The organism is Agrobacterium sp. LAD9, assembly GCF_003031125.1.
Lineage (GTDB): Bacteria > Pseudomonadota > Alphaproteobacteria > Rhizobiales > Rhizobiaceae > Agrobacterium > Agrobacterium radiobacter.
Map to the genome: position 1 here is coordinate 57,672 of NZ_PHGS01000028.1, position 45,377 is coordinate 103,048.

Annotated in this window: 39 protein-coding genes; 16 read left to right on the plus strand and 23 right to left on the minus strand. The window is 59.4% G+C overall.

Features of this window, described 5'->3' with window-relative positions; genetic code table 11:
* Positions 1–82: 82 nt before the first annotated feature.
* The 8 genes from DA915_RS25605 to DA915_RS25640 all read left to right on the plus strand — a co-directional run bounded on the left by DA915_RS25605 (position 83) and on the right by DA915_RS25640 (position 8,339).
* Positions 83–925, plus strand: a complete 843-nt coding sequence (locus DA915_RS25605; RefSeq protein ID WP_107677699.1) for a fumarylacetoacetate hydrolase family protein — start codon at positions 83–85, stop codon at positions 923–925.
* A 124-nt stretch (positions 926–1,049) separates the two neighbouring features.
* Complete coding sequence (locus DA915_RS25610; protein ID WP_233282912.1) at positions 1,050–2,282, plus strand: polyhydroxyalkanoate depolymerase; 1,233 nt, start codon at positions 1,050–1,052, stop codon at positions 2,280–2,282.
* 68 nt (positions 2,283–2,350) lie between these two features.
* The gene (locus DA915_RS25615) at positions 2,351–3,118 is read left to right on the plus strand and encodes a M48 family metallopeptidase (protein WP_003505351.1); all 768 of its coding nucleotides are present in this window, start codon (positions 2,351–2,353) and stop codon (positions 3,116–3,118) included.
* A gap of 102 nt (positions 3,119–3,220) precedes the next feature.
* Positions 3,221–3,883: a phosphoribosylanthranilate isomerase gene (locus DA915_RS25620; protein ID WP_003505352.1), complete on the plus strand. Its 663-nt coding sequence runs from the start codon at positions 3,221–3,223 to the stop codon at positions 3,881–3,883.
* A 1-nt stretch (position 3,884) separates the two neighbouring features.
* Entirely contained in the window at positions 3,885–5,105 is a 1,221-nt protein-coding gene (gene trpB, locus DA915_RS25625) for a tryptophan synthase subunit beta (RefSeq protein ID WP_003505353.1), read from the plus strand.
* A gap of 3 nt (positions 5,106–5,108) precedes the next feature.
* The gene (gene trpA, locus DA915_RS25630; protein ID WP_003505355.1) at positions 5,109–5,948 is read left to right on the plus strand and encodes a tryptophan synthase subunit alpha; all 840 of its coding nucleotides are present in this window, start codon (positions 5,109–5,111) and stop codon (positions 5,946–5,948) included.
* Positions 5,949–5,975: 27 nt separating this feature from the next.
* The gene (gene accD, locus DA915_RS25635; RefSeq protein ID WP_107677700.1) at positions 5,976–6,872 is read left to right on the plus strand and encodes an acetyl-CoA carboxylase, carboxyltransferase subunit beta; all 897 of its coding nucleotides are present in this window, start codon (positions 5,976–5,978) and stop codon (positions 6,870–6,872) included.
* A gap of 87 nt (positions 6,873–6,959) precedes the next feature.
* Entirely contained in the window at positions 6,960–8,339 is a 1,380-nt protein-coding gene (locus DA915_RS25640; protein ID WP_371412725.1) for a folylpolyglutamate synthase/dihydrofolate synthase family protein, read from the plus strand.
* Positions 8,340–8,386: 47 nt separating this feature from the next.
* Here DA915_RS25640 and trxA read toward each other — a convergent pair whose 3' ends face one another.
* The 12 genes from trxA to chvI all read right to left on the minus strand — a co-directional run bounded on the left by trxA (position 8,387) and on the right by chvI (position 25,931).
* The gene (trxA, locus tag DA915_RS25645) at positions 8,387–8,707 is read right to left on the minus strand and encodes a thioredoxin (protein WP_003505361.1); all 321 of its coding nucleotides are present in this window, start codon (positions 8,705–8,707) and stop codon (positions 8,387–8,389) included.
* Positions 8,708–8,784: 77 nt separating this feature from the next.
* Positions 8,785–12,342, minus strand: a complete 3,558-nt coding sequence (gene addA, locus DA915_RS25650) for a double-strand break repair helicase AddA (protein ID WP_107677701.1) — start codon at positions 12,340–12,342, stop codon at positions 8,785–8,787.
* Positions 12,332–15,517 (minus strand): double-strand break repair protein AddB, encoded by a 3,186-nt coding sequence (gene addB, locus DA915_RS25655; protein WP_107677702.1) that lies wholly within the window; start codon positions 15,515–15,517, stop codon positions 12,332–12,334. Before addB ends, addA begins: the two co-directional genes overlap by 11 nt.
* Positions 15,514–16,251: a nucleotidyltransferase family protein gene (locus DA915_RS25660; protein WP_107677703.1), complete on the minus strand. Its 738-nt coding sequence runs from the start codon at positions 16,249–16,251 to the stop codon at positions 15,514–15,516. Before DA915_RS25660 ends, addB begins: the two co-directional genes overlap by 4 nt.
* Positions 16,252–16,267: 16 nt before the next feature.
* Positions 16,268–17,776 (minus strand): tRNA (adenosine(37)-N6)-threonylcarbamoyltransferase complex ATPase subunit type 1 TsaE, encoded by a 1,509-nt coding sequence (gene tsaE, locus DA915_RS25665; RefSeq protein WP_107677704.1) that lies wholly within the window; start codon positions 17,774–17,776, stop codon positions 16,268–16,270.
* Positions 17,773–20,352 (minus strand): PAS domain-containing sensor histidine kinase, encoded by a 2,580-nt coding sequence (locus DA915_RS25670; RefSeq protein WP_107677705.1) that lies wholly within the window; start codon positions 20,350–20,352, stop codon positions 17,773–17,775. The genes tsaE and DA915_RS25670 overlap by 4 nt, the downstream gene beginning before the upstream one ends.
* Positions 20,353–20,560: 208 nt before the next feature.
* Positions 20,561–21,961: an adenosylhomocysteinase gene (ahcY, locus tag DA915_RS25680; RefSeq protein WP_087745253.1), complete on the minus strand. Its 1,401-nt coding sequence runs from the start codon at positions 21,959–21,961 to the stop codon at positions 20,561–20,563.
* Between the two features lie 128 nt (positions 21,962–22,089).
* On the minus strand, positions 22,090–22,365 hold the full coding sequence (locus DA915_RS25685; protein ID WP_107677706.1) for an HPr family phosphocarrier protein: 276 nt from the start codon (positions 22,363–22,365) through the stop codon (positions 22,090–22,092).
* Between the two features lie 11 nt (positions 22,366–22,376).
* On the minus strand, positions 22,377–22,778 hold the full coding sequence (locus DA915_RS25690) for a PTS sugar transporter subunit IIA (RefSeq protein ID WP_003505374.1): 402 nt from the start codon (positions 22,776–22,778) through the stop codon (positions 22,377–22,379).
* Positions 22,779–22,903: 125 nt separating this feature from the next.
* Positions 22,904–23,368: an HPr kinase/phosphorylase gene (locus DA915_RS25695; RefSeq protein ID WP_003505375.1), complete on the minus strand. Its 465-nt coding sequence runs from the start codon at positions 23,366–23,368 to the stop codon at positions 22,904–22,906.
* A complete protein-coding gene (chvG, locus tag DA915_RS25700; protein ID WP_035212848.1) occupies positions 23,358–25,148 on the minus strand; it encodes a two-component system sensor histidine kinase ChvG in 1,791 nt (596 codons plus the stop codon). The genes DA915_RS25695 and chvG overlap by 11 nt, the downstream gene beginning before the upstream one ends.
* Positions 25,149–25,205: 57 nt before the next feature.
* Complete coding sequence (gene chvI / locus DA915_RS25705) at positions 25,206–25,931, minus strand: two-component system response regulator ChvI (protein ID WP_003505377.1); 726 nt, start codon at positions 25,929–25,931, stop codon at positions 25,206–25,208.
* A gap of 339 nt (positions 25,932–26,270) precedes the next feature.
* On the opposite strand from chvI, the gene DA915_RS25710 reads away from it, so the two are divergent.
* The 3 genes from DA915_RS25710 (at position 26,271) to lysM (ending at position 28,953) form a co-directional block, all read left to right on the plus strand.
* Complete coding sequence (locus tag DA915_RS25710; protein ID WP_107677715.1) at positions 26,271–27,881, plus strand: phosphoenolpyruvate carboxykinase; 1,611 nt, start codon at positions 26,271–26,273, stop codon at positions 27,879–27,881.
* A gap of 112 nt (positions 27,882–27,993) precedes the next feature.
* Complete coding sequence (gene arfB, locus DA915_RS25715; RefSeq protein ID WP_020808742.1) at positions 27,994–28,428, plus strand: alternative ribosome rescue aminoacyl-tRNA hydrolase ArfB; 435 nt, start codon at positions 27,994–27,996, stop codon at positions 28,426–28,428.
* 75 nt (positions 28,429–28,503) lie between these two features.
* Positions 28,504–28,953 (plus strand): peptidoglycan-binding protein LysM, encoded by a 450-nt coding sequence (gene lysM, locus DA915_RS25720; protein WP_020808743.1) that lies wholly within the window; start codon positions 28,504–28,506, stop codon positions 28,951–28,953.
* A gap of 49 nt (positions 28,954–29,002) precedes the next feature.
* On the opposite strand, the gene coaA is transcribed toward lysM, so the two are convergent.
* The 7 genes from coaA to hisB are packed head-to-tail and all read right to left on the minus strand — an operon-like array spanning position 29,003 to position 33,623.
* Positions 29,003–30,004 (minus strand): type I pantothenate kinase, encoded by a 1,002-nt coding sequence (gene coaA / locus DA915_RS25725; protein ID WP_020010676.1) that lies wholly within the window; start codon positions 30,002–30,004, stop codon positions 29,003–29,005.
* A complete protein-coding gene (locus DA915_RS25730) occupies positions 30,001–30,324 on the minus strand; it encodes a phosphoribosyl-ATP diphosphatase (RefSeq protein WP_003505383.1) in 324 nt (107 codons plus the stop codon). Before DA915_RS25730 ends, coaA begins: the two co-directional genes overlap by 4 nt.
* 15 nt (positions 30,325–30,339) lie before the next feature.
* Complete coding sequence (hisF, locus tag DA915_RS25735) at positions 30,340–31,116, minus strand: imidazole glycerol phosphate synthase subunit HisF (RefSeq protein WP_003505384.1); 777 nt, start codon at positions 31,114–31,116, stop codon at positions 30,340–30,342.
* Positions 31,113–31,856, minus strand: coding sequence for a 1-(5-phosphoribosyl)-5-[(5-phosphoribosylamino)methylideneamino]imidazole-4-carboxamide isomerase (gene hisA / locus DA915_RS25740; protein ID WP_003505385.1), 744 nt, complete (start codon positions 31,854–31,856; stop codon positions 31,113–31,115). The genes hisF and hisA overlap by 4 nt, the downstream gene beginning before the upstream one ends.
* Position 31,857: 1 nt before the next feature.
* Positions 31,858–32,508, minus strand: coding sequence for an imidazole glycerol phosphate synthase subunit HisH (hisH, locus tag DA915_RS25745; RefSeq protein WP_003505386.1), 651 nt, complete (start codon positions 32,506–32,508; stop codon positions 31,858–31,860).
* 1 nt (position 32,509) lies between these two features.
* Positions 32,510–33,004 carry a DUF2628 domain-containing protein gene (locus DA915_RS25750; RefSeq protein WP_107677707.1) on the minus strand — a complete coding sequence of 165 codons (495 nt, stop codon included), beginning with the start codon at positions 33,002–33,004 and terminating at the stop codon, positions 32,510–32,512.
* A 22-nt stretch (positions 33,005–33,026) separates the two neighbouring features.
* The gene (gene hisB / locus DA915_RS25755) at positions 33,027–33,623 is read right to left on the minus strand and encodes an imidazoleglycerol-phosphate dehydratase HisB (protein WP_003505388.1); all 597 of its coding nucleotides are present in this window, start codon (positions 33,621–33,623) and stop codon (positions 33,027–33,029) included.
* A gap of 201 nt (positions 33,624–33,824) precedes the next feature.
* Between hisB and hslV the strand changes: the two genes are divergently transcribed.
* The 4 genes from hslV to DA915_RS25775 all read left to right on the plus strand — a co-directional run bounded on the left by hslV (position 33,825) and on the right by DA915_RS25775 (position 39,185).
* Positions 33,825–34,349 carry an ATP-dependent protease subunit HslV gene (hslV, locus tag DA915_RS25760; protein ID WP_003505389.1) on the plus strand — a complete coding sequence of 175 codons (525 nt, stop codon included), beginning with the start codon at positions 33,825–33,827 and terminating at the stop codon, positions 34,347–34,349.
* Between the two features lie 75 nt (positions 34,350–34,424).
* Entirely contained in the window at positions 34,425–35,732 is a 1,308-nt protein-coding gene (gene hslU, locus DA915_RS25765) for an ATP-dependent protease ATPase subunit HslU (protein ID WP_003505390.1), read from the plus strand.
* Positions 35,733–35,931: 199 nt separating this feature from the next.
* Entirely contained in the window at positions 35,932–36,897 is a 966-nt protein-coding gene (locus tag DA915_RS25770) for a DUF1402 family protein (protein ID WP_107677708.1), read from the plus strand.
* A gap of 119 nt (positions 36,898–37,016) precedes the next feature.
* Positions 37,017–39,185 (plus strand): malate synthase G, encoded by a 2,169-nt coding sequence (locus DA915_RS25775; protein WP_192886664.1) that lies wholly within the window; start codon positions 37,017–37,019, stop codon positions 39,183–39,185.
* Between the two features lie 78 nt (positions 39,186–39,263).
* Here the strand turns inward: DA915_RS25775 and DA915_RS25780 are convergent, their stop codons facing one another.
* On the minus strand, positions 39,264–39,977 hold the full coding sequence (locus DA915_RS25780; RefSeq protein ID WP_003505393.1) for a L,D-transpeptidase: 714 nt from the start codon (positions 39,975–39,977) through the stop codon (positions 39,264–39,266).
* A gap of 183 nt (positions 39,978–40,160) precedes the next feature.
* On the opposite strand from DA915_RS25780, the gene DA915_RS25785 reads away from it, so the two are divergent.
* Positions 40,161–40,646, plus strand: coding sequence for an MmcB family DNA repair protein (locus DA915_RS25785; protein ID WP_107677716.1), 486 nt, complete (start codon positions 40,161–40,163; stop codon positions 40,644–40,646).
* 6 nt (positions 40,647–40,652) lie between these two features.
* Here the strand turns inward: DA915_RS25785 and DA915_RS25790 are convergent, their stop codons facing one another.
* The 3 genes from DA915_RS25790 to hrpB form a co-directional block, all read right to left on the minus strand.
* Positions 40,653–41,240: an ActR/PrrA/RegA family redox response regulator transcription factor gene (locus DA915_RS25790; RefSeq protein WP_003505397.1), complete on the minus strand. Its 588-nt coding sequence runs from the start codon at positions 41,238–41,240 to the stop codon at positions 40,653–40,655.
* A gap of 73 nt (positions 41,241–41,313) precedes the next feature.
* Positions 41,314–42,621, minus strand: a complete 1,308-nt coding sequence (gene actS, locus DA915_RS25795) for a two-component system sensor histidine kinase ActS (RefSeq protein ID WP_077998710.1) — start codon at positions 42,619–42,621, stop codon at positions 41,314–41,316.
* A gap of 29 nt (positions 42,622–42,650) precedes the next feature.
* On the minus strand, positions 42,651–45,137 hold the full coding sequence (gene hrpB, locus DA915_RS25800) for an ATP-dependent helicase HrpB (RefSeq protein ID WP_107677710.1): 2,487 nt from the start codon (positions 45,135–45,137) through the stop codon (positions 42,651–42,653).
* Positions 45,138–45,377 lie beyond the last annotated feature (240 nt).

The following is a 45,377-nucleotide window of genomic DNA, read 5'->3' on the forward strand; positions in this document are numbered from 1 at the left end:
ACTTGGCGCAGTCAAGGGGTGACAAGTATGAATGCATCGTTCATATATGCATCACCTTGTCTGACAACCGGGAGAGAGTTCCATGAAATTGATGCGTGTTGGCCAGCCCGGCCAGGAAAAACCTGCAATCCTCGACGCGGAAGGAAAAATCCGCGATCTGTCCGCCCATGTGAAAGATATCGGCGGCGACGCCATTTCTCCCGAGGGCCTCAAAAAGATCGCCGCGATCGATCTGAGCACGCTTCCAGTCCTGAACGAAGACCGCATCGGCGCCTGCGTTGCGGGAACCGGAAAATTCATCTGCATCGGCCTTAATTTCTCCGACCATGCCGCCGAAACGGGTGCCACCGTACCGCCGGAACCGGTCATTTTCATGAAGGCGACCTCGGCCATCGTCGGTCCGAATGACAACGTCACCATTCCGCGCGGTTCTGAGAAGACCGACTGGGAAGTCGAGCTCGGTGTTGTCATCGGCAAGACCGCCAAATATGTCTCGGAAGCCGATGCTCTTGACTACGTTGCCGGCTATTGCGTTTCGCATGATGTTTCCGAACGCGCCTTCCAGACGGAGCGTGCCGGCCAGTGGACAAAGGGCAAGTCCTGCGACACCTTTGGCCCCATCGGCCCCTGGCTGGTGACGAAAGAGGAAATTACCGACCCGCAGAACCTCGGCATGTGGCTAAAGGTGAACGGCCAGACCATGCAGGACGGCTCCAGCAAGACCATGGTTTACGGCGTCGCCCACGTTGTCTCCTATCTCAGCCAGTTCATGTCGCTGCATCCCGGCGATGTCATTTCCACCGGCACCCCTCCCGGCGTCGGCATGGGCCTGAAGCCGCCGCGTTACCTGAAGGCGGGTGATGTCGTGGAACTCGGTATCGAGGGCCTCGGTTCCCAGAAGCAGACCTTCGTCGCCGACATCTGATCGCAACGGCGTTCAACGGAAAGTGAGGCGCTGGCGGGAAACCGCCGGCGCCTTCGATTTTGTGCACCTGCGAAAAGCTGCTATGGTTGAAAAAAAGAGCGTGATCGCGAGGGAGGCGTCATCAGTGTTCTACCATCTTTATGAAATGAACCATGCGGCCATGGCGCCGCTGCGCGCCGGTGCCGATATGATGCGCCAGGCCTGCAACAATCCTATGAACCCGCTTTCCAGCACGGCTTTCGGAAGAAGCCTCGATGCCGGCTTCGAGGTTTTCGAACGCCTGACGCGCCGTTATGTCAAACCGGAATTCGGCCTTGCCACGACTATTGTCGATGGAGAGACCGTTACCGTTGCTGAAGAGACCGTCTGGTCGCGTCCGTTCTGCAATCTCGTCCATTTCAAAAAAGAGATCGATCCTGCCCGCCAACCTGAGCCGAAGGTGCTGCTGGTGGCGCCGATGTCCGGCCATTATGCGACCCTGCTGCGCGGCACCGTGGAGGCGCTGCTGCCTTCGGCCGATATTTACATTACCGATTGGGTCGATGCCCGCATGGTGGCAACGAGCGATGGGACCTTCGATCTCGACGATTACATCAGTTATGTCATCGAGATGCTGCGCGAGATAGGTCCGGGCGCGCATGTGGTCGCCGTCTGTCAACCGTCCGTGCCTGTTCTGGCCGCCGTTTCGCTTATGGAGGCCGATGGCGATAAATTTGCGCCGGCATCCATGACGCTGATGGGCGGTCCAATCGATACGCGCATCAATCCCACAGCCGTCAATGGTCTCGCCAAGGCGAAGCCGATCGAATGGTTCCGCGATAATGTCGTCATGCAGGTGCCGTGGCCGCAGCCCGCTTTCGGCCGCAATGTCTATCCCGGCTTCCTGCAGCTGTCCGGTTTCATGTCGATGAACCTCGACAAGCACATGACGGCGCATAAGGATTTTTACCTCAACCTCGTCAAGAATGACGGCGATTCCGCCGAAAAGCACCGCGAATTTTACGATGAATATCTGGCCGTCATGGATCTGACGGCGGAGTTTTATCTGCAGACGGTGGAAACCGTCTTCATCGACCATGCGCTTCCGAAGGGAAAGATGCTGCACCGGGGCAGGGCGGTCGATCCCGCCGCCATTCGCAATGTCGCATTGTTCACCGTGGAAGGGGAGAATGACGATATTTCAGGCGTCGGCCAGACAAAGGCGGCCCATGATCTCTGCAGTAACCTGCCTGAAGACAAACGCGCCCATTACATGCAGCCGGATGTCGGCCACTATGGCGTCTTCAACGGCTCACGCTTCCGGAAGGAAATCGTGCCGCGCATGCTGGATTTTATCCACAAACACCAGACTGCCTGACGTAAGATGGTGTGTGGTGTCATGCATTTGCGTGGCCAAGCGACGGACGAATCGGCTATGAAGGGTTCATGTTTTCGCTCCTCAGAAAATCCCTGAAGTCACCGGCGCCAAAGAAGGTTGCGCCGAGCCAGCGCACCGTCGCGGTGGCGGGCCGGCAGGTGCCGATCACGGTCAGGGAAAATCCGCGGGCCACGCGCATCACCTTGCGCATCGAACCGGGCGGCCGGGCGTTGAAGCTGACGATCCCGATGGGCCTGCATCACCGCCAGGTGGATGATTTTCTCGAGAGGCATCAGGGCTGGCTGGAAGGCAAGCTTCTGAAATTCAGCCTCGATGACGGTTTGCGTCCGGGCGCTACCATCGATATCAGAGGCATATCCCACCGCATTGACCATACCGGCAGCCTGCGAGGGCTGACACATATCGCGAAAGACGCCGATGGCGTCGACGTTCTGAAAGTCAGCGGCGCGCCGGAACATCTGAGACGACGGATCGCGACATTCCTGAAAAAGGAAGCGAAGGCCGATCTGGAACGGCTTGTCGCCGTTCATGCCAGCGCTGCCGGCCGGCCGGTGCGGTCCATCAGCATGAAGGATACACGTAGCCGCTGGGGCTCCTGTTCCCATGATGGAAACTTGAGCTTTTCCTGGCGTATCGTCATGGCCCCGGAAAAGGTCATCGATTATCTTGCCGCCCATGAGGTCGCGCATCTGAGCGAAATGAACCACGGTCCGAAATTCTGGGCCTTGTGTGAAAAGCTGTGCCCGCACACCAATGAGGCCAAGGACTGGCTGAAACGCCACGGCTCCAAACTTCACGCCATCGATTTCGATTGAAACCTGCGGCACGGATCGCCATCTGGATTCACGTGAAACATTCCATCGGGAATGGGTGCGATTTGGCTCGACTCTTGTCGCATTTCATGTCAGGTCGCGGGTATGAAACCGGATATCAAGATTTGCGGATTGAAGACACCGGAAGCGCTGGAGCGTGCCGTCAGGCGCGGTGCGTCCCATGTCGGTTTTATTTTCTTTGAAAAAAGCCCGCGCAACATCGAGCCCGATATTGCCGGCAGGCTGGCGGAAGCCGCCCGTGGCGCCGCCAAGGTGGTCGCGGTCACCGTCGATGCCGATAATGATTATCTCGATGAAATCGTTGATCTCGTAAAACCGGATATCCTGCAGCTGCATGGCAATGAAAGCCCGGAACGGTTGCTGAACATCAAGGCGCTTTATGGCCTGCCCGTCATGAAGGCGATTTCCATTCGCGACGCCGCTGATCTTGCCAAAATCGACCCTTATATTGGAATAGCCGATCGTTTTCTGCTGGATGCCAAGGCGCCGGCGGGCTCCGACCTGCCGGGTGGTAATGGCGTCTCGTTCGACTGGACCATCCTGCGATCACTTGACGGAAGCATCGATTACATGCTTTCCGGAGGGTTGAACAAGGACAATGTCGCTGAGGCTCTGGCGGAAACCAAGGCAAGCGGACTAGATTTGTCGTCCGGTGTCGAAAGCGCGCCGGGCATCAAGGATCTGTCCATGATCGATGCATTTTTTGATGTGGTGAATGATTGGTCGAAAGGCCCAAAGGGAGCTTGAAGTGAACGACGCGCCAACACCCAATTCTTTTCGTGCTGGTCCTGATGAGGACGGCCGTTTCGGTATTTACGGAGGTCGCTTCGTTGCCGAAACGCTGATGCCGCTCATTCTGGATTTGCAGGCGGAATGGGACAAGGCCAAGACCGATCCCGCGTTTCAGGCGGAACTCAAGCATCTCGGCGCGCACTATACCGGTCGCCCGAGCCCGCTTTATTTCGCGGAACGCCTGACGGCGGAACTTGGTGGCGCGAAGATCTATTTCAAGCGCGAAGAGCTGAACCACACCGGCTCGCACAAGATCAACAATTGCCTCGGCCAGATCCTGCTTGCCAAGCGCATGGGCAAGACCCGCATCATCGCGGAAACCGGCGCCGGCCAGCACGGCGTTGCCTCCGCAACGGTGGCAGCACGTTTCGGTCTTCCCTGTGTCGTTTATATGGGCGCGACGGACGTAGCCCGTCAGGCCCCGAACGTCTTCCGCATGAAGCTTCTGGGCGCCGAGGTGAAACCGGTGACAGCAGGTCATGGCACGCTCAAGGACGCCATGAACGAGGCCCTGCGTGACTGGGTTACCAATGTCGAGGATACCTATTATCTGATCGGCACCGCGGCCGGCCCGCATCCCTATCCGGAAATGGTTCGCGATTTCCAGGCGGTCATCGGCGAGGAAGCCAAGGCGCAGATGCTGGAGGCGGAAGGCCGCCTGCCGGATCTGGTCATTGCGGCTGTCGGCGGCGGTTCGAACGCCATCGGCATCTTCCATCCTTTCCTCGATGACAAGAATGTCCGCATCGTCGGCGTCGAGGCGGGCGGCAAGGGCCTTTCCGGTGACGAGCATTGCGCTTCGATCACGGCCGGTTCGCCGGGCGTGCTGCATGGCAACCGCACCTATCTGCTTCAGGACGAGGATGGCCAGATCAAGGAAGGTCATTCCATTTCCGCCGGTCTCGATTATCCCGGCATCGGCCCGGAACATTCCTGGCTGAACGATATCGGCCGCGTGGAATATGTGCCGATCATGGACCATGAGGCGCTGGACGCCTTCCAGATGCTGACCCGCCTCGAAGGCATCATTCCGGCTCTCGAGCCGAGCCACGCTTTGGCAGAGGTCATCAAGCGCGCGCCAAAGATGGGCAAGGATGAAATCATCCTGATGAACCTCTCCGGCCGTGGTGACAAGGATGTCCACACCGTCAGCAAGTTCCTTGGAATGGATGTATAGATCATGACTGCACGTATGGACAAGCGCTTTGCCGATCTGCGCGCTGAAAATCGCCCGGCCCTGATTACCTATTTCATGGGCGGCGACCCGGATTTCCAGACCTCGCTCGGCATCATGAAAGCGCTGCCGGAAGCCGGTGCTGACGTCATCGAACTCGGCATGCCCTTTTCCGACCCGATGGCGGATGGTCCGGCCATTCAGCTGGCCGGCCAGCGCGCGCTGAAGGGCGGACAGACGCTGAAGACCACGCTCGATCTCGCCCGCGAGTTCCGCAGGCAAGACGATGCAACACCCATCGTGCTGATGGGCTATTATAATCCGATCTATATCTATGGCGTCGAAAAGTTTTTGGACGACGCGCTGGCGGCTGGCATCGATGGCCTGATCGTAGTCGATCTTCCGCCGGAAATGGACGATGAACTCTGCATACCGGCGCTTGCGCGCGGCATCAACTTCATCCGTCTCGCTACCCCGACTACGGATGGCAAGCGCCTGCCGACCGTCCTTAAAAATACCTCAGGTTTCGTTTATTACGTTTCGATGAACGGTATCACCGGTTCGGCGCTTCCCGATCCCTCGTTGATCTCGGGCGCTGTCGGTCGTATCAAGGCGCATACGGAACTGCCGGTCTGTGTCGGTTTTGGTGTCAAGACGGCCGATCATGCAAAAGCGATCGGCGCGGTGGCAGATGGCGTTGTGGTCGGTTCGGCCATCGTCAACCAGATTGCTGGCAGCCTGACCAAGGACGGGCAGGCGACCGCCGATACCGTGCCGGCCGTTACGACGCTGGTAAAAGGACTTTCAACGGGCGTGCGTGCGTCGCGCCTTGCCGCTGCGGAATAAGCGCGCGGCCCAGTCAGGAGTAGACAGTTGAACTGGATCACTAATTACGTTCGGCCGCGGATCAATTCCATGCTTGGCCGCCGCCCGGAGGTTCCGGAGAACCTGTGGATCAAGTGCCCGGAAACGGGCGAAATGGTCTTCCACAAGGACCTGGAAGACAACAAGTGGGTCATCCCGGCTTCCGGTTACCATATGAAGATGCCGGCCAAGGCGCGCCTTGCCGATCTTTTTGATGGTGGCGTCTATGAGGCCCTGGTCCAGCCGAAGGTAGCGCAGGACCCTCTGAAGTTCCGCGATTCCAAGAAATACACCGACCGTCTGCGTGACAGCCGCACGAAAACCGAGCAGGAAGACACGATCCTTGCCGGTGTCGGCCACTTGAAGGGCCTGAAGATCGTTGCCGTCGTGCATGAATTCCAGTTCATGGGCGGTTCGCTCGGCATCGCCGCCGGCGAAGCCATCGTCAAGGCCTTTGAGCGTGCGATTTCCGAGCGTTGCCCGCTCGTCATGTTCCCGGCCTCCGGCGGGGCGCGCATGCAGGAAGGCATTCTTTCGCTGATGCAGCTGCCGCGCACCACGGTTGCGGTAAACATGCTGAAAGAGGCAGGCATGCCCTATATCGTGGTTCTGACGAACCCGACGACGGGTGGTGTTACGGCCTCCTACGCTATGCTGGGTGACGTACATATCGCCGAGCCGGGCGCCGAAATCTGCTTTGCGGGCAAGCGTGTGATCGAGCAGACCATTCGTGAAAAGCTGCCGGAAGGCTTCCAGACCTCGGAATACCTGCTGGAACACGGCATGGTGGATATGGTCGTCGACCGCCGCGAAATCCCGGCCACGCTGGCCAATCTGCTCAAGATCATGACCAAAGCGCCTGCTGACAACGCAAACGCCGTCGTACCGCTGGCGGCTTCGGCCTGAGGAAAAAAATATGTCGCCCGGAGGCATAAACTGCCTTCGGGATGATGCTATACGTTGCATGATTTCATTTTTTGGTGCGGCGGACAAATGGCAAGCAAAACGCCTGAAAGGCGAACGGAAGACATGACGAAGCCCGCGATCGGTGAGGCCGAAAAGATCATTGAAGAGCTGATGCAGCTCCACCCCAAGGGGTTCGATCTTTCACTCGACAGAATTTCCCGTCTTCTCGAAAAACTCGGCAATCCCCAGAACAGAATGCCGCCGGTGATCCATGTGGCCGGCACCAATGGCAAGGGTTCGGTCACGGCCTTCTGCCGTGCCCTGCTGGAGGCGGCAGGGCTTTCCGTCCACGTGCATACATCGCCGCATCTTGTGAACTGGCATGAGCGGTACCGTATCGGCGTGGCCGGCGATAAAGGTCGTTATGTTGAAGACGAGATCTTTGCGGACGCGCTGCGCCGCATTGAAACTGCCAATGCCGGTCAGATGATAACGGTTTTCGAAATTCTGACTGCGGCGATGTTCGTGCTTTTTGCGGAACAACCCGCCGATGCCGCCGTCGTAGAGGTTGGCCTAGGCGGTCGATTCGATGCAACCAATGTAATCAACCACCCAGCCGTCTCCGTCATCATGCCGATCTCGCTCGATCATCAGGCCTATCTCGGTGACCGCGTGGAGCTGATAGCCGCCGAAAAGGCCGGCATCATGAAAAAGGGTTCGCCCGTCGTCATCGGTCATCAGGAATATGATGCGGCGCTCGAAACGCTGATTGCCACGGCGGAGCGGCTCGGTTGCCCGGTATCCGTCTACGGGCAGGATTTTTCCGCCCATGAAGAATTCGGCCGCATGGTTTATCAGGACGAGTTCGGTCTGGCCGATGCGCCGTTGCCACGACTTCCCGGCCGTCACCAGCTTGCCAATGCCGCTGCCGCGATCCGCGCCGTCAAGGCCGCCGGTTTCGAGGTGACGGAACGGATGATCGAAAAGGCCATGACCACGGTGGAATGGCCCGGCCGTTTGCAGCGTATCCTGTCCGGCAAAATCGCTGAAATGGCCCCGAAGGATGCGGAAATCTGGGTCGATGGCGGTCATAATCCCGGCGCGGGCGAGGTTATCGCCGAGGCGATGGCTGGCTTTGAGGAAAAGATGGCACGCCCGCTCTTCATCATTGCGGGCATGATCAACACCAAGGATCCGGTGGGTTATTTCAAGGCCTTCGCCGATATCGCCGAATATGTCTTCACCGTGCCGATCGGCGGCACGGATGCGGCGATCGACCCCGTGGTACTTGCCCATGCCGCCTTCGATGCCGGTCTTGTTGCGGCACCCACCTCGTCTCTCACGCATGCCTTGGAAGAGCTGTCGCGCCGCTTTAATCCCGAAGGACCGGCGCCGCGCATCCTGATCGGCGGCTCGCTTTACCTTGCGGGCAATGCGCTTACCCTGAACGGCACGGTTCCCCAATAAAAAAGCCCGGCATCACTGCCGGGCTTTTTTCATTCCATTGATATTGCTTATGCGGCGCCGGAAATCCAGGCTGAAAGCGCTGTCTTGGGAGCAGCGCCAACCTTGATATCAGCCACTTCGCCGCCCTTGAACATGGCAAGGGTCGGGATCGAGCGCACGCCGAACTGGGCCGCCAGTTCCGGGTTTTCGTCGATGTTGAGCTTTGCGACCTTGACCTTGCCGGCTAGCTCGGACGAAATTTCCTCAAGGCTTGGCGCGATCATCTTGCACGGGCCGCACCATTCGGCCCAGAAATCCACCACGACGGGTTCGGCGGATTCGAGGACTTCGGACTGGAAGTTGGCGGCATCGACTTTTACGGTAGCCATATCTGGCTCTCCTTTCAGCTAATCTTTTCCGCTATCGATGTGATGCGGGCGCGTCGGAATTTCAATGCCCCGGTATCTCACTTTGTCTTTATTGCGGCAAGGGCCTCTCTCATCGCATCGTCTTCGACTGCCACAAAAGCGGCATTTTCCGTATAGATCAGCGCACAGACAAATTTCTTGCCGGGATAGAGCGGTGCTAGAATTTCGCGATAGATGGCAAGCTGCGCCGTGTGGGAGAAAGGTATTTCACGCGCTTCGCGCGGCGGCACGCGGTTGGTCTTGTAATCGACCAGAATGACGCGATCACCATCCACGGCCAGCCGGTCGATGCGGCCGGAGACGGCATATTGCTGCCTGCCGATCGTCATCGTGCCCATGATCGACACTTCCGCGCGGCTGTTGGCGGAGAAGGCCGGTTGCACCGCCGGTTCGGACATGACGCGCAGAACCGCTCGTATCAAATGTTCGCGCTCGGCAGCAGGCCAGAAACGGGCCGCACGCTCCGCATAACGGCGCGCAGCCGCTTCCCGCTCCTCCTCGGTAAAATCCGGCAGGGCTTGCAGCATGCGATGCACTAGCCTACCGCGCTGCAGCGCCAGCGACGAGACATCGGTTTTCTCGCCGAAAAGCGGCGAACGCACGGCGAGATCGTCCGCGCCGTCATCAATGATGGTGCCGGCACCGGACGGGCTGAGCGGTCTCGGCAGGGAGGGCAGTGCCGGCAAGGGAGCGAGAAGTCCCGCCGGAAGGGCGTATTCTTCCTGCTGCTGCGTTTCCGGTAGCTTTTGCGGGATAGATGTCGTGCGAGCCTCGGATTTACGCCAGACAAGCCCCTGCCATTCCTCGCCATCCGCCATGAAAAGCTGCGGCTTGCAATGGTCTTCATTGTTGGCAAGCGCCGCCTTGACGATGGCATGCCAGCATTCGGGATTTTCCTTCTGGCCGCGATAACCGCAGACGACGAGATGATCAGCAGCGCGCGTCATCGCCACATAAAGCAGCCGTCGATATTCGTCTTCGGCGGCCGTCTTCAGTCGTTCTTCATCTGAGCGGATGAGATGGTTGGAAAAACCGCTGCCGGGTAGCCACACCGGGAAGGCGTCCTCACCCGCTTCAACGAAGCGCAGTTTCGGCACATGGCTGTGGTTGAAGGCTTTCGAACCGCCATCAACGACAAAAACAACCGGCGCTTCCAGGCCCTTGGAGGCGTGCACGGTCATGATGCGCACTTCGCCGCGATCCTTGTCCTGCTCGCGCTTCACTTCAGGAGAATCGGTTTCCAGAACGGACAAAAAGGCCTGCAGGCCGGGCAGGCCGGTTCTTTCGTGATCCAGCGCAAAGGACAGGAACTCATCCAGAACGTCGCTCGCCTCGTTGCCAAGCCGGCCGAGGAATTTTTTGCGCCCGTCATGCAGGGTCAGGACCGCTGCAAAGAAATCATGCACCGTGGCCGTTTTCGAAAGCACGATGAAGCCTTCCAGCTTGGCGGCAACGGTGGAAAGGTGACTATTCTCTTCCTGCGAAAGGATTTGCAGCCGTTTCCAGACGCTTTCCGTTTCCGATCGCGTGGCAGCAATGTCGAAAACGTCATCTTCCGTCAGGTTGAAGAGCGGGCTTTTCAAAAGTGCGGCGAGTGAAAGGTCATCTTCGGGCAGGACAACGAAATGGCCGAGCGCCAGAAGGTCCTGCACGGCAATGTGGTCGGTCAGGCGAAGACGGTCGGCACCGGCAACGGGAATGTTCTTGCGCCCTTTCAACTCCCGGGTCAGCGCATTAACGAAGGCATGGCGTTTTCTGACAAGCACCAGAATATCGCCGGGCTCGACGGTACGCTCGATACCTTTTTCGATAATGGTTTCGTTTCCGATCATATCGGCGATGCGCGCGGCGATACGGCGGGCAACGATGGTGGCCGGCGCACTTTCCCGCAGCGCATCGAAGGGGGCAGTCCAATCCTCTTCGTCTTCAGTGGTTTCCGGCGCCACCATGTCCCACACCTCCACAGTGCCCGGATGACCGGCCCGGTTGGATCGGTGTTCCACCGGTTCGTTATCGGCGCTGAGACCGCTGGCGTTATTCGGGTCTGAAAACACCTGGTCGACAGCGGCCAGCACATCCTGCGTGGACCGGAAGGATAGCGGCAGGCGGATGCGGTGAAAGGCCTGCTCCACAGAATCGACGCGCCTTTTGGTCTCTTCGCGCTCCTGCGAAAACCGTTCCGGCCGCGCACCCTGGAATGAATAGATCGACTGTTTTTCATCGCCCACGGCAAACAGCGTGCGCCGTCCCAAGCGGGCGCTCTCGCCCGTGAAGAAATCCGCCGCCAGTGACTGGATGATCGACCATTGCACCGGGCTCGTATCTTGCGCCTCGTCGACCAGAATATGGTCGATGCCCTGATCCAGTTTGTAATGCACCCAGGCGCCCGCCGTATCGCGGTTGAGGAGGTTGGCGGCGCGCTCGATCAGATCTTCGAAATCGAGCTGGCTTCGCTGTTTCTTCAGGTCTTCGAAATCGCCGATCAGCCTTTCGGCCAGAACAAGGGCGCATTTTGTCGCCGCCAGCATCCGCACCAGACGATAACGGTTGCGGCAGGAAACAACATGGTCACGCGCCAGCGTCAGCGCATCGAGAAGTTCGGGGGCGGATTTCTGCATACCCTTGTTGATGACATAGGTATCAGACTTCTTTTCGCCCTTGGCCGTCAGCAGCGCCGCTTCGATGAATTCCATCCGCCGGACGGGGTCCGTTTGGCGTTTTGCTTCCCTGAGCGCATAAGCGACATCGATGACGCGTGTTCCGCCCACCTCGTCGGCAAGGGCCAGATAGGTATCGAGCGCGAGGCCGGAGAGGCCGGGCAGAGGCCAGAAGGCGGCTGCCGCGGTTTCTTCGGTTTCCCCTTGGCCGATCTGCATCGCCTGCCGCAACCGGGCATCGATGCCGCCTGACTGTTTGGCGTCCAGAAGAAAGGCGCGAAGGGCGCTGCGGTTGGCGATGATGGCGGAGAGCAGTGATTCCAGCCCGCTTTCGTCGGCGAGATCAAGCACATAGGCAAGTGACTGCGCCAGTTCCGCATCGCTTTCTGTCGAAACCGCCGTCAGAAGCGTACGACGCGCCTCGGCCAGCAGCGTGGTCGCGGCGCGGTCATCGAGAACGGAGAAATGGCCGGCGACATTGGCTTCCAGCGGAAACTGGTGCAGCAACGCCTCGCAGAAGGCGTGGATGGTCTGGATTTTCAGCCCGCCCGGTGTTTCCAGCGCCTTGGCAAACAGCCTGCGCGCTTCGGCAAGCTTGATGCGATCCGGCGCCTTGCCTTCGATGGTGGCGATACGGTCCTTAAGATCGGAATCCGGCAAAGTAGCCCATTCCGCCAGACGGTCGAAAACACGGCTCGACATTTCCGACGCCGCGGCCTTGGTATAGGTGAGGCACAAAATCGCCGAGGGCCGGCACCCGGCCAGAAGCAGGCGAATGACGCGCTGGGTCAGGACATGGGTCTTGCCTGAGCCGGCATTGGCCGACACCCATGCGGAACTGGCGGGATCGGAGGCAAGCCGCTGCCGGGCGCTGGTCCAGTCGATCCAGCTTTCAGGCGTGTCGGCGGCGGGGCCGGCGTCGAAGGGATCAATCGTCATCGCCGTCTCCGGGTTCCGCCGTCGACCATTCCGAAACGCGGGCGAGGTGGTCATATTCCCCGCCATAGGATTGCTGCTCCTCGGGCACCAGCCGCGAGGCGAAGCCGTTTTCGCCGTTGCGCAGAGAATGAACGAATTTGGTGAGCTGTTCGATCGATTCAGTGGCGAGCTCAATCGCCGATTTCGGCGGTCTTTTGCTGCTTCGACTGGAATGTTCGTTATTGACCTGATCGGCAAAGAAGCGCTCGCCCGGCCGCAGGCGAACATAGATGAGATTGTCAGGCGTGGGCGAACCGGCTTCGCGGAAGGCGCCGCGCATCAGCGCTGCGGCTTCCAGCGCAAGCTGTGGATCAAGCAGCGCGCGCGCCTGATTGACGGAAGGCGCAAGCCCCGTCTTGTAATCGATAATATCCGCCTGGCCGTTCGTCTTGATGTCGATGCGGTCGGCGATCCCGGTCAGCCTTATGCCCGCCTCGGCGATTTCCTGCCCGGCGCGTGCCTCGAAAAAGCTGTGGCGGATGGACGGATGCCTTTCCTTCTCCCAGTCGATGAAGGCGCGGGCCACCGCCGCAAAACGCGGCCGCCAGATGACATCCACATGGGGAGGCAGGTTTTCCGCGTCGAAACACTCATCGAGAATGCGTTGCATGGCCGCGAGCGAGGCCGGTGTACCGGGAATATGCGCCTCGCGGGAATAACGCTCGATGATCGCGTGATAGAGCGTGCCGCGATCGGCGGCGTTCGGATCGCGGTTGAAGGGGGCAAGCGGGTCCAGCTTCAGGATGCGCCGCGCATAGATCGAATAGGGGTCGCGGCGCAGGCGGCCCACTTCGCTGAAGGAATAGCGCGTTGGCTGCAACTCGGCCGGCGGCTTCGGGGCAGGGCGCTTTGCCGCTTCCTGATCGATACTTTCATCCATCAATCCTGCCCAATGGCGATAGGTCTCGCCGCGCTTCTTCAGGCTTTCGGCAAATTTCTCGCCGCCCAGCGCCAGAAGACGCTGCAGCCAGCGTGAGGCGACGGCGGGTGTCGAGCCCTGCCTCAGCGCGCGGGTGTAAAAAATCTGCCGGGTGCCATTTGCCATCTCGAAATCATGCGCCAACTGGCCGATACGCCGTTCCGGCGGCTCCAGCCCAATCGTGGTCTTCATGGTGCGGGACAGAAACGGATTATTCGCTGTCTGGCCGGGCCAGAGCCCTTCATTGAGGCCGCCGATCACGACGGTGTCGACACTTTGCAGCCGTGCCTCAAGGGCGCCGAAGATGAAAATGCGCGGGTGGCGCATCGATCGTGGCTTGATCGATTCACCGGCCACCAGTGCCGCAAAAATATCGATCCATTGCGGTCCGTCCGCGTCGAGGATTTCGCCGTTTTCCATCAATTCGCCGAACAGCTCGGAAAGCTTGTCTCCCGCTTCACCGGACCAGAGTGCGGCAAGATCGTTGTTTTCATCCGCACAGATGGCTTCGATCACGCGGCCCGTCCGCTCCGCCCAGACGGACAGTGGCAATTTATCGGTGAAGGCGCGGCCGGATCGATCTCTGCGGATAAAGGCGGAGCCGAGCGGTTCGGTCGCAACGGCAATCCGCCGCGCCAGATCGCGCGCGGCCTCCGCGCTTGCCTGCGGCAGGGCCAGCCGCCAGGCGGGCGGGTGCCGGTCATCGCGCTGCACCACAAGCTGTGCATCCAGAACTGCTTCCAGATTGCCGATTTCGGTTTCCACACGGCCGCCGCGCAGCGCAATCAGCTCCAGCGCTTTCGAGGCTTTCGCGAAAGCTTCATCGGAAAGCCCGAAACGGCTGAGCGGATGTTTCAGGAGGGAAATAATTGGCACGGGGTCTCCGGGCCTGAGGATGGCCTCCAGCGCCAGTTGCGTCAGCCCGGCTTGCGGGGTGGCGGAAAGCGGCGTACCGGCCGAGTCGTCGGCTTCGATGCCGAAGCGCTGTAACTCCGTCGCCACGCGTCGCGCCAGTCCGCGGTCCGGTGTAATCAATGCTGCCTGCGATGGACGGCCAGCACCCGGTGCTTCAAGGGCCAGCCGCAAAGCCACTGCGATGGCCGTTGCCTCCTCGCGCTCATTGGCGGCTTCAATAAGCGTGGCGGTTGCGAAAGCATCGTCGAAAAAGCCGGGTTGCCTGTCTTCGCGCCAGCGATTCCAGTCGCTGGTGGATTTGGCCGGTGCGAGTGCGGCCGAAAACACCGCTGCGCGCTTTTCCAGATCGCCGTCAATGGCGCCAATCTGATCCACGTCATCGCGCAGGATGCCGAGCTTCTGCAACAGCATATAAAGCCCGTATTGCGAATGGGTGCGGCTCGAAGGATCGGTGGGGTCCTCGGCAATCGCCTGCCATTGTTCCTCCGGCATGGCGAGGTCGAGGCCGGGAAGCACAACGGTGCCTTGCGGCAGGGCGGCAACGGCGGCGATGAGATCGGCTGCCGCAGGAATGGAGCCCGTCGACCCTGCGACGATGATGGGTCCCGTATCCGGCAAATTGGCAAGCCGGTTCGCTTCCGCCCGCAGGATGGCGTTGCGATGCCGGCCGGCGGAGGAACGGTTGAGTTCGGCAAGCCGCGCCGGCCAGAAGACGCTGGCGATCCGCAGGAAGTCCGCAGTCAGCTGCCACCATTGAGCGTGATCGCCAGTATCGAGATGCTGAAGCGCTTCCCAGTCCTTTTCTTCCGTATCCATCGCATCGATCACCTCTGCAAGCGCACGCGCCAGCCATATGGCATCGGCGGGGCTGGCGGGGGCGACAAGCGGCGAATCGGAATGGATGGCCCGGATGGCGTCCGGCAGGCTGTTGCGCCAGGCGAGAATGAGACGCGCCAGTTCGATGAGCCGGCCGGTGCCGGAAATCGGCGGCGCCAGATCCATGATCTCAGGGTTTTCGATCTCGAAGAAGCCGCTATCGTCATCCGTCTCGCCCAGAGGCCGGATCAGCGGCAGAATGGCAGATCGGCCGCCTAGAAGATCGACGAATTCGGAGCGCAGCACGCGGGCGGAGCGCCGCGTCGGCACATAGATCGTCACCTTGGCAAGCGATAGCGGATCGGCCGGGTCGTATTTATAGCCTGATGTCAGCGTCCCATCACACAGCGTTTCCGCGAGCGTCCTGAGGAACGGTGTTCCCGCGGCGATCGTCAGGACGCGCTTTGCGTGGTGAGTAAGGGTCATGCAGAGCGTTTTTCCCTGAATTGCCGGATAATGCTTTCGGCGTCTTCTATTGCGTCGGGCGTGCCGACCGTAATCCAGTGACCATCCAGAGAAAGCCCGAAAAGCCGGTCTTTTCCGATGGCGCGATCGAAATAGATATTGAGGTTGAAGGCATCCACCGGCGCATCGTCCAGCAGTCGCGAATCCATGGCGATGGCGCCCGCATAAACTACCGGGGTTGGGTCGCCATCGCGATACCGCGCCAGTTTTCCGTCATCCGCCAGGTTGAAATCCCTCTTCCCATTGTGTCCGGTGGTGCGATCCATGTCGACGCAGAGCAGCGCCATATCCATGCGGGCGGGATCGAAGAATTGCGCAAGCTTGCGCAGGTTGCTGACCGCATTCAATTGCTCGCCGATCCAGAAAAGATCGGCATTCATGACGAAGACCGGGCCGGGTTCCAGAAGCTTCAGGCCCTTGGCAAGTCCGCCACCGGAATTCATCAGCTGCGACTGCTCGTCGGAAATCAGGATTTCGGCGTCGGTGCGGTTTTCGAGATGAGTAATCATCTGTTCGGCGTGGTGATGCACGTTGACGACGATTGTCTCGGCACCGGCTTCGACAAGGGAATCGAGCGCGTAGTCGATCATCGGTTTGCCGGCGATTTTCACGAGCGGCTTCGGGATCGTATCCGTGATCGGGCGCATCCGCGTGCCAAGCCCGGCGGCCAGCACCATCGCGTTTTTGATCGTCATCGTGGTCAACCGTCTTTCAGTCGTTAAATTCGATGCCCATGCGCAGGCACCAGTCTCTGAGTGGTGCGAGTTCCGGATGCGAAAGCGCTGCACTGAGATAGCGGAACGTCCTCGGCATATGTTTCATATAACCGGGTTTTCGATCCCGTTCCAACAGCCTCACCCAGATACCGGCGAGCTTGCAGTTGCGTTGCGCCGACATGATGGCGAAAGCCTTGAGGAAAGCGGCCTCATCGAAAGACGTGTTTCTTCTGCTCTCAAGATAGTGCGAAAGCAGACGCGCTTGCAGTTCGGGGGAGATGGTAACCCGGGCATCCTGCACGATGGAAGCGACATCATAGGCGGTCGGGCCGATCATCGCATCCTGAAAATCGATCAGGCCGACTTGCCGTATGCCGCTGTTTTGCGGCTGCCATATAAGGTTGGGTGAATGGAAATCGCGCAGCACAAGTCCCGTCTCACAGTCGGCGAGCTGGTCGATCAGCCTGTCCCATAGAGCGTAATAGTCGCTTTTTTCGCTATCGGTGAGGGGCTTGCCGCGTTTATGCGGCAGATACCATTCCGCCAGCAGCGAAACCTCGATCTTCATCGCCTGCCGGTCGAAGGGGGGAACCTCATAGGCGCTGCCGTCACCCACTGGCAGCAGGTCGGGCCGCGAGGCCTGGTGAAGGGCCGCGAGACAGGCGACGCTTTGCAGATAGCGGTCCTCTATCGGCGTCCCGTCAGGCGCCAGCACGCCCTCCCGCCCAAGGTTTTCCAGCAGGAGAGTGCCCTGATCGGTATCCGCCGCCAGAATCTCCGGCGCGCAAAAGCCGCTATTTCTCAGATAATTGCCAATAGCCACGAAGGAACGCGCATCCTGGGCAAGATGGGCGATTTCCGCATAGGTCTTGCCTTCAGCGACGATCGCCCCTCGCATGGGGCGCCGCCAGTCCATCAGGATAAGATCCGGCCCACCAGTTGAAACGGTCTCATAGGCGCGTGTGGAAGCATCGCCGCTTAGAAAGCGCCGGGCCGCATCGCCCCTGCCATTTTTCGCGAGAAATGCGCGGATGGCGAAAACCCGCTCAAGCCGTGCTTTCAGTTTTGCCGGAGCCTCGATGGAGGCGAGCCGCCCTTCGCCGGAATGTGTCAGCGTAAGGGTTACGGTCTGTTCCGGCGGTAGAATCTCGGCGGCGATATCCGGCCACTCGATCAGGCAGATGCCGTCCTCCAGCATCTCATGGATGCCGAGTTCGTCCAGCTCGGAAACATCCGAAAGCCGGTAAAGATCAAGATGGGCGACCGGAATGCGGGCGTCATAAGTCTGGATGATCGTGAAGGTGGGGCTCGGCACTTCGAGATCAGGCTCATCCGCCATCGCCCGGATGAAGGCTCGGGCGAGCGTTGATTTGCCGGCGCCGAGATCGCCGATGAGTGCGAGACAATCGCCGGGTTTCAAGGCCAGTGCGAGGTCTTCACCGAGCCTGATGGTGTCCTTCTCTCCCTCAAGGGGAATGGTGATCGGCAAGATGTCTTCGCTCATTCTGCGGCGATGGAATGCGGCCGTGTGCCGGAAGGAATGCGGCACGTGACGATGGTGCCGTTGCCGGGTCGGCTGTCGATGCTGACCGTGCCATGGTGCAGGCTGACGAAGCTTTCCACGATGGAAAGGCCAAGCCCTGCACCGGTTCGCCGCCCGCCATTGCCGCGCGTCGCGAAGCGGTCGAACACGCTCTTCAGCATGTCTTCAGGAATACCCGGACCCTTGTCCGCCACCGAGAACACGAAGTCACCTTCGCTGCGCTGGCAGGAGAGCTGAACCGAAGACCCTTCCGGGGCGAAATTGATCGCGTTGGTCAGCAGCTTGATGAGAATCTGCTTCAGTCGCTGGTGATCGGCCACGAGACTGCCGAGATGGGTCGGTGCAACGATCTCGAGCGAAATGCCGCTTTCCTGCAGCCGGTCGGCGATCTGCACCGAAACGTCTTCAAGCAATTCGTTCAGATCATTATCCGAATAATTGAGCTGCATGATGCCCGCGTCCACCGTCGCGAGATCGAGAATATCGTTGACGATGGTCAGGAGAACCGAGGAGGAGGTGGAAATATGGTCGAGATATTCGGCCTGCCGGTCCGTCAACTGGCCGATGCCGGGCGTCTTCAGGAGGTCGGTGAAGCCGATGATATTGGTCAGCGGCGAGCGCAGCTCGTAGGAAACATGCTGCACGAAATCGTTCTTCAGCTCGTCGGCCTTCAAAAGCGCGTCGTTCTTTTCCTTGAGCGCCCGCTCGGCCCGCACGCTGTCGGTCATGTTGACGAAAGTCAGCATGGTCTGTGAATCGGGCAGCGGAATGATGGCATAGTCGAGCACAAGGCCGGAAAGCAGTTCCAGCGTTCCCTGTCGCGAGGGCCGCTCATCATCGAAGCTGGTAATGAACTGGCTGAAGGCGCGCCAGCCGTCCGGCCTGTCATAAGATTGTGTGCAGGCGGTTTCGATGGCGCGGATATGGGTGCCAGTCTCAGCCTGTTCCGCGGTCACGCCCCAGAGCGCCCGGAATGCCGGGTTGGAGAGGCGAATGCGCCCATCCGCACCGAATACGGCGACACCTTCGGCCAGATGGTCGATGGTTTCGCCCTGCACCTTCACCAGCGTGTTGTAGCGCATCTGCAGGTCGACCTGCTCGGTCAGGTTCTCGAAAACCCAGGTCGCGCCGCCCTGCGGATGGGCGGTTGCGATGACCCGCAGGGTCTGGCCGTTCGGCAGGTGCCAGAGATCGGTCTTGGTATCCAGCGAACGGTAAACGGAAAGCGCCGCCTCTTTCCAGTTCTTCCAATTCAGCTGCTCCGGCAATTTGCCGGCGGTGCGCAGCCTGTCCAGAAGCTCGGAATTATCAGGGCTGGATTCGAGGAAAACGAGGTCGAAACCCCAGAGAGCCGCGAAAGCCTGATTGTAGAATTGCAGCCGCTGCCGGCCGTCGAAAATGGCGACGGGTGTTGCCAGATGATCGAGCGTTTCAGCGTGACTTTTCAGAACCCGCTTGAGTTCCTCGCTGATGGTTTCGGCTTCCGTTGCGTCGATAGCGATGCCAGCCGAACCGCCGGCTGTCTTGATATCCACGACGTCAAAGAAGGTGCGGTTTCCGGAAACAACCGTCGAAATACGGTCGTGATAGGGTGATTCCGGTGTCGCGGCCGCGCGTATCTTCTGCCGGGTAACCGTGTTCAGCAGCTCGCGTTTTTCATGAACGGCCTGGTCGGCGTCGCGTGCATCCACAGCATGCGCATAAGCGTGGTTGACCCAGGTGAGTTCGCCTTCGCCATTGCGCCGCCAGACCGGTTGTTCGATGGAATCCAGAAGCTCCTGAAATGTGGAGACCGAAGCGATCAGGCGCTCGCGCTCCACCTGCAATTCAGCGAGTTCCGCGCGCAGATTGTTGAGCGCGATGAAACGGGCAAAGGCATTGCCGCCGGAAACCCGGCCTTGAACTTCAATGACTTCGCCGCGCTGTGTTTCAATGGTTAGATCGAAACTCTGCGCATGGCTGCGGAGTTTTTCGATGGATTTTTCAAGCTGGCTTGCGGATGCTGGTTTCAGCCAGCGGCCAAAGGCCAGAAAATCGTGATCCGCCTGCGGCACACCGGTTTCTGCCGGCAGCTGTCCCAGAAATTCGGGGCGCTTATCCGCGCCGTCCCAGATGACGATGCGGCGGCTCTTGTCGGAAATCAGCGCCTCGTATTTCGCGATCTTGTGGTGGGACTGGGCAAGCGCCTGACGGTATTCGCTGCTCTCCGCCTCGATATTGCCGCGCTGGCGCACGAGCCAGACAACGGAAAACAGCGTTGCCGAAAGCATGCCGACGAAAAGCGAATAGGTGATGGTTTCTCCGGATGAAAATAGCCGCGCGCCCGTCTTTGCCACAAGCCCGTCCTGCGCCAGCGCCATGCTTGCCGAGGCCAGAACTGTGCCCGACATCAGGACAGGAAGCCTCGCAAAGCCTGTCCGAACCGCACTGAATACCAGCCGGCAACGCGCAAGAGCCGCGCTCAATGCCACGCCAGCATGCGTGTTTTCAACGCGTTGAACTGTCTGCTCGCGCAGATCCGAATTGTGAACCGTCATCCCCGGTCTGTCTCCGTCCTATGTGCCGCATCTTCGACAAGACATCCCATTTCGTCCCCGCCGCCCTTTGGCGTGTCCGAATCAAGTCTGATGACAATACCGCCTTCATAAATCTGCGGAAAGGGAGCGCGCAAAAAAGATGCCGCGCACTTTGTCAAGTGCGCGGCATCTAGATGTTGTGTAATTTTAGTGGATATTAACTATGATATTAATATCTGTAGTGTTCAGCTTTGAACGGACCTTCCTTCGAGATGCCGATATAATCAGCCTGAAGGTCGGAAAGTTCGGTCAAGCGCACGCCAAGCTTCTCGAGATGAAGGCGTGCGACCTTCTCGTCGAGGTGCTTCGGCAGCACGTAAACCTCGTTCTTGTATTCGCCCTGCTTGGTGAAGAGCTCGATCTGGCCCAGCACCTGGTTGGTGAAGGACGCCGACATCACGAAGGACGGGTGACCGGTGGCGTTGCCGAGGTTCAGCAGGCGGCCTTCCGAGAGCAGGATGATGCGGTTACCCTTCGGGAACTCGATCATGTCGACCTGCGGCTTGATGTTCGTCCACTTCAGGTTACGCAGCGATGCGACCTGAATTTCATTGTCGAAATGGCCGATATTGCCGACGATGGCCATGTCCTTCATCTCGCGCATATGCTCGATGCGGATCACGTCCTTGTTGCCTGTCGTGGTGATGAAGATATCTGCAGACGAGATGACGTCTTCCAGGCGAACGACTTCGAAACCGTCCATGGCAGCCTGAAGCGCGCAGATCGGGTCGATTTCGGTGACCTTCACGCGGGCGCCGGCGCCCTGCAGCGAAGCGGCAGAACCCTTGCCCACATCGCCGTAACCGCAGACCACGGCAACCTTGCCGGCCATCATCACGTCGGTTGCGCGGCGAATGCCGTCGACGAGCGATTCCTTGCAGCCATACTTGTTGTCGAACTTTGACTTGGTGACGCTGTCGTTGACGTTGATGGCCGGGAAGGGCAGCAGGCCCTTCTTGCTGAGATCGTAAAGACGGTGAACGCCGGTCGTCGTTTCTTCCGTCACGCCCTTCAGCGCGTCGCGCTGTTTGGTGAACCAGCCGGGGGAAGCCTTGAGGCGCTTGTTGATCTGCGCGAAGAGGATTTCCTCTTCTTCCGAACCGGGATTGGACAGAACGTCCTCGCCGGCTTCAGCGCGTGCGCCGAGCAGGATATACATGGTGGCGTCGCCGCCATCGTCAAGGATCATGTTGGAGAGGCCGCCATCGGCCCACTGGAAGATCCTGTCGGTATATTCCCAATATTCCGTCAGGCTTTCACCCTTGACGGCAAAGACCGGAATGCCGGCTGCCGCAATGGCCGCTGCCGCATGATCCTGCGTCGAGAAGATGTTGCAGGAGGCCCAGCGAACATCCGCGCCCAGTTCCTTGAGCGTTTCGATGAGAACGCCGGTCTGGATCGTCATGTGAAGAGAACCGGTGATGCGTGCACCCTTCAGTGGCTTGCTTTCGCCGAATTCCGCGCGGCAGGACATCAGGCCCGGCATTTCAGTTTCGGCGATGTCCAGCTCCTTGCGGCCGAATGCGGCAAGGTTGATGTCGGCGACGATGTAGTCCTTCTCAAGGCTCATAAGGTTCTCCAGATCAGAAACGCCGCACCTGACGGCCCGGCTCTTAAACGTAGCAGCGGTTTAGCAGGCCCCGAACGATCTGGCAATAATGATATAAAGAAGTCTTTATGTCTTTATATGGCGCTGTCTCAGGCCTCTTCGCCGAAGCGGTCGGCGACCAGCGCTTCCAGTGCGGCCAGCGCCTCTGCTGCCTGATTGCCGCTCGCCTCGACATAGACGCTGCATCCGGGGCTTGCGGCCAGCATCATAAGACCCATGATGGAGGTGCCGCCAACGGTCATGCCGTCTTTGGAAACCGTGATCGTCGCGTCGAAACCTTCGACCATCTGCACGAATTTGGCGGATGCCCGGGCGTGGAGACCGCGTTTATTGATGATCGGTAGTTCCCGGGTGAATGGCGACATGGGCTGACTTCTTATTTGCCGCTCAAAACGCGGCTGGCGACGTTGATATATTTGCGGCCGGCATCGGATGCATCCTGAAGGGCCTTGTCCATATTGTCTTCGCTGCGAACGCCGGCAAGCTTGATCAGCATGGGAAGATTGACCCCGGCGATGACTTCGACATTGCCGTTGTTCATGACGGAAATCGCGAGATTGGAGGGCGTGCCGCCGAACATGTCCGTCAGGATGATGACGCCATTGCCATCATTGGCACGCGCAACGGCGTCGATGATGTCCTGCCGGCGCTGATCCATGTCGTCTTCGGGACCGATACAGACCGTCTCGATCAATTTCTGGGGACCGACGACATGCTCCAACGCATGGCGAAACTCCTCAGCCAGCTTGCCATGGGTGACAAGCACTAGTCCGATCATGAAATGCTCCCTTACACACGCACTCTCATTGCCGACTATCGCAACGCGGCAATCCTGTCCATCGGTGGGATTTCATCTTGATGAGGAAAATGCGAATCGCAAGCCTAAAATCGCCTGAATCACGGTCACTTCACATTCGTTTTAAAAAGATTCTGAGCAAGTGCAGCAAATTTTCCATAGGGCGTAAGACTGGAAAGCGGAATACGTAAGAGCGGAAGATGCCCGCCGCAGGGTAGCAACAACACCTCGTCATCTTCTGGAAGTCTTGGATTTTCAGGTGAAAGAACTGTCGTGACGGCGAAATGTAGTGGCGCGCGCGCAATGCTTTTCAACGAAACAATGCCGCTGCCGCGCAATTCCAGTAGACCGGCGATTGTTTCCGGCCGCTCGGCGATGATGGTTTCGCCGTCGCGATACACGAAAATCTGATCGTCCGCGATCAGTGCGGCCGGCAATCCGCAGCGTTCAGCCTCCGTCAGGAAGCTGAAGGCAAGCTCGCTTTTGCCGCTGCCCGATGGTCCGGCAAAGAGGATACCGGTGTTTTGAACGACGATGGCAGTGGCGTGAAGGTTGAAGCGTTCAGCGTTCATGGGTTTCAGCTGCCGGCAGCGACAGGGTGAAGCGCGCGCCGGAAATCACGCCATATTTGTCAACGACATTTTCCGCCCTGAGGCTACCGCCATGGGCTTCGGCGATCTGGCGGCTGATGGAAAGGCCAAGGCCCGAATTCTGGCCGAACCCTTCGCTCGCCGGCCGGTCGGTGTAAAAGCGCTCGAAGATCCGGTCGATATCTTCCGCCTGAATGCCGGGGCCGTTGTCCTCTACCTGCACGATGCAGCGATCCTTGTGACGGGAAAGGCGCACGGTGATGCGGCCACTTTCCTCGGCAACGAAGGAGCGTGCATTCTCGATGAGGTTGGTGACGATCTGGCCAATGCGGAGATCGTGGCCGTTCACCACGAACGAGGTCTTTGCGCCCGCTTTCCGGTCAACAGAATAGTCGATCGTCACGCTTTTCTTTTTGCTGCTTATCTGGCGGGATATGTCCACCAGACCCTTCATCAGCACATCGAGATCAAGCGGCGAGGCGTCGGCACGCGCCAACTCGGCATCAAGCCGTGACGCATCCGAAATATCGCTGATCAGGCGGTCGAGACGGCGGACATCGTGGAAGATGATCTCGGTCAGGCGCTGCTTGGACTCTTCGGTCTTGGCGCGCGGCAGGGTTTCCACGGCGCTGCGCAGCGAGGTCAGCGGGTTTTTGAGTTCATGGCTGACATCGGCGGCGAAACTTTCGATGGCATCGATACGGTCGTAGAGCGCCGTCGTCATTTCACGCAGCGCAATCGAAAGATTGCCGATCTCATCCTGGCGCGCCGAGAAATCCGGTATTTCCTCACGCGTCCTTGCGCCGCGGCGCACTCGGATCGCGGCGGCCGAAAGGCGCCGCAGCGGCGTGGCGATGGTGGAGGACAGGAGCAGTGACAGCACGATATTGACCAGGGTGGCGATGCCGAAGACGCGCATGATCGCAAGGCGCTCCGCATGCACGATCTTGTCGATATCGCCCGCCTGCGTCGACAGAAGCAGAACGCCGAGCACGGCCCGGAAGCGCTGTACCGGCACAGCCACAGAAACGATCAGTTCGCCCTTTTCGGTGACGCGCACGACAGCGCCGCGAACACCCGTCAGCGCATTCATCACTTCCGGATAGATCGAGCCGTCGCCACCCGGCGCTTCCTTATATTGCGGCAGGCTGCTGGGCTGCAGCATGCGGTTGAACATGCTGGTGAACCAGTCGCCCCAGGTCTGCGTCTCCGGCGTCACTGGCGGCAGATCGAAGCGCAGAACCTGACCGCGCGAATAAAGATGGCGGGAATCGAGCAGCAGGTTGGCGTCGGCATCGAACAGCCGTGCGCGGGTACGCGTCGGCGAGATCAGCCGCCGCAGCACCGGCGCCACCCGCTCCGGATTGATCGGGAAACTCAGGTCCTCGTCATTGGGGGCGGGGGTAATGCTCTGCCCCGCCTGCAATTCGAGCAGCTTTTCCGGATTGATGGTGATCGAATTGGTATCGACGGAGGCGGAAGCCGAGACCGCACCGGCAATGATTTCGCCCTGCGTCAACAGGCTTTCCACCCGTGCGTCGATCAGCCCTTCGCGGAACTGGTTGAGATAGAGAATGCCGCCGACCAGAACCACCGTCGCCGCAACGTTGAAGAAAAGAATGCGGCGCGTGAGGCTGGAAAACACCGCATTGCCGAAAATGCGCCGGATGATCGTCAGCGGATGGATACGATGGCGGCGTTCGCTGCCGCGTTCTTCGGCATCGTCACTATCCGAGACGGTTTCCGGCGTTTTCTTCAACACGTATTAAAGTCCTCACCACCCCAGATCGGGCGGTCCCTTCTGCTCGAGTCGGCTTCTTCAAGCCGCTTCGCGGAAGCGATATCCTACGCCATAAAGCGTTTCAATCATATCGAAGTCGCCATCGACGAGTTTGAACTTCTTGCGAAGACGCTTGATGTGGCTGTCGATGGTGCGGTCATCCACATAGACCTGTTCGTCATAGGCCGCATCCATCAGCGCGTCGCGGCTTTTCACCACGCCGGGCCGCTGCGCCAGCGAATGCAGGATGAGGAATTCGGTGACCGTCAGCGTCACCGGCTCACCCTTCCAGGTGCAGGTGTGGCGTTCCTGGTCCATGGCGAGCTGCCCGCGCTCGAGCGTGCGCGCCTGCTGATCGGCGGTCGGCTTCAGCACGCTGCCGGTTGCGGCGGAAGCCTCGCGGCTGCTGGCGCGGCGCAGGATGGCTTTCACGCGTTCCACCAGAAGGCGTTGCGAAAAGGGCTTGGTGATGAAGTCGTCGGCGCCCATCTTCAGGCCGAACAATTCGTCGATCTCTTCATCCTTGGAGGTGAGGAAGATAACCGGCAGATCCGACTTCTGGCGAAGACGCCGCAAAAGCTCCATGCCGTCCATGCGTGGCATCTTTATATCGAAAATGGCGAGCTGCGGCGGACGGGCGATCAACCCGTCAAGCGCGGAAGCGCCGTCCGTATACGTTTCGACCCGGTAGCCTTCGGCTTCGAGCGCGATCGATACGGAAGTCAGAATATTCCGGTCGTCGTCGACAAGCGCGATCGTCTGCATGTAGTTGGTCTCCATCGTCATTTTCTCGTAACTCCCGACATTCACCCAGCCAAGGTTGCGCGCCGCGAGCCACTCTCTTGAGTATAAAGGTGGAACAAATTGTGGCAAAGGAAAACTCGCTGCCAAATCGCCGGGCTGGAGCGAGGGGATTTTGCGGAAAGGCCGCAGTTGGATTTTAATGCGTCTTCAACCGATTTAAAAAGAAATAAAATCTTTTAAATCGATTAATATATTGAAATCACTAAGTTTTTTAAAGTCTGGCTCTTGCGTTTCCAAAAGCCGCCACGTATTTTCCGTGGAAATTTCAACGGCCTTATCGTCATTAACAAGGAACGCGTCATGAACGAGCTTGGGGTTCATAATCCTGCCAATGGAGTTGCGGAACTCGGACTGGGCGAGGCCTCCCGCGTCTTTTATAACCTCAATGAGAGCGAATTATACGAAGAAGCGATCCGCAACGGCGAGGCCGAACTGACCATCGATGGTGCGCTTCGCGCCGTCACCGGCCAGCATACGGGCCGTTCGCCGAAGGACAAATTCGTCGTCCGCGATGCCTCCACCGAGAACACCATCTGGTGGGACAACAACAAGCCGCTGTCGCCGGAAAATTTCGAGTTGCTGCGCCAGGACATGCTGGCCCATGCCGCCGGAAAGACCCTCTATGTTCAGGACCTGATCGGCGGCGCCGATGAGGAAAACGCTCTGCCGACCCGCGTCGTCACCGAGCTTGCCTGGCATTCGCTGTTCATTCGCAACCTTCTTATCCGACCGAAGCAGGAAGAACTGGCGGGCTTCAAACAGAAGCTCACCATCATCAACCTGCCGAGCTTCAAGGCCGATCCGGACCGTCACGGCGTTCGTTCGGAAACCGTCATCGCCTGCGATCTCACCAATGGTCTTGTCCTCATCGGCGGCACCTCCTATGCCGGTGAAAACAAGAAGTCGGTCTTCACAGTCCTCAATTATCTCCTGCCGGCCAAGGGCGTCATGCCCATGCATTGCTCGGCCAATGTCGGTCCAGAAGGTGATTCCGCCGTGTTCTTCGGCCTGTCCGGCACCGGCAAGACCACGCTGTCGGCCGATCCGTCGCGCACGCTGATCGGCGATGACGAGCATGGCTGGGGCGAGCACGGCATCTTCAACTTCGAAGGTGGCTGCTATGCCAAGGCGATCAAGCTTTCGGCTGAAGCCGAACCGGAAATCTACGCCGCGACCCGCCGTTTCGGCACGGTTCTCGAAAACGTGGTGTTGGACGAAAACCGCGTTCCCGACTTCAACGACAACTCGCTGACGGAAAACACCCGCAGCGCCTATCCGCTGCACTTCATTCCGAATGCATCGGAAACGGGCATTGCCGACCATCCGAAGACGATCATCATGCTGACGGCGGATGCCTTCGGCGTGTTGCCGCCGATCGCCCGTCTGACGCCGGAACAGGCCATGTACCACTTCCTCTCCGGTTACACTGCGAAGGTTGCAGGCACGGAAAAGGGCGTGACGGAGCCGGAAGCGACGTTCTCAACCTGCTTCGGCGCACCCTTCATGCCACGCCACCCGGCGGAATATGGCAACCTGCTGCGCGAGCTCATCGGCAAGCACGGCGTGGATTGCTGGCTGGTCAATACCGGCTGGACCGGCGGTGCCTACGGCATCGGCAAGCGCATGCCCATCAAGGCGACCCGCGCGCTTCTGACGGCAGCGCTGACCGGCGACCTGAAGAATGCGGAATTCCGCACGGACGCGAATTTCGGTTTCGCGGTGCCGCTGTCGCTTGATGGCGTCGATAGCGCGATCCTCGATCCGCGTTCGACCTGGGCCGATGGCGCAGCCTATGACGCGCAGGCGAAGAAGCTGGTCTCCATGTTCGTCACGAACTTCACCAAGTTCGAAGATCACGTCGATAGCAAGGTTCGCGATGCTGCACCGGGCCTGCTGCTTGCGGCTGAATAAATAGAGCCTCATTCGTGAGGAGGAGGGGACCCGGCCTTGTGCCGGGTTCTTTCGTTTTCTCCGCTGTTTTCATTTTTTGCGATCTGTGGCATCACCGGCGCGGAGAAAGATCATGGCCAGCGACCCGCTTTACATCAGCAACCGTATCACCATCGCCGGCTGGGAGCTGACGGAGCAATTTGTGCTGGCCGGCGGGCCGGGCGGCCAGAACGTCAACAAGGTCTCGACGGCGGTTCAGCTGTTTTTCGACATTGCCAATTCGCCCTCCCTGTCGGAGCGGGTGAAGGTGAATGCCCTGCGCCTCGGTGGCAGGCGTGTGTCGAAAGAAGGCGTGCTGATGATCGAGGCGAGCCGGTTTCGCAGCCAGGAGCGCAATCGCGAAGATGCGCGCGAACGGCTGAAGGAGCTGATCCTCGAAGCCGCCGCCCCGCCGCCGCCGGTGCGCAAGGCCACCAAGCCGACCAAGGGCTCGGTCGAGCGCCGCCTGAAGGCGAAGTCTGGCCGCTCCGATATCAAGAAAATGCGCGGCAAGCCCTCGGGCGAATAGGGGCCAAATGTTTCGCGCTTGTCATAGAGCTTCAAATATCGTCTGGTAAGCCTTCCTACAACCAAGGAGGGTGCTATGGGTCTGTTCAATTTCATCAAGGAAGCGGGAAAGAAGCTCGGTATCGGCGGCGATGATGCGCCCGATGTCGAAGCGGTCAAGAAGGAACTCGCTTCCCACGATCTCGGCACGGACAAGGTGCAGGTCGAGGTGGTGGACGACAAGGTCGTTCTGAAGGGCGAAGTGGCCGATCAGTCGGTTTTCGAAAAGGCGGTCATCGCGGTCGGCAATACGCTCGGCATTTCCAAGGTCGAGGCGGGTGAGTTGAAAGTGGCCGAAGCGCCCGCGAAGGAGCCGGTGCTCTATACGGTCAAGAAGGGCGACAATCTCTGGAAGATCGCTGAAGCGCAATACGGCAAGGCTAATGGCGCGAAGAACAACATCATCTTCGAAGCGAACAAGCCGATGCTGACCCATCCCGACAAGATTTATCCCGGCCAGGTTCTGCGTATTCCCGACCTTGCGTAATAACGGTTTTTAACCGTCGCAATGGAGATGCCGCCTTGTGCGGCATCTTTCACAATTTGCGAAGCGCCACCGTATCGATCAGGTGGTTCTTGCCTTTGCGCAAGATAAGATCGGCGCGCGGGCGTGTCGGCACGATGTTCTGGCGCAGGTTCTTCAGGTTGATGTTCTGCCAGAGGCCTTCGGCAATGCTGAGCGCCGCTTCTTCACTGATCGAGGCATAGCGGTTGAAGAACGAATTGGGATCGCGGAAGGCAGTTTTTCTAAGATTCATGAACCGGTTCACATACCAGTTGTGAATGAGATCCTCGTCCGCGTCGATATAGATCGAGAAATCGAAAAAATCGGAAACGATCGGCACAATCCGCCCGCCCGCCGGCAGGTCGCGCGATTGCAGCACATTGATGCCTTCGAAGATCAGAATATCCGGCTGGTCGATGACAGTGAACTCGTTCGGCAGAACGTCATAGGTCAGGTGCGAATAGCGCGGTGCTTTCACATTGGGCTGGCCCGCCTTGATCGCCGACAGGAAGCGCAGGAGCGCGCCGATATCGTAGCTTTCGGGAAAGCCCTTGCGCTCCATCAGGTTTTCGCGCCGCAGAACCTCATTCGGATAAAGAAATCCGTCTGTCGTGATGAGATCGACCTTCGGGCTGGAGGGCCAGCGCGCCAGAAGCTCCTTCAAGATACGCGCCGTCGTCGATTTGCCAACCGCCACAGAGCCGGCAATGCCGATGACAAAGGGCGTCTTGTTGACGTCAGCCATATTGAGAAAGCGGTTGCGCTGCTCGAAAAGCAGCTGTGACGCCTCGACATGCGAGGATAAAAGGCGCGACAGCGACAGGTAAATGCGCCGCACTTCGTCCAGATCGATCGGGTCGTCCAGCGAGCGCAAGCGTTTGACCTCATCGGCGGAAAGCGTCAGTGGCGTGTCAGCGCGAAACTTCGCCCATTCTTCCGAACTGTAGAAGTGGTAGGGCGAATACTCATCCGGCCGGAAATGATCGAGTGTGCTCGGCATGCCTCTCTCCCCGCTGCCTGCCTCGACATTCATGATGTCGGCCTCGCCGCCTTTTCCGCAAGGCCGGTTTGACCGGTCCGGCGCTCCAGCTCGGCAAAAACCTCGTCCAACGGAATGTCGGCAATCTTCAGCACCACCAGCAGATGGTAAAGCAGATCGGCGGCTTCGTTCTTCAGCCCGTCGCGATCTTTCGCGATGGCTGCGATGACGGCTTCCACCGCCTCTTCGCCGAGTTTTTTCGCCGCGCGTTCCTGGCCGGCAGCAACCAGCTTGGCCGTCCAGGATTCGTCAGGAGAGGCAGCGGCACGGGTCGCGACGATGCGTTCCAGATCGGAAAGGGAAAATGCGCTCATGAGAAGTTCCTGCAATCAGTCGAGACGCATGGCGATGCCATGCTCGGCCATGTAGCTCTTGGCTTCACCGATCGAATAGGTGCCGAAATGGAAGATGGAGGCAGCAAGTACCGCAGTTGCATGGCCATCGCGAACGCCAGCCACCAGATCATCCAGTGTTCCTACGCCGCCCGAGGCGATGACGGGCACGCGAACCTGATCGGCAATGCTGCGCGTCAGGCCGATATCATATCCGCTTTTGGTGCCGTCGCGGTCCATCGAGGTGACGAGCAATTCACCCGCGCCGCGTTCGACCATTTTGATGGCGAATTCCACGGCGTCGATCCCGGTCGGCTGGCGTCCGCCATGGGTGAAGATTTCCCAGCGGCCGGCTTCCCCATCCTTCGAAACGCGCTTGGCGTCGATGGAAACGACGATGCACTGGTTGCCGAACTTGTCGGCCGCCTGCGCCACGAAGTCAGGATCCTTCACCGCCGCAGAATTGATGGAAACCTTGTCCGCGCCGCAAAGGAGCAGCTTGCGGATGTCAGCAACGGCGCGGACCCCGCCGCCGACGGTCAGCGGCATGAAGCAATGATCGGCGGTGCGCGAGACGACATCGAAGATCGTATCGCGATTGTCCGAGGAGGCGGTGATGTCGAGAAAGCAGAGCTCGTCCGCTCCTGCCGCGTCATAGGCTTTCGCCGCTTCGACGGGGTCACCGGCATCGATCAGGTCGACGAAGTTCACGCCCTTGACGACGCGGCCGTCTTTGACATCAAGGCAGGGAATAACACGGGCTTTGAGGGTCATGCGCGTACCTCCTTCGCGGCCTTGATGAGGGCAAGCGCCTCGGCAGGGTCGATGCGCCCATCATAAAGCGCGCGGCCTGAAATCGCACCCTCGAGCTTTGCGGCATCCGGCTGCAACATGCGTTTGATGTCTTCGATGGAGGCAAGGCCGCCGGAGGCGATGACCGGGATGGAGACGGCATCCGCCAGTTCCAGCGTCGAGGCCCAGTTGATGCCGGCCAGAATGCCGTCACGATCGATATCGGTATAGATGATGGCGGCCACACCTGCGCCTTCAAAGCGTTTGGCCAGTTCGATGACGCCGAGTTCGGACGCTTCCGCCCAGCCTTCCACGGCAACCTTGCCACCCTTGGCATCGATGCCGACGGCGACCTGGCCGGGGAAACGCTTGCAGGCTTCCAGAACGAGAACCGGATCGCGCACTGCCACGGTGCCGAGAATGACGCGCGCAAGCCCACGGCTCAGCCACGCTTCAATATGATCGAGCGTGCGGATGCCACCGCCGAGCTGCACCGGGTTTTTCGTCGCTTTCAGAATCGCGTCGACCGCCTCGCCATTGACGGTCTGGCCGGCAAAGGCACCGTTGAGATCAACCACATGCAGCCATTCGAAGCCTTGATCCTCGAAGGCCTTCGCCTGTGCGCCGGGGTCCTCGTTGTAGACGGTGGCCTGGTCCATATCGCCGAGTTTCAGGCGAACGCACTGGCCGTCTTTGAGATCGATTGCGGGAAAAAGAATCATGTCAGGGCTTCCAGCGCAGGAAATTGGAAATCAGGGCAAGGCCGAGCGTCTGGCTTTTTTCCGGATGGAACTGCGCGCCCGCCATATTGTCGCGACCGACGAAAGCCGTCATCGCGCCACCGTAGTTGGTGGTGGCGATGACATCCGTCGAGTGCTTTGCCGACAGATGATAGGAATGCACGAAATAGGCGTGCAACCCATCCGCTCCGGTCTTGATGCCGTCGAAAAGCGGGTGAGCGTGGCGGATTTCCAGCGTGTTCCAGCCGATCTGCGGGATTTTGAGGCTGGGGTCGGACGGCGTCATTTCCACGACGTCACCCTCAATCCAGCCGAGCCCGGTACTGACAGTCTTTTCGAGCCCGCGCGAGGACATCAGCTGCATGCCGACGCAGATGCCGAGGAAGGGGTGCGCTTTTTTCTCGACGGCTTCGATGAGCGCCTCATGCATGCCGGGAACGGCTTCGAGACCCGCGCGGCAATCCGCATAGGCACCAACGCCCGGCAGGACGATGCGGTCTGCCGAGGCGACGTGATCCGGCTTGTCGGTCAGGTCGATGGTTGCATTGATGCCGGCTTCGCGGGCGGCACGCTCGAAAGCTTTGGTGGCCGAACGCAGATTGCCCGAACCGTAGTCGATGATCGCGACACGCATGTCAGCGCCTTCCATTCAAGTCGAAAAGAAACGATCCTGCGGGATCGTTGACGAAGTTTTTGTCGCCTCTATTTTGCGGCGAAGGAGACCAGACCGGCTGGGACAGCTGTTCCGCCGTTTCGGCGGTTTCGGAGAGACCGGAGAAATATATGTCTTCGGCGCTCGAAAGATCAGGGGCGGAAACGACTGACGCCAGCTTCCAGCCTTTGCGGATCAGGTGCCGGACGAGAAAATCGCGTCCCTCCAGCGCCGTGATGAGCCCGATGGCGAAACCGCAGAGAAGTCCAACCGGTTCGAATCCGGCTAATATCGATACCCGTCCGGCCAGAAGGAGCGCGATGATAACCACCGCCGTTGCCAGCCACAGGCGATTGATGGCGAGCCAAAGCCAGGGCGCAATCAGGGCCAGCCAGACGAAACGGTCGGCAATGAAGCGGGTCGTCTTGTGGTCCCTGTCCGGCCCGTTGGGGGCTTCCAGAACGAGATAGCTTGTCATGGGCTTCCTGACAGCTTTGGCGTCAGGCCAGCATGCCCTTTGTCGAGGGAACGCGGCCTGCCTGCCGGGGGTCGATCTCGGTTGCCGTGCGAAGAACGCGGGCAACGGCCTTAAAGCATGTTTCGGCGATATGATGGTTGTTGGCGCCGTAATGGTTCAGGATATGCAGCGTGATGCCGGCATTCTGGGCGAGCGCCTGAAAGAACTCGCGCACCAGCTCGGTATCGAAGGTGCCGATCTTCGGTGCGGAAAAATTGACGTTCCAGACGAGGAAGGGCCGGCCGGAAATATCGACGGCGGCTTTGGTCATCGTCTCGTCCATGGCAAGATCGAGCGAGGCATAACGGGTAATGCCGCGCCGGTCGCCCAGCGCCTTGGCAATCGCCTGGCCGATGGCAATACCGGTATCTTCCACGGTGTGGTGGTCATCGATGTGCAGGTCGCCCTTGACCTCGATCTCCATGTCGATCAGCGAATGGCGGCTGAGCTGGTCCAGCATATGGTCGAAAAATCCCACGCCGGTGGAAATTGTCGACTTGCCGGTGCCGTCGATATCCACGCGCACCGAAACCGCGGTTTCGTTGGTGTTGCGGATAATCTCGCCTTTACGTTCTGCCATTTTTGGCCGCTCCGTGAAAATGTTGCCGTTCCTTATCAGCACGGGACACAAATATCCAGTTGTTCCATCGTCTTGCATGACATGCGGAAAACGGTGCGTCGCCGCGAAGATTGCAATCGCGAAAAGCAAACTTACATAGAACCCGAGAAGGGCCGTATCCGGCCCGTTAACCCCAGGCCCGGCAGGGCAGACAGGTGTTTGATGACAACAATTATTACAGTCAGAAAGGGCGGCAAGGTCGTCATGGCTGGCGATGGCCAGGTGAGCCTTGGCCAGACGGTTATGAAGGGCAATGCCCGCAAGGTTCGCCGCATCGGCAAAGGTGAAGTGATTGCCGGTTTTGCCGGCGCGACGGCGGATGCCTTCACGCTACTCGACCGTCTTGAGAAGAAACTCGAGCAATATCCGGGGCAGCTCATGCGCGCAGCCGTCGAGCTTGCGAAGGACTGGCGCACGGATAAATATCTGCGCAACCTCGAAGCAATGATGCTGGTGGCCGATAAAACCACCACGCTTGCCATCACCGGTAATGGCGATGTGCTGGAACCGGAACACGGCGCGATCGCCATCGGTTCCGGCGGCAACTACGCCTTTGCGGCGGCCCGCGCCATGATGGACACGGACAAGTCGGCCGAAGAGGTGGCGCGCCAGTCGCTCGATATTGCGGCCGATATCTGCGTTTATACCAACCACAACCTCGTCGTCGAAACCCTCGACGCTGAGTAAGCTCAATTTCTCACCAATGGGTCCTGTGGGCCGGGCCTGGATGGCCGGCCGTAGCAGGAAAGCCGAGAGGATAGAATGACAACTTTTTCTCCCCGGGAAATCGTCTCGGAACTCGACCGCTTCATCATCGGCCAGCATGAGGCCAAACGTGCGGTCGCAATCGCGCTGCGCAATCGCTGGCGCCGCCAGCAGCTCGATGAGAGCCTGCGCGATGAAGTCATGCCCAAGAATATTCTGATGATCGGACCGACTGGTGTCGGCAAGACCGAAATTTCGCGCCGCCTCGCCAAGCTTGCAGGTGCCCCCTTCATCAAGGTCGAAGCCACGAAGTTCACCGAAGTCGGCTATGTCGGACGCGATGTCGAACAGATCATTCGCGATCTGGTCGAGATCGGCATTGGCCTCGTGCGTGAAAAGAAGCGCGCCGAAGTGCAGGCCAAGGCGCATCAGAGCGCCGAAGAACGGGTGCTTGACGCGCTGGTTGGTGCAACCGCATCGCCTGGCACGCGTGAAAGCTTCCGCAAGAAGCTGCGTGACGGCGAGCTGGACGACAAGGAAATCGACATCGAGGTGGCGGATAGCGGCTCGGGCATGCCCGGTTTCGAAATTCCCGGCATGCCGGGCGCCAATATCGGCGTTCTCAACCTGTCGGAAATGTTCGGCAAGGCCATGGGCGGACGCACCAAGAAGGTGCGCACGACAGTGTCCAAATCCTATGCCGATCTCATCCGCGATGAATCCGACAAGCTGCTCGACAATGAAATGATCCAGCGTGAGGCGGTGAAGTCGGTCGAAAATGACGGCATCGTCTTCCTTGATGAGATCGACAAGATCGCCGCCCGCGACGGTGGCATGGGCGCCGGTGTCTCGCGTGAAGGCGTCCAGCGCGACCTGCTGCCGCTGGTCGAAGGCACCACGGTTTCGACGAAGTACGGCCCTGTCAAAACCGACCATGTCCTGTTCATCGCATCGGGTGCGTTCCATGTGGCGAAGCCTTCGGACCTCCTGCCCGAACTTCAGGGCCGCCTGCCGATCCGCGTCGAGCTGAAGCCGCTGACGAAGGAGGATTTCCGCCGTATCCTGACGGAAACGGAAGCAAGCCTCATCCGCCAGTACAAGGCGCTGATGGCGACGGAGGAACTGGATCTCGATTTCACCGATGATGCGATTGACGCTCTGGCCGATGTGGCCGTTCATCTCAATTCGTCGGTCGAGAACATCGGTGCGCGCCGTCTGCAGACGGTGATGGAGCGTGTTCTGGACGAGATTTCCTTCAACGCGCCGGATCGCGGCGGTTCTGCTATCAAGATCGACCAGGAATATGTCAAAAAACATGTCGGCGATCTTGCCGCCGACACGGATTTGTCGCGCTATATTCTCTGAAGACTTCGGGGATCCGAGAAAGAAGAGTGCGGCCATATTTGCCGCACTCTTTTATTTTATCCGCCTTGTCTCGCATTCAGCCCGCATTTTGTTTATGGGAAGGGCTGCATTCCGGTTGGAACCGCTTTAGTGGAATGATCCGGTTTTCCCAGCGTATTTCGCTGGCGGAAACCGCAGGCTTGAGAAAAGGCATTCGCTCGTGCGCAAAACTCTTCTGGCATTTGCCGCTGCTTTGGCGGTCACCGTCACCGCGTCTTCTTACGTCGAAGCCGCGACGGTCGTTCCGCCGGGCAATCGCAATGCCGAACAGCCGGGTGTTCCCGGCGCTTCCGCAAAAAGAACCAAGGCGTCCAACACGTCTTTCGAGCGCAAATACCAGAAGGTCATCGAGCTTTTGTCCTCCGACAAGGCCCTGATCGCCAAGATCAAGTCGACGGCCGGGCGCTACGGCATCGATCCGATCCATATGATCGGCGCGATCGTCGGCGAACATACCTATAATGTCGACGCTTATGACCGGCTGCAGTCCTATTACGTCAAGGCCGCCTCCTATGCCGGCGGCAGCTTCCGTTTCGGCTACAAGGACGAAACCATCGCGCAGTTTCTGACGCATTCGCAATTTGCCAAATGCCAGTCGAAAAAGGATTCCTACAGCCTCTGGAATTGCCGTGAAGATGTCTGGGACGACAGTTTCCGTGGCAAGACCGTCGATGGCGTGGCCTATCCGAACAACCGTTTCAGCGCCGTATTCTTCCAGCCCTTTTATGCCGGCCAGACCTTTGGCCTCGGCCAGATCAACCCGCTGACGGCGCTGATGTTGTCCGACATGGTGTCGAGAACCTCCGGTTACGAGAAGCTGGATGAAAACGATGCCACAGCGGTCTATACGGCGATCATGGACCCGGACCGGTCACTCGCCTTCATGGCCGCCTCCATCCGCAAGTCTATCGATGATTACCGGTCGATTGCCGACATGGATATTTCGAAAAATCCGGGTGTGACCTCCACACTTTATAATGTCGGCGGGTCGCAGCAGCGTGCTGCCGCCCTTGCCCAGAAGAACCGCCAGCGCGTCTCAGGCGGGGAACAGCCGCTGTTACCGGAAGAAAACTACTACGGCTGGCTGGTGAACGACCGCCTCAAGGATCTGCAGGCGCTTTTGTAGAAAAAGACGACTATCGGCTCCATTGTTTCCAAAACGGAAATAATATTTGGCTGCCTGCCGCAATTGACGAGCGCCCGTCTCCGCGTCCAATCTGTATCTCCAGAATAGAGGAGGCGCATGTGAGCCGCACGAATAAATTCGGTCTTTCCATCGATGACAGGCTTTATGCCTTTCTGACTGACGACGTCCTGCCGGGCACAGGTCTGGACAGTGAGGCGTTCTTCGAAGGTTTTTCGACCATTGTTCACGAGCTTTCTCCGAAGAACCGTGAATTGCTGGCAAAGCGCGACGCCCTGCAGGAAAAACTGGATGGCTGGTATCGGCAGAATGGCGCTCCGGTAGATTTTGCTGCCTATGAGGGATTTCTGAAGGAAATCGGCTATCTGCTGCCGGAAGGCCCCGGCTTCAAGGTGGAAACCAGCAACGTCGACCCTGAAATTGCTGCCGTTGCCGGTCCGCAGCTCGTCGTTCCGGTTATGAATGCACGTTATGCACTGAATGCCGCGAATGCCCGCTGGGGTTCGCTTTACGACGCGCTTTACGGAACGGATGCCATTTCCGATGCAGACGGTGCGGAAAAGGGCAGGGGCTATAACCCCGGGCGCGGCGAGAAGGTCATCGCCTGGGCTCGAAACTTCCTCGATGAATCCGCGCCGCTGGAAACGGGAAGCTGGTCCGATGTGACCGGTTTCGAGATCGAGGATGGCCTGTTGCAGCTTGCCATCGGCGACGCCAAGACTGGCCTCAAGGATGCAGCCCAGTTCAAGGGTTTCAGCGGCGAAGCGGCAAGGCCTGCAACGATCCTTCTTGGCAAGAACGGTCTGCACACCGAGATTGTCATCGATCCCACGACCGAAATCGGCAAGAGCGACAAGGCGGGCATCTCCGATGTCATTCTTGAATCGGCGCTGACGACCATTATGGATTGCGAGGATTCGGTTGCCGCCGTCGATGCCGAGGACAAGGTGCTGGTTTATGGCAACTGGCTTGGCCTGATGCGTGGCGACCTGACGGAAGAGGTTTCCAAGGGCGGCAAGACCTTCACCCGCAGCCTTAATCCGGATCGCTACTACACGGCTCCCAATGGTGCGGCGCTGACGCTGCCGGGCCGTTCCCTGATGCTGGTGCGCAATGTCGGTCATCTCATGACCAATCCGGCAATCCTCGACAGGGACGGCCGCGAGGTGCCGGAGGGCATCATGGATGCCGTCGTCACGGCGCTGATCGCTCTTTATGATGTCGGTCCGTCCGGGCGTCGTCAGAATTCCCGCGCCTGCTCGATGTATGTGGTCAAGCCGAAGATGCACGGGCCGGAGGAAGTGGCCTTCGCCAACGAAATCTTCAGCCGGGTCGAAAAGCTTGTCGGCATGGCGCCGAACACCATGAAAATGGGCATCATGGATGAAGAGCGTCGTACCACGATCAACCTCAAGGAAAGCATTCGCGCCGCGAAGGATCGCGTCGTTTTCATCAATACGGGCTTCCTCGACCGCACCGGCGACGAAATCCACACCTCGATGGAAGCGGGTCCGATGATCCGCAAGGGCGACATGAAGCAGGCGGCGTGGATCGCCGCTTACGAGAACTGGAACGTTGATATCGGGCTGGAATGCGGCCTTTCCGGCCATGCGCAGATCGGCAAGGGCATGTGGGCCATGCCGGATCTGATGGCGGCGATGCTGGAGCAGAAGATCGCGCATCCGAAGGCCGGCGCCAACACGGCCTGGGTGCCGTCGCCGACCGCAGCGACGCTGCATGCCACGCATTATCACAAGGTCGATGTCGCCGCCGTTCAGGAAGGACTGAAAAGCCGCGGCCGCGCGAAGCTTTCCGATATCCTGTCCGTGCCGGTCGCGCCGCGTCCCAACTGGACGCCGGAAAAAATCCAGCGTGAACTCGATAATAATGCGCAGGGTATTCTCGGCTATGTCGTGCGCTGGGTCGATCAGGGCGTCGGCTGCTCCAAGGTGCCTGATATCAACAATATCGGGCTGATGGAGGACCGCGCCACGCTGCGCATCTCCGCGCAGCATATGGCGAACTGGCTGCGCCATGGCGTGGTGACAGAGGAACAGATCGTCGAGACCATGAAGCGCATGGCCGCCGTGGTCGATACGCAGAATGCCGACGATCCGGCCTATCTGCCGATGGCATCCGATTTCGACGGATCGGTGGCATTTCAGGCGGCTGTCGAACTGGTGCTGAAGGGCCGCGAACAGCCGAATGGTTACACCGAACCGGTTCTGCACCGTCGTCGTCTGGAACTGAAGGCCAAACAGGCGGCCTGACACCGTCAGCAGTCCTGAGAAACAAAAAAGCCGCCGGGGGAAATCCACGGCGGCTTTTTCTTGTCCGGTATCTGATCTTTACTGGATCACGACGACTTTCGTGCTGCGGCCGGGGCGGACGCGGCTGTAAAGGTCGATGACGTCCTGGTTGATCATGCGGATGCAGCCGGAAGAGGCGGCGGTGCCGATCGAGGCCCATTCGGGCGAACCATGGATGCGGAACAGCGTGTCCTGTCCCTTTTCGTTGAAGAGATACATGGCGCGCGCGCCGAGCGGGTTGGAAAGGCCCGGTCCCATGCCGGCCTCGACATATTTGGCCACTTCCGGCTTACGGTCCGCCATTTCCTTCGGCGGATGCCACATCGGCCATTCCTGCTTCCAGGCGACATAGGCTTCACCGGCCCAGGCGAAACCCGCCTTGCCGACGCCGATGCCGTAACGAACCGCACGGTTGCCGGAGAGGATGTAATAGAGGTAACGCTCGCGCGTGTTGACGATGATGGTGCCGGCGCGTTCGGATGTCTGGAATTCGACAATCTGACGGCGATACTTCTCGTTGACACGGTTGATCGGAATGGCCGGCAGCGCATAGCCCGCATCGGTCACGGCACCGTAAACATCGTTGAAGATCTGGACCGTTTCGACCTTCGCCGGAACGGGGTCAGCAACCGGAACAGACGCTGCGATCTTGCCGGAGGTCGGAGCGGAGGATTGGGAGGTAGTTTCGGCGCAGCCGGCCAGAGCCAGTGCTGCCGTCAGACCGAGTAAGGTCAATGGGGTGCGGATGCGCATGTCGTTCTCGCGGAAAATTCGCCAAATTGTGCGAAGGAGTAGGCTTAATTGGATAAATCGGTTATTTTCCATTCAGCCGCTCTTGGCAAGCCGTTGCGCCGCCGCGAGACGGTTGTGCCTTTAAAATTGCCGGTTGATTGCCTTTTTGCAACAATAGGCCAAACGCTTCAGCAGCCTTTATCCATGACTATTCTTTCCGTTACCAACAATAATCCGTTAATCGACGGCCGCCAGTCGGACAAGGCGATGCTGGTGCGTCGCGGCGTTCAGGTGCTTCTGCACGAAATGCGCCATTCGGTGCTGCCGGAGCTGCCGCTTGCAAGCGGGCGACGGGCCGATCTCATCAGTCTGTCGGTCAAGGGTGAAATCTGGATCATCGAAATCAAATCCTCCATCGAGGATTTCCGTGTCGATCGCAAATGGCCGGAATATCGCCTGCATTGCGATCGGCTGTTCTTCGCCACCCACCCGGAGGTTCCGACCGACATATTCCCGGAGGAATGCGGGCTGATCCTCTCGGATGGATATGGTGCCCATATGCTGCGCGATGCGCCGGAACATAAAATGCCGCCGGCGACCCGCAAATCGGTGATGCTGGATTTCTCGAGAACCGCCGCGACCCGGTTGATGCTGGCAGAATGGACAACCGGGCGCAGCTTTGGCGAATAAGTATCGTTACTTTGGGGCGCGTTTCGCGAGAATGCGCTGCAAGGTGCGCCGATGCATATTGAGCCGGCGTGCCGTTTCCGAAACGTTGCGCTCGCACATTTCATAAACGCGCTGAATATGCTCCCACCGAACCCGGTCTGCCGACATGGGGTTTTCGGGAACTTCGGTCTTTTCACCCTTGCGCTGCGTCAGCGCATTGAAGACATCGTCCGCATCGGCGGGTTTGGCCAGATAGTCCAGCGCTCCGAGTTTTACGGCGGTAACGGCGGTTGCAATATTGCCATAGCCGGTCAGAACGACGATCTGCGTATCGTCCCGGTTCTGCCTGATCGCCTCGATGACTTCCAGACCATTGCCATCCGCAAGCCTCAGATCGACCACCGCATACTTCGGCGGCGCAGCCCTGGAACGGGCTATACCGTCACTCACCGTCTCGGCCGTATCGACGGCAAAGCCGCGTGTTTCCATTGCCCGGGCAAGCCGGCGCAAAAACGGGCCGTCATCATCGACGATCAGCAGCGATCTGTCGGGCCCGATCGGATCGCCGTCGTCCGTTGGCGCGCCGGTGGAGTTGTTCTGGTCTTCTGTCTTCATGTTTGCGGCCTTCCGGCAACTTCGTCGGCTTTGTTTTCTTCTTCTTATCGCCGCTTCAACGTGGATGGTAAAGTCAACGGTTTCTTTTATCGTCCATAAGCGCTCGAGGCCAGACGATTGTGACCCTTGCTCCCTTTTCGCTTGTGCCGCGATTTTCAAAGGTGACACTGGCGCCGGAGCGCTCCAGCAGAGTCTTGGCGATGAAAAGCCCGAGCCCGAGCCCACCCGCCCTTGTGTCGTTGTGACGTTCGGTCACATAGGGCTCGCCGATACGGGCAAGCACGTCATGGGCATAACCCGGCCCGTCGTCTTCAATGATGACGGCGACGTTCTGCTGATCGTAATCCACCGTTACGGTGACCTTTTCCCGCGCATAATCCACGCCGTTTTCAATGAGGTTGCCGAGACCGTAGATGATGCCGGCATTGCGGATACCGACCGGTTCGTCGGCGCGATTGCTCTTTTCAACGAGTTCGAGGCGGATGCCGAATTCCCGGTGCGGGGCCATCACCTCCTCGATCAGCGAAGAGAGCGGCAGGCGGCGCATATGTTCTTCATTGTCGGTGGAAAGCGATGTGAGCCGGCGCAGAATGTCACGGCATCTTTCGCTCTGGCTGCGCAGCAGCGCTATATCTTCACCAAATTTTTCGTCATGCCCAAGTTCCCGCTCCATCTCCTTCGCGACGACGCTGATTGTTGCGAGCGGCGTGCCCAGCTCATGTGCTGCTGCTGCTGCCAACCCATCCAGCTGTGAAAGATGTTTTTCCCGCTCCAGCACCAGTTCTGTTGCAGCCAGCGCATCCGCCAGCTGGTTTGCCTCATGCGAAACGCGATAGGCGTAAAATGCCGCAAACGAGGTCGTGGCGATGATCGCGACCCAGGTACCGACATGCAGCAGAAGCTGGATCGGCAAAACCTCGCCGGGATACCACGGAACCGGAAAGGGAGAAAAAGCGATCGCTGTCGAGCAAATGACGGCAAAGGCGAGAAGAATAAGCGAGTGCCGAAGCGGCTGGGAGGCAAACGCGATAATGACCTGCACGCAGATCAGCGGCGCGAACGGATTGGAGAGACCACCCGTGATGTAGATAAGCGCCGTCAATTGCAGCAGGTCGAAGGCCAGCAGCAACGTCGCTTCCCAGGGCTCCAGACGATAGGTGGAGGGAAAACGCGCAGTGAGAAACAGGTTGGCGAGCGCCAGTGCCGCGATCAAGAGGCCGCAGGCCAGAAGCGGCAGGGGAAAATTGAGCCCGAAGGCGACAAGCAGGATTGTCGCCGTCTGTCCGGCGACCGCCAGCCAGCGCAGCCAGACAATGGTCTGCAGCCTTATCCTGCGGCTGGCGCGGCCAAGCCTCGTGGTTTCGATCGAATGGCCAGCCACTTTCGTCTCCTTTACCCTATTCATCGTCATCACGTTCCGCGCGGTTTTGCACGGCTGGTCGGCAGGGCCGATGCCGGGTCCTCAGGCCATGGATGGCGTGGATAACGCCCGCGCATATCCGCCCGCACGTCCTTCCAGGATCCCGCCCAGAAACCGGGAAGATCGCGTGTCGTCTGTATCGGCCTGTGTGCCGGCGAGGTCAATTCCAGGAGCAGCGGCAACCGCCCCTGCGCAATAGACGGGTGGGCTCTCAGCCCGAAAAGCTCCTGCACACGAATGGAAAGCGTCGGTTCGCTGGCATCGTAACGGATGGGGTGCCGCTGGCCCGTCGGCGCTTCGAAATGCGTGGGTGCCAGCCTGCCGAGGTCGCGCCCCACCTCATGCGGCACCAGAGACAGAATCCCGTCGGAAAGGCTGCCGGGCCGGATGTCCTGCAGGCTGCGGGCGCCGTTCTGAAAAGGGACGAACCATTCGTCCAGCCTCGAAAGCAAGGCCTCGTCGCTGACATCAGGCCAGGGGTCGCCGATGCTGGCGTTCAGAAAGCCGATCCTGTCGCGTAGCTGCAGCGTCTCTTTCGAAAAAGGAAGAATGTCGATGCCGAATTCCCTGATACCATTGGCAAGCGCCTGGGCCGCCTGTTCACCCTCGGGGCGGGGCAGGGGTGTTTCGTCGAGGATGATGGCACCAAGCCGCGTCACCCTTCGCGCACGCGTCTGGCCGCTCGCCTTGTCGAAAAGCAGCTGGTCCTGCTGAACGATGAGGTGCGGCATCCGCTCTTCTATATCGATCCTTTCTATGCCCGCCGCTGCAAGGATGCGCGGTTGCGCCGCCCGTCCGGTAATATCGGCCACGACAAGCATTTTGCTCGCCGCCAGACGCTCGGTCTCGGCAAGCTCCCCGCCCCGTCCATTGGCCATCACATAACGTCCGCGCGCGCCACGCTGGAGCGCGATCCTGTCCGGATAGGCGTGCAGTAGCAGCGGACCGGCCTCACTCGGCAATTCGGCTGTCGCGGTTTTATCGCCGATCGCATCGAACAGCCTCGATGCCAGCTTGCGCGCCGCCAGCGCCCTTTCGCTCCTGTCGGAAAGAAAGCGTCGCAGCCGTTCATCGAGATCGATGTCGTTTCCGCCGAGCCCCTGTTCCGTCAACATGACGGCGAGCATCGCCGCCTTTTTCCCCGCACCCTCGCTTGCCGCCGCAATCACCATGGCTGCCAGCCGCGGCGGCAGCGAAAGGCCGCGCATCAGACGACCGCGCTGCGTCAGTGCGCCGCCTTTGTCGAGCGCGCCCAGATTTTTGAGAAGCGCCACCGATTCTTTAAGTGCGGCTTCGGGGGGCATATCCAGAAAAGCAAGAGAAGACGGGTCCTGAACCCCCCAATGGGCGAGATCGAGCGCAAGGCCGGCGAGATCGCTCGCCAGAATTTGCGGTGGCGTAAAGGCGTTGAGCGCCGCCGTTTGTCCCTGATGCCACAGGCGGATCGCAACACCGGGTTCCGTTCGCCCGGCGCGCCCCGCCCGCTGGTCGGCGGAAGCGCGCGACACCCGCACCGTTTCGAGCCTCGTGATTCCCGTTGCCGGCTCGAAGACGGGCAGTCGCTGTAATCCGCTGTCGATCACCACACGCACGCCATCGATCGTAATGGATGTTTCGGCAATCGAGGTGGCCAGCACGATCTTGCGCCGTCCGGCCGGCGCCGGCTTTATCGCTGCATCCTGCTCCTTCTGCGAAAGGTTTCCGTAAAGGGGGATGATATCCGTATCACCGGGAAAACGCCCCTCCAGCCGCGCGGCCGTTCGGGTAATTTCCGCCTGTCCCGGCAGAAAAGCGAGGATGGAGCCGGTTTCCGACCCATGGGCTTCGGTAATCGCCTTGGTGACTTTTTCTTCAACCGGTACGCCCTGCCAACGATCCTCATAGCGGACGTCGATCGGAAACGTCCGCCCAAGGCTCTGAATGACCGGGGCATCTGCCATGAGCGCGCTGATGCGTTCGACATCGAGAGTGGCGGACATGACGAGGATTCGCAGATCGTCTCGCAACCCACTCTGCACGTCCAGTGCAAGCGCCAGTCCGAAATCGCCGTCGAGCGAACGTTCATGAAACTCGTCGAAAATCACAGTCGAAACGCCGGCAAGTTCGGGATCGTCCAGAACCATCCGGGCAAACACGCCTTCGGTCACCACCTCTATCCGGGTTTTCGAGGAGATGCGATTGTCGAGCCGCATGCGGTAGCCGACAGTTTGCCCGACTTCCTCGTGAAGCAGCTCGGCCATGCGCCCGGCCGCGGCCCGGGCGGCAAGCCGGCGCGGTTCGAGAAGAATGATCTTGCCGTCACCCCGCCAGTCCTGCTGCAAAAGATGAAGCGGCACCAGCGTCGTTTTACCCGCGCCCGGAGGGGCTGAAAGAACTGCGCGCTTCGCCCCGGCCAGGGCCTCGGCGATATCGCCCAGAACGGCACTGACGGGAAGTTCGGGCAATTCAGTCTTTAAAGGGACGGGCGTTCGGGTCATGCAAACAGGCCTGCGGCGATTGGGTGGTGTCAGCGTCTTATATGCCGTTTCTAATGCACGACCCTGCGCTTTGACAGCCGTATGTAAGGATAAGGCAAATGCTCCGCCGGCAAAATTGCGGTTCCTGGCGCGCTATTTGCAATGACGCATGGAGGGGAGACATCCGGCCTGTGGTGAAACGTCTGAAGATTCCGCCCCTTTTCCCCCATTTCCGTTGCGCACCACGAAACTATGTAGTGA

What these genes read in the sequence shown, in the direction of transcription:
- DA915_RS25620 (WP_003505352.1), top strand. Translation starts at nt 3,221, where the DNA reads ATGAAACCGGATATCAAGATTTGCGGATTGAAGACACCGGAAGCGCTG.
- hslV (WP_003505389.1), top strand. Translation starts at nt 33,825, where the DNA reads ATGACAACAATTATTACAGTCAGAAAGGGCGGCAAGGTCGTCATGGCT.
- addA (WP_107677701.1), bottom strand. Translation starts at nt 12,342, where the DNA reads ATGACGATTGATCCCTTCGACGCCGGCCCCGCCGCCGACACGCCTGAA.
- DA915_RS25785 (WP_107677716.1), top strand. Translation starts at nt 40,161, where the DNA reads ATGACTATTCTTTCCGTTACCAACAATAATCCGTTAATCGACGGCCGC.
- DA915_RS25710 (WP_107677715.1), top strand. Translation starts at nt 26,271, where the DNA reads ATGAACGAGCTTGGGGTTCATAATCCTGCCAATGGAGTTGCGGAACTC.
- hrpB (WP_107677710.1), bottom strand. Translation starts at nt 45,137, where the DNA reads ATGACCCGAACGCCCGTCCCTTTAAAGACTGAATTGCCCGAACTTCCC.
- DA915_RS25790 (WP_003505397.1), bottom strand. Translation starts at nt 41,240, where the DNA reads ATGAAGACAGAAGACCAGAACAACTCCACCGGCGCGCCAACGGACGAC.
- arfB (WP_020808742.1), top strand. Translation starts at nt 27,994, where the DNA reads ATGGCCAGCGACCCGCTTTACATCAGCAACCGTATCACCATCGCCGGC.
- hisB (WP_003505388.1), bottom strand. Translation starts at nt 33,623, where the DNA reads ATGGCAGAACGTAAAGGCGAGATTATCCGCAACACCAACGAAACCGCG.
- addB (WP_107677702.1), bottom strand. Translation starts at nt 15,517, where the DNA reads ATGACCCTTACTCACCACGCAAAGCGCGTCCTGACGATCGCCGCGGGA.
- lysM (WP_020808743.1), top strand. Translation starts at nt 28,504, where the DNA reads ATGGGTCTGTTCAATTTCATCAAGGAAGCGGGAAAGAAGCTCGGTATC.
- coaA (WP_020010676.1), bottom strand. Translation starts at nt 30,004, where the DNA reads ATGAATGTCGAGGCAGGCAGCGGGGAGAGAGGCATGCCGAGCACACTC.
- hisF (WP_003505384.1), bottom strand. Translation starts at nt 31,116, where the DNA reads ATGACCCTCAAAGCCCGTGTTATTCCCTGCCTTGATGTCAAAGACGGC.
- hslU (WP_003505390.1), top strand. Translation starts at nt 34,425, where the DNA reads ATGACAACTTTTTCTCCCCGGGAAATCGTCTCGGAACTCGACCGCTTC.
- DA915_RS25730 (WP_003505383.1), bottom strand. Translation starts at nt 30,324, where the DNA reads ATGAGCGCATTTTCCCTTTCCGATCTGGAACGCATCGTCGCGACCCGT.
- DA915_RS25780 (WP_003505393.1), bottom strand. Translation starts at nt 39,977, where the DNA reads ATGCGCATCCGCACCCCATTGACCTTACTCGGTCTGACGGCAGCACTG.
- tsaE (WP_107677704.1), bottom strand. Translation starts at nt 17,776, where the DNA reads ATGAGCGAAGACATCTTGCCGATCACCATTCCCCTTGAGGGAGAGAAG.
- hisA (WP_003505385.1), bottom strand. Translation starts at nt 31,856, where the DNA reads ATGATTCTTTTTCCCGCAATCGATCTCAAAGACGGCCAGTGCGTTCGC.
- trxA (WP_003505361.1), bottom strand. Translation starts at nt 8,707, where the DNA reads ATGGCTACCGTAAAAGTCGATGCCGCCAACTTCCAGTCCGAAGTCCTC.
- DA915_RS25685 (WP_107677706.1), bottom strand. Translation starts at nt 22,365, where the DNA reads ATGTCGCCATTCACCCGGGAACTACCGATCATCAATAAACGCGGTCTC.
- ahcY (WP_087745253.1), bottom strand. Translation starts at nt 21,961, where the DNA reads ATGAGCCTTGAGAAGGACTACATCGTCGCCGACATCAACCTTGCCGCA.
- trpA (WP_003505355.1), top strand. Translation starts at nt 5,109, where the DNA reads ATGACTGCACGTATGGACAAGCGCTTTGCCGATCTGCGCGCTGAAAAT.
- DA915_RS25695 (WP_003505375.1), bottom strand. Translation starts at nt 23,368, where the DNA reads ATGAACGCTGAACGCTTCAACCTTCACGCCACTGCCATCGTCGTTCAA.
- DA915_RS25690 (WP_003505374.1), bottom strand. Translation starts at nt 22,778, where the DNA reads ATGATCGGACTAGTGCTTGTCACCCATGGCAAGCTGGCTGAGGAGTTT.
- DA915_RS25605 (WP_107677699.1), top strand. Translation starts at nt 83, where the DNA reads ATGAAATTGATGCGTGTTGGCCAGCCCGGCCAGGAAAAACCTGCAATC.
- DA915_RS25660 (WP_107677703.1), bottom strand. Translation starts at nt 16,251, where the DNA reads ATGACGATCAAAAACGCGATGGTGCTGGCCGCCGGGCTTGGCACGCGG.
- hisH (WP_003505386.1), bottom strand. Translation starts at nt 32,508, where the DNA reads ATGCGTGTCGCGATCATCGACTACGGTTCGGGCAATCTGCGTTCGGCC.
- chvI (WP_003505377.1), bottom strand. Translation starts at nt 25,931, where the DNA reads ATGCAGACGATCGCGCTTGTCGACGACGACCGGAATATTCTGACTTCC.
- DA915_RS25615 (WP_003505351.1), top strand. Translation starts at nt 2,351, where the DNA reads ATGTTTTCGCTCCTCAGAAAATCCCTGAAGTCACCGGCGCCAAAGAAG.
- DA915_RS25750 (WP_107677707.1), bottom strand. Translation starts at nt 33,004, where the DNA reads ATGACAAGCTATCTCGTTCTGGAAGCCCCCAACGGGCCGGACAGGGAC.
- DA915_RS25640 (WP_371412725.1), top strand. Translation starts at nt 6,960, where the DNA reads ATGGCAAGCAAAACGCCTGAAAGGCGAACGGAAGACATGACGAAGCCC.
- DA915_RS25670 (WP_107677705.1), bottom strand. Translation starts at nt 20,352, where the DNA reads ATGACGGTTCACAATTCGGATCTGCGCGAGCAGACAGTTCAACGCGTT.